Source organism: Sphingomonas sp. RS6 (genome assembly GCF_054489705.1).
This window is the reverse complement of record NZ_JBTMWM010000010.1, coordinates 1-57,671: the sequence shown is the minus strand read 5'-3', so window position 1 is coordinate 57,671 and position 57,671 is coordinate 1. Positions and strand designations below refer to the sequence as shown.

Sequence of the window (57,671 nt, the reverse complement as noted above, 5' to 3'; positions counted from 1 at the left end):
ACCGGCTTCACCGGCGCGATCAACGAAGTCGTGTTCGCGAACGACGTGCCGATCATGGGGGGCATGACAAACGAAATCATCATCAACGGCCTCTCCCGCGGCAACGGCTCCTATGGCGGCCAGGGCGTGTTCGTGCCGACCGGCGTGCCTGAGCCTGCTGCCTGGGCGATGCTGATCGGCGGCTTCGGCTTCGCCGGCGCCGCCATGCGTCGCGCGCGTCGCACGACGGTGCGCTACGCCGCAGCCTGATCGCACGATCGGCAAGGATGAAGGGCGTCGCCGCGGATTGCGGCGGCGCCTTTTTCCTTTTGCCGCGATCCGAGCGTCGACCCTCTTGCTCCCGCCGAAATCGCGCGGTAAAGCCGCGACCGCACAGGGGTGTAGCTCAGCTGGTTAGAGCGTCGGTCTCCAAAACCGAAGGCCCTCGGTTCGAATCCGAGCTCCCCTGCCACTTCGCGCTTTTTCGGCTTTTTGTCGCAACCGCCCGTCTCGGCAGCACCTTCGTGCCACGCAGTTTTTGCCGAGTGGCTCGACCTAATCATCCGCAGGCACCCGGCTGAAAAGCAGCGCACCGATCACCCGCAGCTTCATAGTCCCCCCCCCATCACCATTGATCTACGTTACGTGATACCATAACACGCGAATACGTCCCGCTGGGCCGTGCCGCTATTCGACCAAGGAATGCACGATAACTGATCGTCCCGCCACGCTGGGGATATGTCCGGAGGCCGCCAAGGCTCACGCTACCCCTCGTCTGCGCGATCGCTATGATTCCCAGCGTCTTCGCGCCCGTTCCGATATCCGCTGGGCGGCACTGCTCCTCGCGTTGCTGGCCCTCTCTTGGCAGAGCGTGATCGTCCGCGCTCATGTGCATGCCGGCGCCGCCCGTGCCGCCCCGCACACGCATGGTGCTGCGCAAACGCCGGACCGGTCGCCTGGGGAGCCTGACAAGGATTGCCCGCTGTGCCAGGCGCTGGAGTTCGCTGGCAATTATCTGCTGCCCAACCCGGTTGTCTTTCAGGCGTCCGAGCCAGCGCCCGTCTGGTTCACCTTTACCCTGTCGCTCGCACTGGCGCTCCGCCAGCGATCACCCGCCTGGCGCAGCCGCGCGCCGCCGCTCCGCATCCAAGCCTGAACCCACTCGCCGCGAAGGGCAGGTCATGCCCTCGCGCAGTTATCGGAATTGAACCGGGATTCCGACACCAAGGTCTTGGAGTAGAATTACATGCGTCATCTCTTCCTGATGGGCGCGGCGACCGCAGCCCTGATCCCAGCCGCCGCCTTCGCGCAGGACACGGCCAGCAAACCCGCCGACAGCAACAGCATCGTCGTAACCGGATCGCCGCTAGGCTCCGAAACACCGACGATCGTTGCCACGGTGGACCGCGACACGATCATCGAGACCGGCGGCGGCAACATCGCCGATTCGCTCGCCCAGGTGCCGGGGATCGCCGGTACCGGTTTTGCCTCGGGGGCGAGCCGGCCGATCATCCGCGGCATGGACGCAACGCGCGTGCGCATTCTCGAAAATGGCACAAGCGCGTCCGACGTGTCGGACATCGGTCCCGATCACGGCGTACCGATCGATCCGCTTTCGGCCCAGCGCATCGAAGTCGTCCGCGGCCCCGCGACGCTGCGCTATGGCAGCCAGGCGATCGGCGGTGTGGTCAACGTACTCAACAACCGCGTGCCGACCGAGCTGCCGACCAAGGACATCTCGGGCGAACTGAGCGGCAGCTATGCCACCAACGCCGATACCTGGCAGACGGCGGGCCTTGTCGATGCCAAGTCCGGCGACCTCGCGCTGCATGCCGATGCATTCTACCGCCATGCCGGCGACTATGAGACGCCACTCGGCGCCGAAGACAACAGCTTCATCCGTGGCTGGGGCGGGTCGCTCGGCGGCTCGGTCTTCTTCGGTCCGGACAAGGGCAGCCATGTCGGCGCTGCGGTGGTCCATTACGACACGCAGTACGGCATCCCGGCCGACGAGGCCTGGATCGACATGCATCAGACCAAGGTGCTCGGCAACGGCACCTTCGCGCTGGGTGACGGCCTGCTGAAGCTGCTCACCATCGATGCCAGCTATGGTGACTACCAGCACCAGGAAAAGAATCCCGACGGCTCGGTGAACACCACTTTCAAGAACAAGGAGTTCGACAGCCACGCCGAGCTGCTGTTCGGCCAGATGGGCATCTTCTCGAAGACCGCGCTCGGCATCCAGGTCGGCCACCGCGACTTCTCGGCGATCGGCGAGGACAGCGCCTATCTCCAGCCGGCGACCTCGCAGAGCGAGGCGGCCTATCTGTTCACCGAGGTGCCCGTCGGCACCGCGCTGCATATCCAGGCGAGCGGTCGGGTGGAGACCGTCCATGTCGAGGGTACGCCCGCGTCGGACGTCTTTACCAAGCGCGACTTCACCCCGGTGAGCGGATCGATCGGCGCGCTGCTCGACGTCGCATCGGGTGTGAAGTTCGGCGTGGCCTTCTCGAGCACCGGCCGCGCACCGGCGCTGACGGAGCTATTCGCACGCGGCGGCCATGACGGACCGCAAACCTTCGAGACCGGCGACGCCGCGCTCAAGATCGAGCGGGCCAATTCGCTTGAGGGCACGATCCGCGTGAACTCGGGTCGCTTCGGCTTCGAGGGCAGCGTCTACGGCACCTGGTTCCACAACTATATCTATGGGAATCTGACCGGGCGCACCTGCGACGATGACGGCAATTGCGTCGTCGGCGACAGCGAGGAACTGAAGGAACTCAATTATGGCCAGCAGGGTGCCAAGTTCTGGGGCCTGGAAGGCGATGCGCACTACCAGCTCCTTCAGAGCGCGGTCGGCAATCTCGATGTGCACGTGCTCGGTGACTACACTCGCGCCAAGCTCGACGATGGCAACAATGTCCCGCGGATCCCGCCCTATCGTATCGGCGGCGGGCTGAACTGGAAGAGCGACCGCTTCGATGCAGGCTTCCTGTGGATGCATGTTGGCGAACAGGACAAATATGGCGTCTTCGACACGCCGACTGACGGCTATGAGAACCTCAGCGCCAACATCGCGGTGCGGCCGTTCAAAAGCCAGCCGGGGATCGAGTTCGCGGTCGTCGGGCAGAACCTGACCAACGACGTGATCCGCAACGCTTCGGCCTTCAACAAGGAGGATGTGGTGATGCCGGGCCGGACGGTGCGCTTCGTGGTGAAGCTCGCGACCTTCTGAACACAGGCCTCGTCGCCGCGGCTCGATCGCGGCGACGAGGTGCTCCGGCACCAGCGCCACGGCGGTCAGCTGATGTGAACAGCCTTGGTGATCATGTGGCCATTCACACCCTCCGGCCCGTCTTCGGAACCGAAGCCGCTTTCCTTGACGCCGCCGAACGGCGCATCGGGCCAGGATGTACGGACATTGTTGATCACGACCATCCCCGCCTCGACCGAATCAGCGAGCAGATTCTGGCGGCGACCGTTCTCCGTGAAGCAATAGGCGGCAAGCCCGTAGGGCAGGCGATTGGCCTGGGCGATCGCATCCTCCACCGTGCCGAAGCGCGCGAGCAGCGCCAGCGGCCCGAACGGTTCGTCGTTCATCGCAGCTGCCTCGACCGGCACGTCGCCAAGCACGGTCGGCTGGAAGAAGAAGCCGCCGCCTTCGCCGCGCCCGCCGCCCGCGAGCAGCTTTGCGCCAACGGACCGCGCATTCTCGACCATCGCCTCGATCGTGCCTGGGCGGCGCGGATTGGCGGTCGGCCCCATCACGGTACCAGCTTCCCGGCCGTCACCGATTTTGATCCGCCCGGCACGCTCGGCGAAGCCGGCGGCGAAGCGATCATAGATGCCGTCCTGGACATAGAAGCGCGTCGGCGAGACGCAGACCTGACCGGCATTGCGGAATTTGTGCGCGACCAGCGTGTCGAGCGTCTTCTCGAGATCGCAATCGTCGAACACCAGCACCGGCGAATGGCCGCCCAGTTCCATCGTCATCCGCATTACCGTGTCGGCCGCAAGCTTCATCAGATGCTTGCCGACCGGCACCGAGCCGGTGAAGCTCAGCTTGCGCGTGACCGGCGAGGCCAGCAGCGTCCGCGAAACGGTGTCGGGAACGCCGAACACGATCTGGCACGCATCCGCAGGCAAGCCCGCGTCGATGAAGCACTGCATTACCGCGATCGCGCTGGCCGGGGTTTCCTCGCTGGGCTTCAGGATCACCGAGCAACCGGCGGCGAGCGCCGGCGAAATCTTGCGCACCGGATTGATGACCGGGAAGTTCCACGCACAGAAGGCGGCAACCGGCCCGACCGGCTGCTTGAGCACTAGCGAACGCAGGCCCGGCGCGCGCGGCAGCACCTTGCCCACATTGCGCAGCGCCTCACCGGCGTGAAATTCGAGCAGTGCGGCCGAATAGATCGCCTCGCCGCGTGCCTCGGCGAGCGGCTTGCCCTGTTCGAGCGTGGCGATCTGCGCCAGTTGCTCGGCCCGCTCGCGCAGCAGCGCCGCCGTGCGGTTGAGAACAGCGGCGCGCTGCTCCGGCGGGGTCGCCCGCCAGCTTGCGAAACCGCGCTCCGCCGTTTCGAGCGCGTCGGCGAGATCCTGGTCGGTCGCCAGCGGTAGTTCGCCGATCGTCTCGCCGGTCGCGGGGTTGAGCACCGCCTGGGTCTCCCGCCCTGCCCGGCCGCACCATTCGCCACCGATATAGAGATTGAGATCGGGAAGAACGCCAGCGGTCATCGCGAAAGCCTTTCGATTAAGCGGGAAGAGAAGGAAATCGGTATGGCTTCCATCGACCTTCCGCTCGCCGCTGTCGAGAGCAGCGCGCACCGCATATCGGCCCGCCGGCGCGAATGATCGCACCGGCGGCATTTTACGTCAGGGCAGATCGACGCGTTCGAACGGCACCTTGGCGAGTTCGGGCAGCGCCTTCAGCTGCGGCTCGACCGTCTTGAGATCGCCCACCGCGATCAGCGTCAGCCGATCGAGCGGGTAATCGGCCTTGGCCGATGCCATCATCTGTTCGGGCGTCACCGCGAGCACCGCCGGAACATAGCGGTCCGTCCAGTCCGCGGGCAGGCCCAGCATGTCGCGCTGCGCGAGCGTGCTGGCGACGGCGCCGGCCGTCGAGTTCTGGATCGCGAACAGACCGGCAAGATAGGTGCGGATACCCTTCGACTCCTCGATATTAACCGGCTCGGTCTGCATCCGGCGGATTTCCTTGAACACCTCCGCCATCGCCGCACCGGTCTGAGCGGTGGTGATGTCCGCGTCGAACGTCCACAGCGCCTCTTCGGGATTGAAGCGGACGCCCGAGCCGGGCGAATAGGTATAGCCCTTGTCCTCGCGGATATTGCGGGTGATGCGCGAGCTGAATGCGCCGCCGAGCAGCGCATTGGTGACGCGCTGCGGGATATCCGCTTCGGTGCCGGCACGTGCCGCGTCGAACGCCAGCCGAACGGTCGTCTGTGGGGCACCCGGCCGATCGACCAGCACGACGCGCGGGCCGGGCGCGTGCGGGCTGGTGAGCGTCGCCACCGCCGGGCCGGCCGACCAGCCGTCGAACGTGCGGGCGACCGCAGCCTTCACCGCGCGCGGATCGAACTGGCCGACAATATAGAGATGGGCGCGACGAGCGCCGAACTGGCCGGTGTAGAAGCGCCGCACATCGGCCATCGTATAGGCCGCCAGCTGCGCTTCGCTGGGCACCAGCCGGCCATAGGGATGATCGGCGCCATAGATGGCCCGCCCCAGCGCAATATCGGCAAGCATGCCGGGCTGCGACAGGGCACCGGCAAGGTTGCGGGCGAGATTGGCCTTCACCCGCGCCAGCTCGCTCTCCGGCAGCGTGGGCCGCATCGCGACGTCGCCGATCAGCACGACGGCGTCAGCGGCATGTTCGGACAGCACGTTCATCGAGATGCCGGTCGACTGCGTCGAAACGCCGACGTTCAGATCGCCGCCCATTGCGGCGGCGGCAGTGGCGATCTCGGCCGCGGTGCGGCCCGCCGCGCCTTCCTTCATCAGTTCGGCGGTCAGATCGGCCAGCCAAGTGTCAGCGCCTTCCACGGCATTGCCGCCGAGGACGCGGAGCGACACGACCACCTTCGGCGCGATGCCATAGGGCAACAGCGTCACCTCCATGCCGTTCCGCAGCCGATAGGTTTCGGCGGCGGGCAGACGGAACGGCTTAGGATCGCCGATCGGCGGCGCCGGCGGCAGTTGCTGTGCGAGCGCGGGCGTGGCGGCGAGCAGCGCCGCGGCGATGGCGAACAGGGCACGCTGCATCACTTGTCTCCCTTGCCGGCGGCGCCGGGCTCGATCACGTAGATTGAACGGTTGGTTCGCCGCAGATATTCCCGAGCCGTCTTCTGGATCAGCGCGGGCGTCACCTTGGCAAAGCCGTCCTCGATGCGATTGACCGCGGCCGGATCATTATCGAACAGCGCATAGACCGCGAGCAGATCGATCAGGCCGACGCGGCCGCCGCTGTCGATCGTGCCATAGAGTTCGGAGCGCATCTTGGTGCGGGCGCGATCGAGCTCGGCCTGGGTGACGGGCTTGCTGCGCAAATCCTCGATCACGCTATCGACGGCGCGGGTGATCTCCTCGCGGCTGTGCGACGGATCATGGGTGAGGCTGAAGCTCCAAAGCATCGGGCCGCGATAGTTGAACATGTTGCCCAGATCGCCATTGATCCCGCCGCCGACGTCGCTGGCGATGCCGGTTTCCTGAACGAGCTTGCGATAGAGCCGGCTGTCGTCGCCCTGGAGCAGGATCTGGTCGATCAGGCCCATCGCATACCATTCGGGCGTGCCGCGCGGGGGAACATGATAGCCAGCGGCATAGCCAGGCTTGGGTGCGAGCGCATCGACGCGGCTCTTGAACTTTTCCTCGGTCTGGCGCGGCTCGGAAATGTCCGGCTGTGCCACCGGCGCTTTCTTCGGGATCCAGCCGAAATACTTCTCCACCATCGCGCGGGTGGCGTCGTAATCGATGTCCCCGGCGATCACGAGCACGGCGTTGCTCGGGCGATAGAACGCCTCCGAGAAGGATCGCGCATCGGCGACGGTTGCCGCCTCGACCTCCTTCAGGTCGCCGTAGAAATTATGGCTGTTGTACCAGTTGGTGTTGGCCAGCATCGGCAGGTCGATCCAGGGCCAGGCGCTGTAGGGCTGGTTGAGCACGTTCACCTTGATCTCATTGCCGACCACGCCCTGCTGGTTTTCCAGCACGGTCTGGTCGATCACCGGATCGGCCATGCGGTCGGCCTCCAGCCACAGCATCCGTTCGAGCGCGCTCGACGGCACGATCTCGAAATAATTGGTGAAATCGAAGCGGGTGGAGCCGTTGTTTACCCCGCCGGCATTGGTGATCGTATCGTCGAACACGCCCTTGGGCGCGTGCTTCGATCCCTGGAACATCAGATGTTCGAACAGGTGCGCGAAGCCGGTGCGGTCCTTCGGCTCAACGCGGAAGCCGATGCCGTAATAGACGCCGACCGTCACTGTGGGGGCGATATTGTCTTTGGTAAGCACGACGCGAAGCCCGTTGGGCAGCGTGAAATAGCGCATGTCGACGTTGAGCGATGCGGCAGCGGGCATCGCCATCTGGGCAGACGCCGTCGCCGGCACCGTGGCGGCGAGCAGGGCGATCGCCAGGCTCCAGTATCTCATGGTGGTTCCCCAAGACTCTCGGATCGAGCCGATGTGTGTTGGGGTAGCACCACGGTCGAGCGATGCAAGAGGCGCGGCAACGCCGCTTCAGTGGCGTCCGCTATGGCCAATGCGCTTGACGCTGCCCTTGATGCGGGCGGTGCGCGCACGTTCGATCCGCTCGCGATCGAGCTTCTCGCGCTCGGCACGCTCGCGTTCGGCTCGCTCGCGATCCTCACGCGCCATCCGCTCGGCGATGCGCAGGCGGATCGCCTGGAGCGCGGGCGATGCCTCGGTCTGGCTGAAATGCCGACGCAACAGCTCCTGCGCGCGGATCGCCTCGGCGGCAGCGATGCGGTCCGACCAGTGACGCGGCCGCTCGGTCTGTTTCGACGCCGCCACGAGCCGGGCGGCCGTGCGGTAGAAGCCGAACATCCGCGCGGCATAGATACCGGTGAACAGCGCGGTGCCGACGCCGACGAGCACGAACACCGCCCCGCCAGCCTGCGGCCGATAGAGCAGAATCAAGATCATCAGATAGACGAGCAGCGCCATCATCACGCTGTACGCCGCGAATTCGAGCGCCAGGAAGAGATAGCGGCGCATGCCGGGGTCGCTCATCGCCTTGCTCCTGCGCAGTCGCGAGCCGCGTCGCCCCGCGCGCCCGCGCAACTCTGCTCTGCCTGCCAGTGCCATCATGCCGCTGCCGCCGTTAACGAATCCTGATGCCGCCATGCGACACGCGTCGCCCGGCGGCGGAGCACCGCGCGAATGCAGTCCCCTTCCCCTTCATTATAGGTCAGGATCGGTTGCCCCAGCTTCCCTGGCGTTCGCGATCCTCGCGATCCATTCGTTCGGCGATGCGTTGGCGGATGGCTTCGAGCGATAGCGTAGGATCGAGCGCAAGCTCGTCCTCCTCTTCCTGATTTGCGGCTCGGTCGCCCTCTGCCCGCAACGCGGCGAGACGTGCCAGCGCGTCGATCGTGTCCAGCTCGCCCAGTTCGCGAAGTTTGGCGGCATCGACCCCTTCAAGTCCCAGCTGTTCGGCGGCGATACGCTCCGCCCAGCGCAGCTTGCGCTCACGCAGCGGATCGACGGGAACGGCTTCCGCCTCCACCTCGGCGTCGTCGACGATCATGCCGGCGTAATGACGATGGATCCGGCGATAACGATTGAACATGCGCACGGCATAGAGCGCGGTCAGCACCGCCACGCAGATGCTGGTGTTAATGTACCAGCGCGAATGCGCCTGCGGCGCGAACGACACGAGCACGTACATTGCCGCGCCAAGGAACGTCATGAAGATGAAGTATAAAAAGAACTCGATGGACTCGTACAGATAAGCCCGAATGACTGCGATCTTCATAGCCCCGCTCCGCTGCACGCGGCGTCCGCGGTGCCGCCATCGGGGCGAACGGAACTGCTGCGCGACCGGCCCCCAATAAACACGCAGGCCGTTAACGAAGTCTGGGCGCGGGCCGCCCCACGCCTCAGGAATTGTACGGACAGATGGGACTTTTAGCGGACCAGATTATACAGGACCGAACTGACAAAGTACGAAGCCACAGGGTTGCCGTTTGCATCAATCGCAGGGTCGAACTTGGCTTTGCGCATCATTGCCCGGCATGTCGGCGTCGCAAACAAATCAGGCTCGGTCCGGGCGAGGATATGGCAACTGGAGACGTTGCCGTCGGCATCAACATTAAGCCTGAACTGTAGCAGACCGCTATAACCATCTCTTGATGCCTTGTCGGGGTAGTCGTCGGGCGTCAACCAGATAGAAGGAACGGCCTTTGGCTCCGGCGGCTTCTGGAGCGAGAGCTGGACCTTTGGATCAAACCCCCATGTCTCGATGAGTTGCTCAGTACAGGTCTGAAGCGCTGCAAAGGGCTTTGCAAGATTACCGAACTCGAGATGAAATGAACGCTTTCCATAAGGCTTGACGTCCATCCCCGTAACGCTTGCTGCGAGCGTCTCGACTTGGTTTGCCTTGGCAGCGTCCTTGATATCCTTCACATCGGTTAGGGTGACGGAACGCATGATCGCCATGGCGAGATCGCCGTCTGACCCGAGGATCGCGTTAAACTTCTCGTGTTTCCCGGTGCCGAAATCCAGCGTGAATATCCTGCGCCCACCGGTCAGTTGCACCGGCTTTCCATAGAGCCTCAGCTCGAAAAAGAAGCCAGGGCTATAGCGCGTGAAACTGACGAACACCGTATCGTCGCCTTGCCCGAAGCGCGCATAGAGATGGCAGGAATCGCGATCATAATTGATCTCCCATGCCCCCACTCGATCGTAACGTGCGGGAGTATCGATCTCGGCCTCGGCGATCGAGGGCAAAGCAGCCGACACAGCTGCCGCAAGCAGCATATAACGCATAGTTCCCCGCGGAAAAGCAACGCGGCGCCCACTCCAACAGGAACAAGCGCCATCGCCACGGCCTATTTCACGCGCGCGGCAGACTGGTCAACCGGCACCACCGGCAGCAGCACCGAACTCGACTGGTTGCCGCCGTACATGATCGTCACCGTCGCCTTCTGATAGTCATCGGGCTTGGCGAAGAAGATATTCTCCACATATTTCTGTGGGTTGCGATCATAGACCGGGAACAGCGTCGACTGGATCTGCACCATGATCCGGTGGCCGGGCAGGAAGGTGTGGTTCACCGTCGGCAGGCGGAACTTGTATTCCTGGACCTTGCCGGCGGGGATCGGCGACGGCTTTTCGAACGAGTTGCGATAGCGGCCGCGGAAGATGTCCATCGCAATCGGCAGCTGGAAACCGCCCATTTCCTTGTTCGACGCGATCTCTTCCGGATAGACGTCGATCACCTTGACCACGAAGTCGCCATCGGTGCCGGTCGTCTTGGCGAAGATATCCGCCAGTGGCGCCCCCGAGACGCGCACCGCCTGCTTGAGCACCGGCGTCGAATAGGTGAGCACGTCCGGGCGACCATCGGCGAAGCGCTGATCGGTGACGAGGTAGGTGCTCCAGCGGCCGTCGTTGAAATTGATCGGCCGCGGCAGATAGGGGACGGGCTTGGCCGGATCGGAAACATAGCTGTCCGAACCTGCGCCCGGCCGCTCGAAGCCGGCGCCCTCACCCGCCGTCAGGTAAAGCGGCGTCAGCGCATCGGCGAGCGGCCATTTGTTCAGGAAATCCCAATGGTTCTCACCGGTGTTGTAGATGCTGGCCACAGGCGGCGTATAGGCCGGCGCGCCGTCCTTCAGATGCGCGTTGAAGAAGGGCAGCAGGATGTCGCGGCGGGCCTGGAGCGCGGTGTCGCCCTCGAACTTGAGCTCGCCGAGCGTCGATCCGTTATAGTTGAAGCCAGAGTGCCGCCACGGCCCCATCAACAGATAGTTATTGTTCGCCTGCGGCGTCTTCTGAAGCTCTTCCCAGCTGTGGATCGCGCCATACATATCTTCGTGATCCCAAAGCCCCTGCTCCCACAGCGTCGGCACGTTCGACGGATTGGCGGCAAGCATCTTGTCGAGCGCCTGCCCCTGCCAGAACGCGTCATAGGTCACATGCTCGGTCAGCTTCTTCCAGAAGGGCAGCTGGTCATAGCCATATTGCTTTGCCCAATCGCCCGCCGAGCCGATCTTGCGGAAGGTGTCGTAATCGTCCCAGCCGCCATTGGGGGGCGTCGGCCCGCCCGCCTTGTAGCCGGTGATGCCCGAGATCCAGCCGATATTGGGCAGACGGAACGCGCCGTAATGGAACCAGTCATCGCCCATCCAGCCGTCGATCATCGGGCTTTCGGGGGCAGCGACCTTGAGCGCCGGATGCGGATGGAGCAGCGCCATCACCACCGTCCAGCCTTCATAGGACGAGCCCAGCATGCCGACCTTGGCATTCGATTCGGGCAGGTTCTTCACCAGCCAGTCGATCGTGTCCCACGCGTCGGTTGTATCGTCGACCTTGGTGGGATTGAGTGGGCCGACCGGCGGGCGGGTGACGACGAAATCGCCCTCGGAGCGATACTTGCCGCGAATGTCCTGGAACACTCGGATATAGCCGGCCTGTACGAACACCTCGTCGCCCTGCGCCAGCACCGACAGCATCTTGTTGCTGTCCGTCCGCCGCACGCGATTATAGGCGTCATAGGGCGTGCGCGTGAGAAGGATCGGCGCGTTCTTTGCACCCTTGGGGATGACGATCGTCGTGAACAGCTTGGTGCCATCGCGCATCGGCACCATCACTTCGCGGCGGATATAGTCCTTGGCCCCCTCGGGCAGGACGAACTTCTCCGGAATGTCGTTGAAATCGCCCGGCGCGCGCTGCGCCGTTGCGGCCGGCCCTGCCAGCACTGCCGCCGCCGCCAGACCCGCCAGCGCAAAATAACTATAGCTCATGAACGTCCCCGCCTTCTCGTTGAGTGCGACGGTGATAATGTCTCACAGTGCCCGTGGGAAGCCCGCAACGAGCGCCTCCCTGGCCGACCGGCGATACGACGAAGCGGCAACGAAAACGGGCCGCACCCCAGGAGGATGCGGCCCGCTTCGGCGACAGATGGCGCGGATCAGAACCGGCCGGTCAGCTGCACGCCATAGAAGCGCGGTTCGGCAGGAATGAAGGTCGGGTTGCCGAAGCCGCCACCGGTGTTGCCGGCATCGAGCAGATAGCGCTCGTTGGTGGCGTTGCGGACATAGCCGGCGATCTCGTAGCGGCCATCGGCGAAGCTTGCACCGGCCTTGACGTTCACCAGCGTGACCTTGTCCTGCGAGATGGCTTCCTTGTTCGGCACCTCGAAGAAGATCTTGCTGCGATAGGTGACGCTCGGCGTCGCGAACAGGCGCACGCCGCCGCCGACGGGCGCGTCGACGGTGAAGCCGGCGGCCCATTGCAACTTGGGCTGCAGGCGGAAGCGATTGCCGGCATAGATGCCGTTCGACGCCTTGTCGTCGATGCCCCCGTCGATATAGCCGGCATTGGCAAATAGCGTCAGCCAGCGCGCAGGACGCAGCTGCCCTTCGGCCTCGAAGCCCAGATTGCTGGCCGAGCCGGCGCTTTCGGTGACGCTGGAGCCGACCGGGCGACCCGACGGATCGTCCGCATCCGTGACCGTTCGGCTGATCTGGAAGTTATCGTACTTCTGGTAATAGACGCCGATCGAGCCGGTGAACATGCCGCGCGACAGCTTGGCACCGCCCTCATAGTTCCAGACGGTTTCCTCAGGGATCAGCGACACGCTGGTCGCGGTCTGGTTCACCGTCGGCGAGCGACGGCCCTTCGAGATCGTCGCATAGAGGTTGAGCGCATCGCTGACGCGATACAGCACGTTGAAGCGCGGCAGGAACGCCTGGAAACTATCCTGCGACCAGAGCGTGCCGTTGGTCGTGACCTGGCCCGGGATCAGCGGCGCCTTGCTCAACACCGAGTTCGGCGCGACCGAGACATAGCCGGACTTGCGCTGTTCGATCAGCGCGCGGATGCCGGCAGTGAGTTCAATCCGGTGCGTCGGAATCCAGGTAACTTCGCCGAACATCGAATACTGGTCGTTAACGCCCTTGTTCGTGAAGATCGAGCGATAGGGGATCTGCGTGAACGCGCCGCCGGTCAGTGCAGCGGTCGCCTGCGCTGCGGTCACCACGCCTTGCGAATTGACGCAGCCGAGGCCGGGGATGAGGTTGGCCGCGCACTGGAGGTAGATGCCCTCCTCGGTCGAGAACGGCACTTCCTGGCGATTATTCTCATGGAAGACGTTCCAGCCGAAATTGGCGCGGACGTGCTCGGCCGTGTAGGCAAAGCGCGATTCATGGCTGATCTGCGAGCCATAGGCGCCCTCGGCGAATTCCAGCCACCAGGCAGCCGAGCCATCGGCATCGAAGATTTCGAGCGAGTTGAACGCGCGATAGCCGTTGACGGTGGTGAAGCTCCAGCCATCGCCGAAATCGTAGCTTGCGGTGAGATTCACGTCATACACGTCGCGGGTGAGGCCCAGCTTGTTGGCGCCCAGCGCCTCGCCCGACAGCGGCGAACCCGACAGATTGGCCTTGCCGAACGGATCGGCCGGACCGGCCGAGGTGGCATATTTGCCCGAGATGAATGGCGTGCCGCTGTTGCGCTGACGATCATAGGTGCCGATCAGATCGACGGTCAGCGCATCGGTTGGCGTGTAGCGAACCGAAGCGCGCAGGCCGAGCTGGTTCTGCGCGTAGAGATCGTCCTGGGTGGACGACAGGTTGGTGACATAGCCGTCGCGCTTCTTCCATTCCCCTGCGATGCGCGCGGCGATGACGTCGTTGCCGATGTTCAGATGGCCGCCGACGACATAGGCGTTGTAATTGCCATAGCCTGCGGTGATCTCGCCCGAGACGCCCGGTTCGGGGCGCGCCGAGATGATGCTGATCGCGCCCACGGTGGATGCGGTGCCGAACAGCGTCGCCTGCGGCCCCTTCACCACCTCGACCCGGTCGACGTCATAGATCGCCTGATAGGCGCCGCGCGACCGCGAGATATCGATGCCGTTATAGTAGAGCGTGACGCGCGCCGCCTGCTGCGACGAGCCGCTGTCCGAGGTGATGCCGCGGATGACGATGCCGGGGTTGTTGGCGCTCTGCTCCTGGATGTTTAGGCCGGGAACATAGTTCGACAGTTCGTCGAGATCGTCGACGCCCAGTCGCTTCATCTGCTCCTGCGTCACCGCCGAAATCGTAATCGGCACGTCGCTGAGCTTCTGTTCGATCTTCTGCGCGGTGACGATGATGTCGGTCGATTCGACTCCATTATCCCCATTTTCCTGCGCGTGTGCGGCCGTTGCCGATGCCGAGGCGAGCAGCGCGACGATGAATGCGATCCTGTTGTTTTTCACGGCTTGTATCTCCCTGTGTCGGGGGCCCGTTCGCCGCCAAATGTGAAACCGTGACTGCGCAGCTGCGTCGGATTTGTTGCAGATGCGTAAAATCCTGTGGCAGACCTGCTGCACGCCCTGTCGGATCGTTTGACACCGGCGCGCGCCGCGCCTATATCCTCGCTCTGACCCTCTGATCGGGAAATGGGACGCCGTCGCGCAGCGCTCCGGACGAATGGATCACAGGGCCTCTGAAGACGCTGAAACGCTGACGAAGCCCCTTCCGGGACTCGTTCGGCCTTTCTGCGTGTTGATGCACGTCCCGGCCCCGGATGAGGGGCACCAGATTTTCGGCTGACGAGGCAACAAACACCCATGGCAACCAAGGCAATCGAGGGCGGTCGCGTCAAGCGTCGCATCCGCAAGGTGTTCGGCGATATCCACGAAGTGGTGCAGATGCCGAACCTGATCGAGGTTCAGCGCGAATCCTACGAACAGTTCCTGCGGTCCGATCCCTCGATCGGCTATGTCTCCGGCCTCGAGAAGACGCTTCGCAGCGTGTTCCCGATCCGCGACTTTGCCGGCACCGCCGAGCTCGACTTCGTGAACTACGAGCTCGAGCCCCCCAAGTTCGACGTCGAGGAGTGCCGTCAGCGCGGCATCACCTATGCGGCGCCGATGCGCGTGACGCTGCGCCTCATCGTGTTCGAGGTCGATCCCGATACGGAAGCCCGGTCGGTTCTCGATATCAAGGAGCAGGACGTCTACATGGGCGACATGCCCCTGATGACGGGCAACGGCACCTTCTTCATCAACGGCACCGAGCGCGTGATCGTCAGCCAGATGCACCGGTCGCCGGGCGTGCTGTTCGACCATGATCGCGGCAAGACGCATGCGTCGGGCAAGTATCTGTTCGCTGCTCGCGTGATCCCGTATCGCGGCTCGTGGCTGGATTTCGAGTTCGACGCCAAGGACATCGTCAACGTCCGTATCGACCGCAAGCGCAAGCTGCCGGTCACCAGCCTGCTCTATGCGCTGGGGCTGAATTCGGAAGAGATCCTCAACTATTTCTACAACCGCGTCACCTTCCTGCGCGGCCCGAACGGCTGGCAGATTCCGTTCCAGGCGGAGAACTGGCGCGGCCAGAAGCCGATGTTCGACATCGTCGACGCCAAGTCGGGCGAGGTCGTGTTCCCGGCCGGCCAGAAGATCAGCCCCCGCGCAGCCAACAAGGCGGCGAAGGACGGGCTTGAGACGCTGCTGATCCCGACCGAGGAAATCTTCGGCCGCTACAGCGCCTATGATCTGATCAACGAGCAGACCGGCGAGATCTACATCGAGGCCGGCGACGAAGTGTCGCAGGAGAATCTCGAAAAGCTCGACAAAGCGGGCATCGATCGCATCGACCTGCTCGACATCGATCACGTCACCACCGGTCCGTGGATCCGCAACACGCTCAAGGTCGACAAGGCCGAGGAGCGCGAGCAGGCGCTGTCCGACATCTATCGCGTGATGCGCCCCGGCGAACCGCCGACGCTCGAAACTGCGGAATCGCTCTTCGCCGGCCTGTTCTTCGATCCGGAGCGCTACGACCTCTCGGCCGTGGGCCGCGTGAAGCTGAACATGCGCCTGGGCCTCGACACCCCGGACACCGTGACCACGCTTCGCACCGAGGACATTCTCGAGGTCGTCAAGACGCTCGTGAACCTCAAGGACGGCAAGGGCGAAGTCGACGACATCGACAATCTCGGCAACCGCCGCGTCCGTTCGGTGGGCGAACTGCTCGAGAACCAGTACCGCGTCGGCCTGCTCCGCATGGAGCGCGCCGTGAAGGAGCGCATGTCGTCGGTCGACGTGTCGACGGTGATGCCGAACGACCTGATCAACGCCAAGCCTGCGGTCGCCGCGGTGCGCGAGTTCTTCGGTTCGTCGCAGCTGTCGCAGTTCATGGACCAGACCAACCCGCTCTCCGAAGTGACGCACAAGCGTCGCGTCTCGGCGCTCGGGCCGGGCGGTCTCACCCGCGAGCGTGCTGGCTTCGAAGTGCGCGACGTTCACCCGACGCACTATGGCCGTATCTGCCCGATCGAAACGCCGGAAGGCCCGAACATCGGTCTGATCAACTCGCTGGCCACCTTCAGCCGCGTCAACAAGTATGGCTTCATCGAGACGCCGTACCGCAAGATCGTCGACGGCAAGGTGACCAACGAGGTCGTCTATCTGTCGGCGATGGAAGAGCAGAAGCACACGATCGCGCAGGCGTCGGCCGAGCTGGACGAGAGCGGCGCGTTCGTCGAGGAACTCGTCTCGGCCCGTCAGGCCGGCGAATTCCTGATGGCGATGCGTGACCAGGTGACGCTGATGGACGTGTCGCCGAAGCAGCTCGTCTCGGTCGCCGCCTCGCTGATCCCTTTCCTCGAGAAGGACGACGCGAACCGCGCGCTGATGGGCTCGAACATGCAGCGTCAGGCCGTGCCGCTGGTGAAGGCGGAAGCGCCCTTCGTCGGCACCGGCATGGAAGAAACCGTGGCACGCGATTCGGGTGCTGCGATCGCGGCGAAGCGTTCGGGCATCGTCGACCAGGTCGACGCGACCCGCATCGTGATCCGCGCGACCGGCGATGTGGACGCCAGCGAAAGCGGCGTCGACATCTACACGCTGATGAAGTTCCAGCGCTCCAACCAGTCGACCTGCATCAACCAGCGCCCGCTGGTGAAGGTGGGCGACGTGGTGCAGGCCGGCGACGTGATCGCCGACGGCCCGTCGACCGAGTTCGGCGAGCTGGCGCTAGGCCGCAACGTGCTCGTCGCGTTCATGCCGTGGAACGGCTACAACTACGAGGACTCGATCCTGATCAACGAGCGCATCGTGAAGGACGACGTGTTCACGTCGATCCATATCGATGAGTTCGAAGTGATGGCGCGCGACACCAAGCTCGGGCCGGAAGACATCACCCGCGACATTCCGAATGTCGGCGAGGAAGCGCTGCGCAACCTCGACGAAGCGGGCATCGTCTATATCGGCGCCGAAGTGGAGCCGGGCGACATCCTGGTCGGCAAGATCACGCCCAAGGGCGAAAGCCCGATGACGCCGGAAGAAAAGCTTCTCCGCGCCATCTTCGGCGAAAAGGCCAGCGACGTGCGCGACACCTCGCTGCGTCTGCCGCCGGGCGTTTCGGGCACGATCGTCGACGTCCGCGTGTTCAACCGTCACGGCATCGATAAGGACGAGCGTGCCCTGGCGATCGAGCGCGAGGAAATCGAGCGCCTGCGCAAGGACGCCGACGACGAACGCACCATCCTGAATCGCGCAACCTGGTCGCGCCTGCGCGAGATGCTGCTGGGTCAGGTCGCCACCGGCGCGCCGAAGGGCCTGAAGAAGGGCGTCACCATCGACGAGGACCTGCTCGACAGCGTCGACCGCCACGAGTGGTGGAAGTTCGCGGTGCAGGACGATGCCATGCAGGGCAACCTGGAGGCGGTGAAGGGCCAGTATGACGAGGCCGTGAAGCGCATCAAGGACAAGTTCGAAGACCGCCGCGAGAAGCTGGAGCGGGGCGACGAGCTGCCGCCGGGCGTACTGAAGATGGTCAAGGTGTTCGTCGCGGTGAAGCGCAAGCTGCAGCCGGGCGACAAGATGGCCGGCCGCCACGGCAACAAGGGCATCATCAGCCGCATCCTGCCGCAGGAGGACATGCCGTTCCTGGAGGACGGTACCCCGGTGGACTTCGTGCTGAACCCGCTGGGCGTGCCGTCGCGCATGAACGTCGGGCAGATCTTCGAGACGCATCTGGGCTGGGCCGCGCGCGGCCTCGGCAGCAAGATCGGCGATGCGCTGGACGCTTGGCGTGCGGCGAACCCCGATCCGCAGGCCGGCGAGCCGCCGGAAGCGGTGAAGGAGATCCTCAAGACCGTCTATGGCGACAGCTATGTCGACGAGCTCGAGAATCGCTCGACCGAGCAGCTGGTGGAACTGGCGCAGAATGTCCGCACGGGCGTTCCGATGGGCACCCCGGTGTTCGACGGCGCGGTCGAAAAGGACGTGGCCGACATGCTGAAGCTGGCGGGGCTCGACGAGTCCGGTCAGGTGACGCTGTTCGACGGCCGCACCGGCGATGCGTTCGACCGCAAGGTCACCGTGGGCTACAAGTATGTGCTCAAGCTGCACCACCTGGTCGACGACAAGATCCACGCGCGTTCGATCGGGCCGTACAGCCTCGTCACCCAGCAGCCGCTGGGCGGTAAGGCGCAGTTCGGCGGCCAGCGCTTCGGTGAAATGGAAGTGTGGGCGCTCCAGGCGTACGGCGCGGCGTACACGCTCCAGGAGATGCTGACGGTGAAGTCCGACGACGTGGTCGGCCGCACCAAGGTCTACGAAGCGATCGTCAAGGGCGACGACACCTTCGAGGCCGGCATTCCGGAGAGCTTCAACGTGCTCGTCAAGGAAATGCGCTCGCTGGGCCTGAACGTCGAATTGAAGAATGCCGAACTCGGCTTCGACGACGACGGCGTGCAGATCGCGGCGGAGTAAGCTGTCAAACTCCCTCTCCCCCTGGGAGAGGGAGGGAGCCGCCAAAGGCGGCGGAAGGGTGAGGGTGAACGCGCTGCACCACCCTCACCTTCCCACTCGGCTCCGCCGAGCGGGCCCCTTCCTCTCCCAATGGGAGAGGAGAACAGAATTCAGAAGAGGGTAGTAACCCATGAACGAACTTACGAACTTCGCGAACCCGCTCGCCAAGCCGGAAACCTTCGACCAGATCCAGATCGGGATCGCGTCGCCGGACCGTATCCGCAGCTGGTCGTTCGGCGAGATCAAGAAGCCCGAGACGATCAACTATCGCACGTTCAAGCCCGAGCGTGACGGCCTGTTCTGCGCGCGCATCTTCGGTCCGATCAAGGATTACGAGTGCCTGTGCGGCAAGTACAAGCGCATGAAGTACAAGGGCATCGTCTGCGAAAAGTGCGGCGTGGAAGTGACCGTCTCGAAGGTCCGCCGCGAGCGCATGGGCCATATCGAACTGGCCGCCCCGGTTGCGCACATCTGGTTCCTGAAGTCGCTGCCGAGCCGCATCGGCCTGCTGCTCGACATGCAGCTCAAGCAGCTCGAGCGCGTGCTGTACTTCGAGAGCTACATCGTCACTGAGCCGGGCCTCACCCCGCTCGAGAAGTTCCAGCTCCTCACCGAGGACGAACTGCTCGACGCGCAGGATGAATATGGCGAGGACGCCTTCTCCGCCGGCATCGGCGCGGAAGCGGTCAAGATCATGCTCATGGATCTCGACCTCGAGGGCGAGCGCAAGGAGCTTCTGGAAGAGCTGGCGACGACCAAGTCGGAGCTGAAGCCCAAGAAGATCATCAAGCGCCTCAAGGTCGTCGAGAGCTTCATTGAATCCGGCAACCGCCCGGAATGGATGATCCTGGACGTCGTGCCGGTGATCCCGCCCGAACTGCGTCCGCTGGTGCCGCTGGACGGCGGCCGCTTCGCGACGTCGGATCTCAACGATCTGTATCGCCGCGTGATCAACCGTAACAACCGCCTCAAGCGTCTGATGGAGCTGCGCGCGCCGGACATCATCGTCCGCAACGAAAAGCGCATGCTGCAGGAAGCCGTCGACGCGCTGTTCGACAACGGCCGCCGCGGCCGCACCATCACCGGTGCGAACAAGCGTCCGCTCAAGTCGCTGTCCGACATGCTCAAGGGCAAGCAGGGCCGCTTCCGTCAGAACCTGCTCGGCAAGCGCGTCGACTATTCGGGCCGTTCGGTCATCGTGACCGGTCCGCAGCTCAAGCTGCACCAGTGCGGCCTGCCGAAGAAGATGGCGCTCGAGCTGTTCAAGCCGTTCATCTACGCCCGTCTCGATGCCAAGGGTCTGTCCATGACCCTGAAGCAGGCGAAGAAGTGGGTCGAGAAGGAGCGCAAGGAAGTCTGGGACATCCTGGACGAAGTGATCCGCGAGCACCCGGTGCTGCTGAACCGCGCGCCGACGCTCCACCGCCTGGGCATCCAGGCGTTCGAGCCGGTGCTGATCGAAGGCAAGGCGATCCAGCTCCACCCGCTGGTCTGCTCGGCGTTCAACGCCGACTTCGACGGTGACCAGATGGCCGTCCACGTTCCGCTGAGCCTCGAGGCGCAGCTGGAAGCGCGCGTCCTGATGATGTCGACCAACAACATCCTGTCCCCTGCAAACGGCAAGCCGATCATCGTGCCGTCGCAGGACATGGTGCTGGGTCTCTACTACATCTCGATGGAGAAGGAGAACGAGCCGGGCCAGGGCATGATGCTCGCCGACATGGCGGAAGTGCATCAGGCGCTGCAGGCCGGCGCGGTGACGCTGCACAGCAAGATCGTCAGCCGCGTTCCGCAGACCGACGAGAACGGCAACAGCTACCTCAAGCGCTACGAGACCACCCCGGGCCGTATGCTTCTGGGCGAATGCCTGCCGAAGAGCCACAAGGTGCCGTTCGACGTCGTCAACCGCCTTCTCACCAAGAAGGACGTGGGCGACGTGATCGACGAAGTCTATCGTCACACCGGCCAGAAGGAGACCGTGCTGTTCGCCGACGCGATCATGAGCCTCGGCTTCCGCCACGCGTTCAAGGCCGGCATCTCGTTCGGCAAGGACGACATGATCATCCCGGACGCGAAGGAAGCGCTGGTCGAGGAAACCAAGGCCCTCGTGAAGGACTTCGAGCAGCAGTATCAGGACGGCCTGATCACGCAGCAGGAGAAGTACAACAAGGTGATCGACGCCTGGAGCCGTTGCGGCGACCAGGTGGCCGCGGCGATGATGGACGAGATCAAGTCGGTCAAGTTCGACCCCGAGACCGGCCGTCAGATGCCCGACAACGCCATCTACATGATGGCGCATTCGGGCGCCCGTGGTTCGGCGGCGCAGATCAAGCAGCTTGCCGGCATGCGCGGCCTGATGGCCAAGCCGTCGGGCGAGATCATCGAAACGCCGATCATCTCGAACTTCAAGGAAGGCCTGACCGTTCTTGAATACTTCAACTCGACCCACGGTGCCCGTAAGGGTCTCGCGGATACCGCGTTGAAGACGGCGAACTCGGGCTACCTCACCCGCCGCCTTGTCGACGTGTCGCAGGACTGCGTCGTCATGGAGGAGGATTGCGGCACCGAGCGCGCGCTGGAGATGAAGGCGATCGTCCAGGGCGGTTCGACCATCGCCTCGCTCGGCGAGCGTATCCTGGGCCGCACCACGGCCGAGGACATCGTCGACACCAAAACGGGCACGGTCGTGATCCCGATCGGCACGCTGCTCGACGAACCGATGATCGCGCAGATCGAGGCGCTGGGCGTGCCGGCCGTCAAGATCCGCTCGCCGCTGGTCTGCGAAGCCAAGCTGGGCGTGTGCGGCAAGTGCTACGGGCGTGACCTTGCCCGCGGTACGCCGGTCAACATCGGCGAAGCCGTCGGCGTCATCGCGGCACAGTCGATCGGTGAACCGGGCACGCAGCTGACGATGCGTACCTTCCACATCGGTGGTGCAGCGCAGCTCAACGAGCAGTCCAACCTCGAAGCGCCGGCCGACGGCACGATCGAGTATCGCGACCTGCGCGTGATCGAGGACCAGCGTGGCCGCCGCGTCGTGCTGAGCCGCTCGAGCGAGATCGCGATCGTCGATATGGACGGCCGCGAACTGGCGGTGCACAAGATCCCTTACGGCGCGTACGTCATGTTCGAGGACGGGCATGTCGTCAGCAAGGGCGACCGGATGGCCGAATGGGATCCGTTCACCATGCCGGTGATCACCGAAAATCCTGGTATCGTGAAGTATCAGGACCTGATCGACGGCAAGACCATGACGGAGCAGGTCGACGAAGCGACGGGCATAGCCCAGCGCGTCGTCATCGAGAACCGCGGCGTCGGCAAGTCCAAGGAGGATCTGCGTCCGCGTCTGACCCTTACCGGCGAGAGCGCCGAAGAGGCCGGCCGCTACATGCTGGCGCCGGGTGCGGTGCTCTCGGTCGAGGATGGTGCGCAGGTCCGCGCCGGCGACGTGCTTGCCCGTGTTGCCCGCGAATCCGCCAAGACCCGCGACATCACCGGCGGTCTGCCGCGCGTCGCCGAGCTGTTCGAAGCGCGCAAGCCCAAGGAAAATGCCATCATCGCCAAGGTCTCGGGCCGCGTGGTGTTCGGCAAGGACTACAAGGCCAAGCGCAAGATCGGCATCCAGCCGGAGGACGGCGGCGAGGTCGTGGAATATCTGGTCCCGAAGTCGAAGGTGATCGACGTTCAGGAAGGCGACTACGTCAAGCGTGGCGACAACCTGATCGGCGGCTCGCCGGATCCGCACGACATCCTGGAAGTGCTCGGCATCGAGCCGCTGGCCGAATACCTCGTCAGCGAAATCCAGGAAGTTTATCGACTGCAAGGCGTGAAGATCAACGACAAGCACATCGAGGTGATCGTTCGCCAGATGCTGCAGAAGGTCGAGATCACCGATGGCGGCGACACCACGCTGCTGGCGGGCGAACAGGTCGATCGCGAGGAGATGGACGACATCAACAGCAAGCTCGAGCCAGGCAAGGCCCCCGCACAGGGCAAGCCGATCCTGCTGGGCATCACCAAGGCGTCGCTGCAGACCCGCAGCTTCATCTCGGCCGCGTCGTTCCAGGAGACCACCCGCGTCCTCACCGAAGCGGCGGTCCAGGGCAAGAAGGACACGCTGCTCGGCCTGAAGGAGAATGTGATTGTCGGCCGTCTCATCCCCGCCGGTACCGGTGCGGGCATGAACCGTCTGCGGATCGCGGCCACCTCGCGGGACGCGGCGCTTCGCGTCGCCCAGCGCCGGATGCAGGAAGCGACGATCATCGCGCCTGCAAGCGCCGAGGAAGAGCATGCCGCCGAGCTGGCGCGCAACCCGCGCGATGCCGTGGGCACCGGCGACGATCCGCTGGGTTCGGTGGCCCCTTCGGGCCACGGCACCGATGCCGATGCGGGCGAGTATCTGAACGAAGCCGAGTGATCGGCGAGACCAGAACTCGACAAAGTGACTGAACCGGACAAGCCGTCGCCCAGCCAATGGGCGGCGGCTTTTTCGTTACGGGCGCGGCCGACGATGCCGCCAACCCGACAGCGAGTGAATATATTACGCGTTGGTAATTAGTTGTCGTGCATTGCTTCTATAATGCTGCAGATGACGTCCCAGCGCCTCCCCGCCATCCAGGAAATCGGATTGGCCGCCATGGTGGCAGCGACCGGGCTTTCGAGCGCCTATGCGTTCGACTTCATTCACGGCCAGTCCGCTGAAGAAGTTCACCTACAGCAGATCGAGCTCGCCGAACTGGCGCTGTTGGGTGCGCTGTATCTCGGCATGCTGATCGTCTATCTGGTCCGCACGATCGGACCGAACCATTCGCGCCGGCAACGCTCGAGCGGCACGCAGGCGACGCAACTGGCGACGGATCGCGACTTGCTGACGGGGTTGGCCAACCGCCAAGGATTTGAAGCGCGCGTCGCCGCCGAGTTCGCGGCGATGCCCCTGCCCGGCCAATCGCACGCATTATTCCTGCTCGAGATCAAGCGCATTCGATCCGTCGATCAACACCTTGGCCATGCCACCCGGGATGCCGTTCGGCGCGTGGTCGCCAAGCGGCTTGCGGCGGCGGTGCGGGGCAGCGACTGCACGGCGCGTCTGAACGGCGACCGGTTCGCCGTAATCTTCACGGCAATCGATGGCGAAGGCGCCGCGGAGGCGATCGCCAGGCGGCTGTGCGACGCGATCGAGGCGCCGATCGAGATCGGTCGGCACATGTACGGGACCGCCTTGGGGATGGGCATGGTCCTCAATCGTGGCCAAGCGTTCATCGCCGACGAATGGATGCGCCGCGCCGAGGTTGCGCTCGACACCGCCAGGCGCGTCGGCCGGCATCCGTGGGCCTTCTACACGCCCTATCTCGGTCCCGGGGCAGCAGGCCGATAGGGACACATGCGTCGTTGAGCGGCGGCGGCAGAGAGACGTCCGCCCGTCGCTACATCGCGACGATGCGATCGCCCAGCCGTTCGGCCTCTTCGCGATCGTGCGTGACCAACAGAATCGGCAGACCGGCCTCATCGCGCAGTCGTTCGAGCAGGCCCATGATCTCCTCGCGTCGGGCGCGGTCCAGCGACGCAAGAGGCTCGTCCAGCAGCAGAAAGTCCGGTGCGGACAGCAGCGCACGGCCGATCGCCACCCGCTTGGCCTCCCCTCCCGAAAGCGTGCGTGGCCATCGATCGAGCAACGGCGCAATGCCGAGCAGCTCGACCGTCTCGTCGAACCGCGCCCCTGCCCCCGGTCGCCGGCCATAGGCCAGGTTGGCGCGAACGCGCAGATGCGGGAACAGTCGCGGCTCCTGAAAGACATAGCCCGCGCAGCGCGCCTCGGGCGGGAGATCGATCCCGCCATCAGCGTCGAACAGCGTATGGTCGCCGATACGCACATACCCCGTATCGGGCTTCAGCAGCCCTGCCACCATGTTCAAGACGCTGGTCTTGCCGCTACCCGAGGGACCGAACAGGACCGACACTCCCGCACCCGGCGCAACACGGCAAGCGATGGTCGCGTCGCCGACGCGTCGGCTGATCTCGATATCAAAGGACATGCGTGCCCCGCCCCATTCGCCGCGCCAACCATTCGGACGCGACGAGCGCGCCCAGCGCGACAAGCACCGAAATACCGGCCAGCCGCAGCACCTGCGCCTCGCTGCCGGGCACCTGCAGCGCCGAATAGATGGCTAGCGGCAGCGTCTGGGTTTCGCCCGGCACGTTCGACACAAAGGTGATCGTCGCCCCGAATTCCCCGAGCGCGCGCGCGAACCCGAGCACCGCCCCCGCGATGACGCCGGGCATCGAAAGCGGCAATGTGACCGTGCGGAACGTACGCGCCGGACTGGCACCGAGCATGCGGGCTGCCTGTTCGAGCCGCCGGTCGATCGACTCGATCGATAGCCGGATCGCCCGAACCATCAACGGCAGCGCCATCACGCCCGCCGCAATCGCCGCGCCCGTCCAGCGGAACAAGACGGTGGTACTCAGCCAGCGTTCGATCAGCGCACCGAGCGGCCCGGCCGGCGCAAAAGCGAGCAGCAGCACCCATCCCGTGACGACAGGCGGCACGACCAGCGGCAGGTGAATCAGCGCGTCGAGAAACAGCTTGCCCGGGAATCGAGCCCGCGCAAGCAGCCATGCCAGCGCAAAAGCCAGGGGGAGCATCGCGAGCACCGCCACGCCACCGACCTGAAGCGACAGCGTGACGATCCCCCACTCCTCTGCGCTCAGCATGCGTCGGCGCGGCTCATTGCGGCGAAAAGCCGTAGCGCGCGAAAATCGCCTTGCCGGCACGCGACAACAGGAAGCGGCGAAATCCCTCGGCCTCCGGGCTGCGCGATGCGCGCAGGCGCGCGACCGGATAGCGAATGGGCGGGTGGCTGGCCGCCGGAAACAGACCGGCGACGCGGACCCGGTCAGACGCACGCGCATCGGTGGCATAAACGATCGAAAACGGCGCCGCGCCACGTTCGACCAGCGCCAGCGCGGCGCGAACATTCTCGGCGCGCACGACGTGCGGCTGCAACGACCTCCATGCACCCAGCCGGACAAGCGCTGCCTTGCCATAACGTCCTGCCGGCACCGCGTCGGGATCGGCCATCGCCAGCGGCCCCCTCCCGATCATGCGCACCAGCGCCGCGGCGTTTGCGGGATCGACATCCCGCCGGTCGCGTACCGGGACGGCCAGGACCAGCCGGTTGGCGAGGAACGTCTTGCGGGTACCCGGCAGGACGCGCCCCGCTTTCTCGACAGCGTCCATCCAGGGCTCGTCGGCGGAGACAAACAGATCCGCCGGCGCGCCCGCGATGATCTGCCGCGCCAAAGCCGAAGACGCGGCAAAGGACAGGATCGGCCGCGCATGCCCGGCGCGCATCCACGCATCGGCTGCCGCATTCATCGATTCCTGAAGGCTCGCGGCCGCGAGCACGAGCGGCGGCCGGGACGTCGCAGCGGCGGCCGAACGCGGTGACGCGAGCGCAAGTGCCGCCAATCCCGCCAGCATGTCGCGTCGATCCAGCGTCGAAGCCATTCGCGGCAAACCTCTTTTCGCCTGCAGACGGCTCCGGTTCGGCGCCTCGCGCGCCGGTGTCAAGGCGGGCACGGCAATATCATCCGCCGTCAGGCGTCGGCCGACGCCGCACTACCCGCAAAAAAGAAAAGGGGCCGGCGCCTTGAGAGACGCCAGCCCCAGGGGTCGAAAGCTTGACGATCAGGCGGCCTGAAGGGCGCCTGCCGCACGATCGCGGCGACGCCGCATCATGGCACCGGCTGCGCCGAAGCCGAGCAGCATCGTGCCCCAGGTCATCGGTTCCGGCACGCCCGTGACATCACGGAAGATCTGCGCGGTGTTGATCGTGTAGCCCATGTTCTGAAGGACATCGATGTTGATGTTCCAACCGATCGCGTCAAACGCCGCGAGGTCGGCCGCCGTGATCACGCCCATCTCGCCGTAGCAGAAAGTGGGATCCATCACGCCGACCTGATTATAGCCATCGCAGCCGCCAGCCGCGCTGGCCGTGTCCTTGAAGTGCGAAGCCTGACGGCCATCGCCATTGTACCGGCCGGTCGACATATAGGCGTCACCGCCGAACACCGTCGCGCCGCCATCGATCGAAAAGTAGGACGCGGTACCCACCGACCAGTCGAGCGTGCCCGGCGCACTGTAACGGAACAGATCAAGGATGTTGCCGACGGTCTGGTTGTCCCAGTTGAACGACGACGCCCGGCCCGGGCCGTTGGGAGTGAGATAGTAATCATAGGTATCGACGCCGCTCGTGAAACCGAGCGCATGGCCCATTTCGTGGATCGCGACGCCGATGAAGTCCATGTAACCGCTGGAGATGCCATCGGTCGGGTCGAAGTCGAAGTTGAACGCCGAGCTGAAGGTGATGTTGGCATCGGTGGTGGGCGCGACATTGTAGCCCAGCGCCTTCAGGTTCGCCGCCGTGCCCGAAACGGTTGCGTTGTCACGGGTGTCGTTGCTGTCGAACACCTTGGCGGTGCTGAGCTGACCGACGCCGCCAAGCGGTCCGTTGCGGACCATGTCGATCGTGCCGATCGAGCCGAAGCCCGCAACAACCGTCGAGCCCGTAATCGTCGGGGTGTAGAGGCCAGCGTCGAGCGCGCTGTTGCCGCCGAACGCCAGGGCATCCTTCACATCTTCGATCGCGACCGAATATCGCGTCGAACCCGTCGAACCGATGATGCCGTCGCCCAGCGCACTGTAACCCACGCCCAAGTTTACGGTCACGTTGGTCGTGATCACGCTTTCCCAATAAGCCGCTGCAATGCGGAAGCCGACTTCCGATTGAGAACCGATTACCCCGCCATTGTCGATGAGGTTGATCTTCAGCTGCGCATGCGCCGGTGCTGCTGCGCAGGCGATCGCAATTGCCGCCGCACCCATTGCGGCCGCGCGTTTGAACATAGTGATGCTCATTGGTTTCCCCCTTCATGGCGCGACCCCTCGCGCCATGAACAGAGTTAACAGTTTGTTACCGTAATGCGTCAAGCGGCATTCGGCACATTGCAGTGCAATACAGCTGGCGAAATGCGACCAACCGAATAATTCTGCCACGTTTCGGGACAGAATTATAGATGATATAACATCAAATGCTGCGTTGAACACCTTCGTTTCGGCAACAGCGATTCGCTCCGCCTGAAACGGTTATTGGGGAAGAGGCGGCACGGCGAGCGGCGCCTTTATTCTTCACCCATCCTGAGGGCAGCGATGAAGGCTTCCTGCGGGATCTGCACGCTGCCATATTCGCGCATCCGCTTCTTGCCTTCCTTCTGCTTCTCCAGCAGCTTGCGCTTGCGGCTGGCGTCGCCGCCATAGCATTTCGCGGTCACGTCTTTGCGCAGCGCGGCGATCGTCTCGCGGGCGATCACCTTGCCGCCGATCGCGGCCTGGATCGGGATCTTGAACAGGTGGCGCGGGATCAGATCCTTGAGGCGCTCGCACATGCCGCGGCCGCGGCTCTCGGCGGTCGAGCGGTGGACGATCATGCTCAGCGCGTCGACCGGCTCGTTGTTGACGAGGATGCTCATCTTGACCAGGTCGCCCGCGCGGTGGCCGATCTGCTCATAGTCGAAGCTGGCATAGCCGCGGCTGATCGACTTGAGGCGATCGTAGAAGTCGAACACCACTTCGTTGAGCGGCAGCTCATAGGTCACCTGGGCGCGCCCGCCGACATAGGTGAGGTTCTTCTGGATGCCGCGGCGATCCTGGCAGAGCTTCAGGATCGGCCCGAGATATTCGTCGGGCACATAGATCACGGCCTGGATCCACGGCTCCTCGATCTCCTCGATCCGGTTGGGATCGGGCATGTCGGCCGGGTTGTGAAGCTCAAGCACCTTCGCCTCGGCCTCGCCCGCGGCCTTGGTCAGCAGCATCTTGTAAACGACGCTCGGCGCGGTGGTGATGAGGTCGAGATCATATTCGCGCATCAGCCGCTCCTGGATGATCTCCAGGTGCAGCAGCCCGAGGAAGCCGCAGCGGAAGCCGAAGCCCAATGCGGCCGAGGTCTCCATTTCGAAGCTGAACGATGCGTCGTTGAGGCGCAGCTTGGAGATGCTCTCGCGCAGCTTTTCGAAGTCGGCGGCGTCAACCGGGAACAGACCGCAGAACACCACCGGCTGGACTTCCTTGAAGCCTTCCAGCGCCTGTGCCGCAGGGCGCTTGGCATCGGTCAGCGTGTCGCCGACGCGCGCCTGCGCCACTTCCTTGATCTGCGCGGTAATAAAGCCGATCTCGCCGGGGCCGAGGTCGGGCAACTGCTCGATCTTCGGGCGGAACGCACCGACACGGTCGACCAGATGGGTGGTGCCCGCCTGCATAAACTTGACCTGCTGGCCCTTCTTGATCGTGCCGTCGATCACCCGAACCAGAATGACGACGCCGAGATACGGGTCGTACCAGCTGTCGACCAGCATTGCCTTCAGCGGCGCTTCGGGATCACCCTTCGGCGCCGGAATCCGCTCGACGATCGCATCGAGGATCTCGTCGATGCCGATGCCGGATTTGGCGCTGGCCAGCACCGCGTTCGATGCGTCGATGCCGATGATCTCCTCGATCTCGTTGCGCACCTTTTCGGGCTCAGCGCTCGGCAGGTCGATCTTGTTGATGACCGGAATGATCTCGTGGTCGTGCTCGATCGACTGATAAACATTGGCGAGCGTCTGCGCCTCCACGCCCTGTGCCGCGTCGACCACCAGCAGCGCGCCCTCGCAGGCGGCGAGGCTGCGGCTCACCTCATAGGCGAAGTCGACATGGCCTGGCGTGTCCATCAGGTTAAGGACGTGGCCCTTCCATTCCAGGCGCACGGTCTGCGCCTTGATGGTGATGCCGCGCTCCTTCTCGATGTCCATGTTGTCGAGCACCTGGGCGGACATCTCACGCTCGGTCAGCCCCCCGGTACGCTGGATGAGCCGGTCGGCGAGCGTCGATTTCCCATGGTCGATATGGGCGATGATCGAAAAGTTGCGGATCTTGGAAAGGTCGGTGGCCATAATCGGCGCGCGTTAGCAGTTTGCCCGCAAAAGCCAAAGCGTCTGATGCATCGCGTCGCATCATCGTCGCATCGTTTCTATCCCGTCGCAAACGGCTTTGCTATGTCCGCCCGCGCCCGGCTTGACCGTGGCAGGGCATGGGGCGGTGCAAAGCCAGGCAAATAGCCGTGCTGTCCGCGGGTGCCGTGTTGAAAAAGGGAGGTTGGTTTCGATGAAGATTCGGATGTTCGGCGCGATCGGCGCGCTGGCGCTATGCGCGGTGGCGATGCCGGCAGCAGCCCAGACCGCGATGTCGTCGGGGCGGCAGGACAGCAAGGGCACAACGAAGGGCGCCTCCTCCGGCCGCAAGGCGCAGGAACGCGGCATGCGCGAGATTCCGCGTTGCACCAAGAAGCTCGGCACGATTTCGATCGTCGAGCCCGAGAACCAGTGGTGGCGCGAACTCAACCTCGGCAGCCCCGAGGCGATCATCAAGGTGTTCGTGCAGCAATCCGGCTGCTTCAGCCTCGTGAACCGCGGCCGTTCGCTCCAGAGCCGGGCGATGGAGCGGGCGATGGCCGATCAGGGCGAACTTCAGGCCGGATCGCGCATGGGCAAGGGCCAGGTGAAGGCGGCAGACTTCTTCCTTGAACCCGATATCGTCTCGAGCAACCGCAATTCGGGGGGCGGCGGCATCGGCGGTGCGCTGGGCGGGCTGATCGGCGGACGACTCGGTGCGGTCGTCGGTGGCGTCAACGTCAAGAAGAAGGAAGCCAACGTCACGCTCAGCGTCGTCGATGCACGCACGACCGAGGAGTCGGTGGTCGAAGGCTATGCACGCAAGACCGATATCGGCTGGGGCGGCGGTGGCGGCGCTGGCTGGTGGGGCGGGTTCGCCGCGGCAGGCGCCAGCGGCTACCAGAACACCGAGATCGGCCAGGTGATCGTGCTCGCCTATCTCGATGCCTATATCAAGCTCGTACAGGAACTGGGCGGTCTGCCCGCTGGCGAGTATTGATAAGCGGCGCGGGGGGCGGCGAACGCTCCCCGCGCTTTCTATGCCTCGACGTCCTGCTCGGCACAGGCCTGGTCGATCGCCGCGATGGCGCGGGCCAGACGCTGATCCCCATCGCCGGACACCATCGCCCAGCGGACACCGCGACGTTCCAATTCGGCTTTCGACAGGTCGAAGAAGCGCTGGCGCAGCGCCGCCGTACCGAACAGCCGCGTTCCATCGGCAACCCACGGCAGGTCGATGTCGAACAGCAGATACAGGCCGGCGGTGTTGGTCCAGTCGTCGAACCACGGATCGCGCGTCCCGAACAGCATTTCCGCCCACACCGCCGTCATCAGCGGATCGGTGTCGAGGATCAGCGGATCGGCGCCGTTCGCCAGCATCATCCGGCAGCCGGCATCGTGCGTCCGGGCGATCTCCACCAGATCGCGCATCGTGAAGTCGATGCCGCGCGCTTCTGCATATTCGCGGCCATATTCGTCGAGCACCTCGCCGCCATAATGCGCCGCCAGCCGCGCGGCGATGCTGGTTTTGCCCGTGCTTTCGGGGCCGTGCAGGCAGATGGTGCGAGGCTTCATGTCCGGGCACGACTCCAATCGATGGCGCCCCATATCGAAAGCGCGAGGAACAGGCAGTAAAGGCCGGTGGTCGGCCAGAGCCCCTTGATTGCAAACAGCGGAATCGCGAGCAGGTCCACCAAAATCCACAGCACCCAGCATTCCCAGGCGCGACGCGACTGAAGTATTTGCGCAGCGACGCTCAGCACGGCGATGGTGCCGTCCCACCACGGAAAGGCGGCATCGGTGAAGCGGTGCATCAGCGCGCCCCACGCGATCGCCGCGAGCGCACACCCGGTCGCCCATCCGGCGCGAGCAGGCAGCGCCAGCCGTTCGACGATCACCGCCCCTTCGGCCATGCGCGAGCGCCGCCAGTTCCACCAGCCATAAAGGTTGACGGCGAAATAGAAGGGCTGAAGCAGCGCATCGCTATACAGCTTCGCCTCAAAGAACACCCAGCCATAGAGCGAGACCATCGCCAGCGCGAACGGATAGTTCCACAGGCTTCGGCGCACGACCAGCGCGACGTTCACGATGCCCAACAGGCTGGCGACGGCTTCGATCGGGCTCACGCTGGCGGCTTAGCAAGCGCGGCGACGCACGGTCGAGCCCCTGCCCGCCAGCGCGCCGCACCAGGTTGGAACGCGCGATCAAAAATATTTACGTCCGGCGGCAAACGAAGCGCTCGCGGCGCTTGACGGCTGGCCGCAGCCACCCTTATAGGCGCGCCTCCAAGCTCAAGCCGGTCTGCTCCCGAAAGCAATGTAGACCGGACTCCGTCGGGGAGTAGCTCAGCCTGGTAGAGCACTGCCTTCGGGAGGCAGGGGCCGGAGGTTCGAATCCTCTCTCCCCGACCACTTTCTTGTTGCCGCGCGATCGCTGATATCCCGGTTCGCACCCGGCCTCGCGCTGCGGCAGTCACACGGGAGCCATTTGCCGTGTCCAGTTCCACCCCAGCCACGCGGATGCTCGAAGCGGCGGCGGTGCCGTTCACCGTTCATCGCTATATCTATGATTCCGCTGCCGAGAATATCGGCCTCCACGCCGCCGCAACGCTGGGCGCCTCACCTGCGCAACTGCTCAAGACGCTGATGGCGCTGGTCGACGGCAAGCCTGCGCTCGCGCTGGTTCCCGCCGATCGCCAGCTCGCGACGAAACGGCTGGCGGCGGCGCTCGGCGGCAAGTCTGCCGAGCTGATGGCCGCGCACGATGCCGAACGGGTCTCGGGGTACAAGATCGGCGGCATCAGCCCGTTCGGGCAGAAGCGGCGGCTGCCGGTCGTAATCGAGGCGCTGGCGATGCAACAGCCGCTGATCTACCTCAATGGCGGCCAGCGGGGATTGCAGGTGCGGCTGGCGCCCGGCGATGCGGCGCGGCTGCTTGATGCGCGCGTGGCAACGATCATTGCCTGAGCGCCGATGCCGCCTGCCGGCTAACGGTACCGCGCCTCGCGTGAACCTTCACGAAGCAGCGTGGTCACATGATCGAGGATCGACGGGCGGCCCTTCGGCCCCTTGACGACGGCGGCGTTGACATAGGCGTGGACCTTGGCGCGCAGGCGCTGCTCGGCGCGCAGCCGCATCCATTCGCCCGCCGTGTCGCGCGGCACGCGGCCGACGCGCGCCTCCCCCACCGGCAATCCGCCCGCGGCGGTCCGCATCAGGCCGGACAGCGCCGTGCCCCCCGCAGCCGCCCAGTCCTGCACCTCTTCGAACATGTCGCGCACCAGGTTGGTCTCGGGGGCGATCGGCCGCCAAAGCACCTCGTGATCGGAAACCGCCGCCAGCGCGCGGTTCGCCTCGTCGATTACCCGCCGCGCGAGCGGCTCGGCCACCTCGCGCACCACCGGCGCGACGCGGGTCGCGACGAAGCGCGTCTGATCGATCAGCCCATCCTGCCAATTGGCCTGCGACAGCGTCGCATCCAGCGTCTCGATCAGATCCGCCGCCGCCTGGTTGAGCACCGCCCGCGCCAGCCGGACATGGGCGTCGCGCCACGCATTGATCTCACCCCAGCGGAAAATGCGTAGCAATTGCAGGAACCTCGTTGCGCCAGAATCTCACCATCGCCGGTGCAGCAAAGGGCGAGGAAAGCAGAATAGCCGCAGCTCGACAAGCGATCAGGAGGACGGGCTGCCCTCCAGTGACGGCGCACCGGGAGGTACCGCGGCGTTGCGCCAGCGCTCCACCGGCACCACGTCCATTCGCCCGTCGGGCAGCCGCCGGCGCTGGATCAGCGTTGCTTCCTGCTGGCTGGTCGAGCCGATCGTCGCGCGCGTCCGCACCCAGAAATGCGTCGAGCGGAACGACGTGCCCCAGGGCAGCGTCACATTCTGGTCGGACAGATCCTTCAGCGTCAGGAAGCCCTGGCGGGCACGCACCGCCACCAGCCGCGACGCGACAAGCGGATCCTTGAACAGGATGCGCAGCAGATCGGGGACGGCCGAGTTAAGGTTGATCGTTGACGGACCGGGCAAGGCCGTAACGAGTTGCTCCAGACGGTCGGCAACCTTCGGCTCGATGCCGGCAAGCCGCAACGGACGCAGGTCGGTAATCGGCCCCTCCAGCCGGACATACTGGATCGCCGCCACCACCTGTTCGGGCGGCATGCCGATATCGTTGGCGATCTCCTGAAGCAGCACCACCGCCCCTGCCTCGCCGGTGCGCACCGAATTGATGTTGAAGCGGCCTTCGGCGTCGGCGATCGCCAGATCGAACGTGCCGCCTTCGATCGGTGCGCCATTTTCCGCCAACCTGGCCCAGGGTTCACCGGCATGATCGACCTCCGGGGCGGTCTCCGCATCCCGGCGGAGCGCCACCAGCGCGGACAGTTCGCCGCCGCGCACGATCGCCTGCGCCCGCGCCGCCTCGCGCATCCGCAGGCCGCGGTCGAGCGCCAGTTCCTCGCGGTCGATCATCAGCAACACCAGCCCGCTGGCGATCGCAACGAACATCAGCACGTTGACGAGGATCATCCCGCTTTCGCCGTCGCGCGGAGGATGGGAGCGGCTCATTCCGGCTCGTCCTGCTTGGCGCGGCTTGGCAGCGTCACCACCCGTCGCAGCGTGACCGGCGAGCCGCCCGGCCCCGCAGTTTCGAGGTCGAGCGCCACGGCACGCGGCCAGCGGGCCTTTTCCGTTTCGCTGGTGTCGCGTGGCCAGCGATCGACCCAGCCGCCGTCCCAGAAGCGCCAGCGCGCGCGCACCACCGCGGGCAACAGCAATTGCGGCGCGGGCGCGGCACGGACCAGCGTGCCGCCGACAACGGCATAGCGAACCGGCACCGCGACACCGCCCGTGCCCGGCGCGCTGCGCGTGAACGACAGCCGGTTGCCGCCGCCTTCGATCGGTCCTGCCGCGATCTGGTCGAGGTCGCTGGTCAGCACGAACATCGTCCGCTGGAGCGCAGCAAGGCGATCGAGTCGCCCTTCTGTCCGGCCGTTGACGTTGATGATGCCATCGACGAGCGCCAGGCCCGCCACCGCGATCAGCGCGAACAGCCCCAGCGAAATCATCAGTTCGATCAGCGTGAAGCCGGACTCCCCGGCTTCGGCAGTGCGTTTCACGAACCCGAACTCACCGCCACCGCACGATAGCCTTCCCGGCTCGCGACGACGATAGCGAAGTCGCGCGCCACTGATCCGTCGGTACGAAACCGCACCGGGCCGGTGACACCATGAAAGCCCTTGGCGTCGACCAGCCCCTGCATGTCGAGCGCGTCGGCGCCGCGCAGCGTGTTGGCGACGCCCGCCGCGTCGTAGGCGAGCGCGGTGATCGTGCCGGGGTCGCCGCCGTTACGAGCTTCGAATGCCTGGGCAAAGGTGGCGAACGCGGCCGGGTCCGGGCATGCGAGCCAGGCCCCGTCGAGCGCCTCGAGCGCCTGTGGCCGCGAATCGAGCCCCTGGATCGTGCCGAGCAACTGGACGCCGCTGTCCTTCAGCGCACGCGCTGCCGCCAACACCGGCTCGCCGCTGCCAGGCAGCAGCACGGCATCGGTCGCGTCGCCGGCATCGGGCAGCGGCTGGCCGGGGCGGACCTGCACGACGCGCAGGCGCAGGCCGATCTCGCTCTCCATCCGGCCCGCCTCGATCGCGGCGGCGGCGCTCCACGGCGTCCCGTCGTCGATCATCAGCACCGATCGCACACCCCGGCTCCGCGCATAGCGCAGGATGGCGCTCGTCACCTGCCCCGCAGTGATGCCGAAGATCCACAGCCCCGGCTGGCGAAGCACCGAATCGTTGCTGAAGGCGATCACCGGCACCCGCCCGGCAACCGTGCTGCCCACCGCCGGCACTTCCTCGGCGCCGAGCGGCCCGAGGATCATCGCAGGGTGGCGCCGCAACGCCTCGCCGGCCGCGCGCGCCGCGCCGGCCGACGTGCCGCCGGTATCGAAACTCAGCACGAAGGCGCTGTTTTCCGCGAGCAAAGCCGCCTGCCGCATGCTACGGCCGAGCGCCGCTCGCGACCCCGTGAGCGGCAGCAACAGGGCGATGGGGCGCTTGTCCTTCTTGTCGCCCGCGAATGCGAACGAGGGAAACGAGAGCGATGCCGCCGATGCGACGAGGCCCGATGGCAGCAACCGCAACAGGGACCGCCGGTCCATTGCCGACTCCGGATTCAGGGGGTGGGGCACGGCGGCGTCTTATCGTCTTCGCTCTGCTCGGCATAGGGGCCTATGCGATCGCGATGGTGACGACGATGCCGGCCAGCGTGCTCGTCCGCAATGTGCCGTGGCGAACGGGCGTCGCCGGCACGATCTGGAACGGCGAAGTCGGCGTGGCGGGGGGCAGCAAGCTCGAATGGCATCTGGCGCCGCTGCGCTCGCTGACCAGCCTCGGCTTCGCGGCCGACTGGCACGCCACCGGCCCCGACACCGATCTGGGCGGCCGGGCGCTCATCCATCTCGGCGGCCGCGCAGTACTCGATCATGTCAGCGGTGCCGCCGATTCGAGCCTCCTCCAGGCGATCCAGCCCGATCTGCCCTTCACTTGCGCGCTGACGATGCAGGTGGAGATGGCCCGGATCGCGGTCGGCGGCGGTGCCCGCATGCTCGACGGCAAGGTCAGGACCGATCCGGGCAGTTGCCGCACCAAACCGAATGGCGCGGCGCAGTCGGTGCCGGCGCTGCTCTTCACGGCGGAGCATGTCGGCGCACGCACGGCGATGCGGATTACCCCGGCAACGCAGCGCCGCCAGACGCTCTTCGACGCGGTGCTGAGCGAGGACGGGACGCTGGACCTGGGGCTGACGGCAGACGGTGCCCGCACCCTCCCCTTTATCGGGCTGCCCGGCGGCGCCCGCATTCAGGGAAAGCTCTGAGAGGGTCAGGTGCCGACCAAATTGTTGAGGTTGATGATCGGCAGCAGGATCGCGAGCACCATCAGCAGCACCAGCCCGCCCATCACCAGCAGCACCAGCGGCTCGACCAGCGCAACCAGCGTGGCGACCAGCGCGTCGAGTTCACGCTCAAGCTCGCCCGAAGCGCGGCCGAGCGCAGGCGCGAGCCTGCCCGAGCTTTCGCCCGACGCGACGATCGCGACCAGCATCGAGGGGAAGACCTCCGCCTCCTGCATCGCTGCGCGCAGGCTGATGCCTTCGCGCACGCGCGTGCCGACCGCGAACGCCTTTTCGCGGACGAAATGGTTGGGCGTCACCGCCGCCGCAGCGTGCAGCGCCTCGACCAGCGGCACCGCGCTGCCGACCAGCGTGGCAAGGCTGCCCGCGAACCGGGCGGCGTTCAACTGGCGGCTGAAACGACGAAACGGCCTCCGCTCCGCAAAGAACCGATGGACCCGCAATCGATTGGCGGGCACCCGCATCCACCGCCCGAAGCCGACCGCGCCGAGGCCGATCGCGATCAGCAGATAGACGCCGAAATGCTGGAGGAACGCGCTGATCGCGATCAACGCGCGCGTCAGCAGCGGCAGATCGGCGCCGCGCGAAACGAACACCTTCACGATGTCCGGCACGACATAGACCATCAGCAGCACCATCATGCCGAATGACACCAACGCCAGCAGTGCGGGGTACAGCAGCGCCAGCTGAAGTTTCTGGCCATTGGCCTGACGATTTTCGACGAATTCGGCGAGGTGGTTAAGCACGTCGGGCAGCTTGCCCGAGGCTTCGCCGGCTGCCACCGAGGCGCGGTAGAATTCGGGAAACGCCCTTGGGTGCTGCGCCAGCGCGGCGGCGAAGCTGCGCCCGTCGAGGATCGCGCCGCGCACCTCGAGCAACAGCGAACTCACCGCCGGCTGCTCGGATTGCGCTGCGACGAGCCGAAGCGACTCCTCGATCGCGATGTCGGCGCCGACCAGCGTGGCGATCTGGCGCGTGACGGTGGCGAGCGCGCGGGCACTGACGCCGCCGCGGCCAAAACGCGGCAGGGTGATCGATCCGATGGTGCGGCCGCGTTCGGCGGCGGGCTCGACCGAAAGCGGCAGCAACGCCTGTTCGCGCAGCATCGCCCGCGCGGCGGCGGCGCTGGAAGCTTCAATCACGCCCTTCTTGGCGGCGCCGGTGCGATCCGCAGCACGATAGGCAAAGGCGGGCACTTACATTCCTCCCCGGCACGGGGAGGGAAACCGCGCGGCGAAGCCGCGGGGTGGACGGGGCTCCCGACAAGCGGTTCGGGTGAGGATACCCCCCTCCACCATGCTGCGCATGGTCCCCCTCCCCGTGCCGGGGAGGATCAGGGGCCCCCTCACGCTTCGTCCCTCACGACCCGGGCGACTTCCTCCACCGTCGTCACCCCGGCGCGCAGCTTGGCCACACCGTCGTCGAGCAGGCTCGGATTGTCCGCCCGCGCGTGGCGTTCGATCTCGGCCTCGCTCGCGCCGTCATGAATCAGCTTCTGGAATGCCTCGTCGACTGCGACGACCTCGTAAAGCCCGGCGCGTCCGCGATAGCCCTCGCCGTGGCACTGGTCGCAGCCGACGGCCCGCCACACCGGCGTCCCCACCGGCAGCGCGCCGCCGAGCAGCACCGAATCCGCCTCGTTCGCTACATCTTGCTGCCGGCAGTTCGGGCAGAGCCGCCGCACCAGCCGCTGCGCGCACAGCCCGACCACCATCGGCGCCAGCAGGTAACGCTCGACGCCCATGTCGATCAGCCGCGTCACCGATCCGACGGCGGTGTTGGTGTGCAGCGTCGAGAGCACGAAATGCCCGGTCATCGCCGATCGCACCGCCACCTGCGCGGTTTCCTGATCGCGGATCTCGCCAACCATGATGACGTCGGGATCCTGGCGCAGGATCGCGCGCAGGCCACGGGCGAAGGTCATGTCGGTGCGCGGGTTCACCTGCGTCTGGGCGACGCCGGCCAGCTCATATTCGATCGGATCCTCGACCGTCATCACGTTGCGCTTGCGGTCGTTGAGCCGGGTCAGCGCGGTGTAAAGCGTCGTCGTCTTGCCCGAGCCGGTCGGACCGGTGACGAGCAGGATGCCGTGCGGCCGTTCGAGCAGCCGGCCGAACACCGCCTGGTCGCGCTCGCTCATCCCCAGCCCGGCAAGGTCGAGCTTGAGCGATCCCTTTTCCAGCAATCGCATCACCACCCGCTCGCCATGCTGGGTCGGGATGGTCGAAACGCGCGCGTCGACGTCATGCCCGCCGATGCGCAGCGTGACGCGGCCGTCCTGCGGCACGCGCCGTTCGGCGATGTCGAGCTTGGCCATCACCTTGATGCGGCTCACCAGCAGCGGCGCCAGCGCGCGCGGCGGCTCGATCATGTCGCGCAGCACGCCGTCGACGCGGAACCGCACGACGAGCCGCTTCTCCTGCGTCTCGATATGGACGTCCGACGCGCCTTCCTTCACCGCTTCGAGCAGCAGCGCGTTGATGAGGCGGATCACCGGCGCATCGTCGCGCGTGTCGAGCAGATCGTCGACGCTTGCCGCACTGTCGGCAAGTGCGGCCAGGTCCATGCCGTCCAGATCGATGTCCGCCGCAGCACCCCCGGCCCCGCCATAGGCCTCGCCGAGCGCGGTATCGAATGCCGCGCCCTCAAGCGCGATGAAGCGGGCGCCGGGCGCCAGCCGCTGCACCTCGATCAGGCCGTCCAGACCGGCATCGCTGCGGTGCAGGCACTCGATCCCCGCCGGCGTCGCGCGGATCAGCACGCCGTGGCGGCGAGCAAAGCCATAGGGCAGCGTCGGCACCTCAGCCAGCGTCTCGGGCAGCGTCACTGGCCGAACTCCACCATCGCACCGACCCGGCCGGGCGCGCCGCGCCGCTCGATCGAGACGCGCCGGACGCGAAGATCGCTCGTCGCTGCCACATCGTTCAGCCAGGCGAGCAGCGAGTCATAGCTTGCATCCGCCACCGTCGCCCGCACGCCGCCGGCGACGGGCGTGGTGGCGATCGCCACGCCGAACGCCGCGGCAGACTGGGTGGCGATCGTCGCGGGATCGCCGGTTCGCCGCTGGACGCGCGGACCGCCCAGCGTCCCGGCGGCACGGGTGCGCGCGATCAATGTGTCGTAGGTGCGGATGTCGGCCAGCGCGGCGGCACGCGCGGCCTGGATCGGCTTGATCACGCCATAGACGAGCACGACGCCCGCGAGCAGCGCCCCCAGCACCGCCAGCCAGAGCCGCTCGCGCGGGCTGCGCGCCTGCCACCAGTCGGCGGTGCGGGTGATGCCGGCGTCGAGCGTCGGCAGTTGGCTTCGAATCATATCCCTCATGCCGCGCTCGCCGTAATGCGGATGGCGCCGTCGGGCGATGCCGTCGCGTTGCCCGATATGCGGGCGGCGCGCAGCGCGGCGCCGATCCGCTCGGCAAGCCCGGCGTCGCCCGGCGCGAGATCGAGCGTCAGCACATTGCCCTCGAACCGCAGCGCGCGCACCGCAACGCCCCCCGAAACCGGCCCCAGCGCTGCGGAAACACGAACGAGCAGCGGCATGAACCGGTCGGGCGGCCCACCCGATCCCTGCGGCAGCAGGCCGGTCACCGCGCCCACCAGATCGCCCGACAGGTCCGCGCCGGGCGCTGCGAGCGACACGATCGCCCGCGTCTGCTCGGCGCGCTGGTCGGCGATCCGGCGTAGCATCACCGTGTCCGCCCCGGCGATCGCGACATGCGCGGCCGCACCGGCCGCGACGATCCAGCCGAGCCGCCGCCAGCCGCTCGAAATCCCCGCCCGCGTCCGCACCGCGAATTCGTCCTGGCGCAGGTCTAACTCAGCGGCGGCCAGCGCGGCCCGCCCCCCCGGCTGCCGCGTATCGGACGCAGCAGCAACGCTCTGCATGTCGTCCGCCAGTGGCTCGCCATGATTGTAGATGCGCGGACGTCCGGCCGCTTCCCATGCCGCCCGGAGCAGCGCCGCCGGCACCGCAAAGCCCGTGCCGTCGGCGGCGAGCACCAGCGCCCGGCCTTGACGCACCGCCACCGCCCAGCCTTCGCCCGGACGCGGCAGCAGCAGCGCATCGGGCACCATCGCCGCATCGCCCAGCCCCTGAGCCTGGGCAAGCGCAACCCATTCGGCCATTGTCTCGCGCCGCACCACGCCGACTAGATAGCGATTCGGCGCGTCCTGCGGATCGATGCGCGTGCCCAGCGCCAGATGCACCGAATCAAGCGGATCGGCGATCCGGTCCTCGATCGCGAATGGCAGTGCCGCACGCCGTTTGGCGCGGCTCGGCAACGGCAGGTCGACGGCGAGCATCCGCACCCGTTCGCTCGGCACGACGACAGTTGCGGGGCCGTCCGCGTCGATTATGATCAGCCGGTCGCCCGCCAGCGTCCACACGCCCGCGGCGCGCGGCATCGGCATCTCGTGCGTTTGGGAGCCATTTGTCATAGAAGCTTCATGGGTAGGACGCATGGGGTGGGGATGCGCATAGTTTTGAAACAGTTTAGTGACATCGCACCGCAGCAGGCCGCGCGCAAGCGCCGTGCCGTGCCCGACCGCGAAGCCGGCCTGACGCTGATCGAGATGCTGATCGTGCTCGTGATCATCGCGGTGGTCGCTGGCCTCATCACCATGAACGTGATCAACCGCCCCGACGAGGCGCGCGTCACCACGACCAAGGGCAACATCGCCAGCATCGAAGGCGCGCTGAAGATGTATCGCCTCGACAATGGCGATTATCCGACCACCGGCCAGGGCCTCAACGCGCTGGTGGAAAAGCCGACGATCCCGCCGGTCCCGTCCAACTGGGCGCAGGGCGGTTATCTGTCCGCGCCGCCGCTCGACGCCTGGGGCAAGCCCTATGAGTATAAGTCGGAGGGCGGCAGCTTCACGATCCGTTCGCTCGGCAAGGACGGCAAGCCCGGCGGCGAGGGCGTCGACGCCGATATCGAAGGCAAGGGCTGATCCGCATGCGGGGGGGCGCCATCGTCGTGCGCCGGCCTTCCGAGGCCGGACTGACGCTGATCGAGATGCTGATCGTTCTCGCGATCATCGGCGTCGCGGCCGGCGCGGTGACGCTCGGCATCGGCGCGGCCAGCCGCAAGCCCAGCGTCGAGAGCGAGGCACGCCGCCTCGCCTCGCGGCTCCAGGCGGCGGCGGATGACGCCATGCTCGGCGATCGGCTGGTCGCCTTCACGGCCGATGCGCATGGCTATGGCTTCGCGACGATCGGCACCAACGGGAAGCTGGCGCCGCGCACCGACGATGCACTTGCCCCGCACACGCTGCCCGGCGGCATCACCCTCACGCTCGACACGCGCCCGCCGGTGGTGCTCGGCGTCGATGGGTCGGGCAAGCCGCTCTCGGCGACGATCGACAATGGCAGCCAGCGCTGGCTGGTCCGTTATGACGGGCTGACCGCCAGCGCCGTCCCCGCTCCGGCTTCGTAACGATGGCCGCGCCGATCGACGTGCCTGTGGCGGCGCGCGGCTTTTCTCTGATCGAGGCACTGGTGGCGCTGGCCGTACTCGCCATCGCCACGGTGGGCCTGATGCGGACGGTGCAGACGCACATCGATTCGACCCGTGGCCTGGAGCGCCGCGCCGCCGCTATGTGGGTCGCCGAAAACCGCCTGTCCGAAATGGAAGCGGGCATCGCCGGCGAACCGAAGGTCGAGATGCTCGGCCAGCGCTGGCGCATCGCGGTCGACCGTCGCAGCACCGACGATCCCGAGATCGTTCGCGTGCGGATCAATGTATTCGCCGATGCCGAGAAGACGCCGCTTGCATCGCTCGACGGCTTCGTCGACGGACGCAAGGGATGACTCGCCTCGCCCTCACCCCGCGCCAGACGCGCACCGCGCTCGATCTGCTGACCGGCGCGGTGGTGGTCTCCGTCGCCGTTGCGCTCGCCGGCCTGACCTGGCGGATCGCGGGCCATGCCGGCACCGGCGCGATCACCGTCCCCACGCGCGGAAGCGGTTCCGCCGCCGCGCCCGACCTCGCACCTGCCATCGCCCTCGCCCCCTTCGGCAAGGCGGTGGTGGTCGATGCGCCCCAGCCGACCAGCTTGCCGATCGAGTTGAAGGGTCTGGTCGCCGCGATCCCGGCCGAGCTGTCGACGGCGTTCATTGCGGTGAGCGGCGCCCCGGCACAGCCGTTCCGCATCGGCCAGCAGGTCAGCGGCGCGACCCTCGCCGCGATCCAGCGCGATCGGGTGGTGCTCGAACATGGCGGCCGTCGCGAATTTCTGGCCTTCCCCGACCCCACCCTTTCGCCCGAACAACGCCAGGCCGCCGCTGCCGCCGCGCCGACCGGCGAGGCACCGCCGCCGGGCGCCGGCCCGGGCGTCCAGCCGCCGCCCGAGCTGCCCGGCAACAGCGCCGCCGTGATGCAGAAGCTGGGCGCCACGCCGACATCGGAAGGGTTCCGGATCGGGAGCGGCGGCCCGCCGGGCATGCTCGCCGGCGATGTCATCACATCGGTTAACGGTACGCCCCTCACCGACACCCGCGCAGCCGACGCCGCATTCGCCGCCGCTCAGCAAAGCGGGTCGGCGCAGGTCCAGATCCTCCGCAACGGCAAGCAGCTGACGCTTACCGTACCGCTCCGCTAGAGAGAACCATTGTGAAGATTCGCTCCGCCCTGGCCTGCCTCGCGCTCGCGCCGTTGCTCCTCGATCCCGTGCTGGCGTCGGCGCAGGCGCAGGAATCGGCCGATGTCGTCATCAACATGCGCGGCGTGGAAATCGCCGACGTGGCCGATCAGATCTCGCGGATCACCGGCCGCACGCTGATCCTTGATCCGGCGGTGAAGGGCCTCGTCACGGTCACCTCGTCGAGCCCGCTTACCCCCAGCGGCGTCTGGGATCTGTTCCAGTCGGTGTTGCGCGCGAACGGCTATGCCGCGGTCCGCTCGGGCCGCGCCTGGCGCGTGGTGCCGGCCGCGAACGCGATCCGCGACGGTGGCGTGCCCGCACGCGGCTCGGCCGGGCAGGAACTGATGACGCGGATGGTGCGGCTGTCGAACGTGCCGTCCGCGGATGCCGCGCGGATCGCGCGGCCGCTGGTCGCCAGCTTCGGCAGCGTCGAACCGCTCACCAGCCCCAATGCGATCGTCATCACCGACTATGCCGACAATGTCCGTCGGATCGAGGCAATCGTCCGCCAGCTCGACGGTGGCGGCGGTGCCGCCTTCGCTGCGATCGCGCTCAAGAACGGCAGCGCCCCCGCCGTCGCGCAGGCGCTGCAGAACGTGCTGGGCGGCGATCAGGCGGCGGGCGCGCGCGTCGCCGCCGACGAGCGCAGCAACACCGTCATCGTCCGCGGCACGCCCGCGTCGGTCGGCGAGGCGCGCCGGATGATCGTGTCGCTCGACCAGCCGGGCGGCGCGACGCCGATCACGCGGATGTTCCGCCTCAACTATGCCGATGCCGAAACCGTCACGGACGTGCTGCGCGGTGTGCTCGGCCTGGGCGACTCGGTCGACAACCCGGTCGCGACCAGCCTGTCGAGCGGATCGACCAACCCGTTCGCCCGGCTTTCCGCGCAGACCGCCTCGTCGGTCGGCACCAGCGGCAGCGCCGATACGAGCGGCGGCGTTCAGGCGGCGGCAAGCACCACCACGCCGACGATGCAGTCGAACACCGCGCCCACGCCCAAGGGCTTCTCGACGCCCGACCTGACGGTGCAGCCCGCGCCCGAACTCAACGCCGTTGTGGTCCGCGGTGCGCCGAGCGCGATCGCCTCGATCGAACCGCTGATCACCGATCTCGACGTCCGCCGTCCGCAGGTGCTGATCGAGGCAGCCATTGCCGAGATCACCGGCGACGATGCCGAGCAGCTGGCGGTGCAGATCGGCACCAGCGGCGCCGTGCTCAGCCAGGTGACGGGCGCGGGCACGTCGTTCACCACCGGCGGCACCTCGCTTGGCACGATCCTCACCGCGCTCGGCGTGCCCGCCGGATCGGTGCTGGGCACGGGTGGCACTGCAAACTTCACGATCGGCGACAATTTCTCGATGCTGCTCCAGGCGCTGGGTACGTCCACCCGCGCGAACCTGCTCTCGACGCCGCAGATCACCGTGCTCGACAATGTCCCCGGCGAATTCGTCGCGGGTCAGAACGTGCCGTTCGTCACCGGCTCGGTCCTCACAAATTCGAGTTCGACCACGCCCTATCAGACGATCGAGCGCAAGGATGTCGGCATCACGCTGCGCGTCCTGCCGCGCGTCAATGCGGGTGATACGATCCGGCTTCAGGTGAACCAGGAAGCGTCGTCAATCGCGAGCACCACGGTCTCGTCGGCATCAGACATCATCACCAATCGCCGCGCGATCAACACCACCGTGCTGGCCGATAACGGCGCTACGATCGTGCTCGGTGGCCTCACCAGCGACGACTATACCGATACCCGCCAGCAAGTGCCGGTGCTCGGCGACATCCCGCTGATCGGCGAGCTGTTCAAGGCGCGCAAGGAACAGCACCAGAAGCGCACGCTGTTCATCTTCCTGAAGCCGACGATCCTGCGCGACGGCGAGGATGCCAGCGCCGCCGCCAAGGATCGCTATGCCCGGCTGCGCGCCGACGAGGCGGAAAGCGCCAAGCGAAACAGCCTGCTGCTCGCGCCGCCGCCGGCGCGGCTGAAGGTGGAGATCGACGGGATCTACTGATCCGTCGCGGGCGGGGCCGCGTCGTCGCCGGGAAGCGGCACGCGTGCCCGCTCGCCGCCCCGAACGAACAGCGCCGCGTCGATCGACAGCGATTCGAGCCGCCAACCGTCGACGCTTTCGCCGATCGCCAGCGTTCGCGTCGCGCCCTCGCCCGTCCGCACCAGCGCGACGGCATCGCTCCCCAGGCGCCCGACGATGCCGCTCAGCTGTGGCGCATCCGGCGGCAGCGTATCCCCGCCTCCCGCACGCGACGAAAACAGCGCACGATCATAAACATGCGCTATCGGCGGCACCGGCGTCGTCGATAGCGGCTTCACGGCCGCCGACAGGCGCTGCGCATCCGCCGGCCGGTGGTGCGGCAACAGCAGCATTACCGGCAGCACGATCGCCCAGCCCCCGGCCAGCGCCAGCGCAATCAGCCAGGGCCGATCGCGCTTCATCGCCGCACCGCCACGATCTCGCCGCTCAGCCGCACGCCGCCACCCTCGGCGGGTGCGATGCGCCACGTCTGGAATCGCATCAGCGGGCGTTCGCGCACGATCGCATCCGCCAGCGCGATCACCGCCTTGTCGCCGCCCGATAGGCGCACGCGCAGCATCGCCATCGGCGCCGGCGCCGCTACCGGCTCGATCGCCTCGACCAGTACGCCACCGCCACGCGCCAGCGCCTGTAGCCGCGCCGCCATCTGCCGTTGTGCCTTGCCGGCGTCGCCCCCCGGGAGCGCGAGAGCCCCCGGCAGCAACGAGGTCGCCTCGGCCGGCCGAGCGGCCAGCGCCGCAAGATCGGCCCGCGCGGTTCGGGCGGCATTCAGCTCGCGCACGCCACCCATCGCCCAGGGCACCAGCAGCAGCGCCAGCGCAATGCCGCCCCCAAGCCCCGTCAGGATCGGGCGCAGGTTCACTTCGCCGCCTGCCGCAGCGAGACGATCATTACCCCGTCGCCCTGCCGCTGGCCGATGTCGTGCAGCCGCGCGAGCCAGGGCGCGCGGTGAAGTGCCGTGCGCAGCGCGTCCGGGTCCGCGCTGGCAATGTCCAGTTCCAGCGCACCGTCAGCCAGCCGTTCGGCCCGTAACAGGCTCGCATCCGCGGGCAGCACCGCCGCGATCCGGTCGAGCGTCTCGGCAGGCCCAGGCCCCACCAGCGTCGCCTGAAGCGCGTCGCGAACGACTGCGCGATCATGCGCTTCGGCGAGCTTCGGCGCGAGCGCGGCCTGTGTCGCCTCGATGTCGCGGTTGACCGCCATGTGCAGCAGCCGCGCGCCAGCGCCCACCGCCAGCGGCCCGGCCGCGATCAGCCCGGCGAGCGCAAGCACCCGGCCGATCCGCCGGCCGCCCTCGCCCGTTGCCCGACCGCCGGCCGGGCCTGGCGGCGCACGCCGACGCCGCACCGCCGCCGCCAGTCGGCCGACAAGGCTGTGGTCGGGCTCGGTCGGCCCGGGCTCAGGATCGGGAGCACCCGCTTGCATGCCCGGCGCTTAGCCGCCCGCCCGCCCGGTGGAAAGTGTCACATTCGCGCCGCTGACCTGTCGCCGAGTTGCAACGGCGATTCCATCATGCCTTCACCGGACGCCCCCAAGGAGAAACGGTGCCGGCGCAAAGTCCGGCAATCCTAAAGGGGGATTCGATGACAGATCGTATTGAAACGCCGTTCGCCTATACTGATGGCGACGTCGACACCAATGCCAGCACCGAAGTAACGCTCAACGAACTGGCCGATCAGCGCTATTCGCGCCGCCAGATGCTGCGCGGCTCCAGCGCGATCGTCGCTGCCACGATCGGCGGCTCGGTGGTCGCTGCTTGCGACAGCAACACCAGCTTCAACAACGATGCCGCCCCGACGGTCAGCGCCGGCGCCGCGGGCACGGCGACCTCGGGCCGCATGGTCACGCTCACCGGCACCGCGACCGATGATGACGCCATCGGCGCCGTCGCCTGGACCCAGGTGAGCGGCACCGCCGTCACGCTGAACAACGCCAACACCAACACCGCAACCTTCATGGCGCCGGTGGTTTCCGCCGCGACGACGCTCACCTTCCGCTTCGCTGCGGCCGATCGCAATGGCCACACCGCCACCGCGACCACCACCGTCACGGTCAACCCGCCGGCGCTCGGCTTCACGGCCGTGGCCAAGAACAAGCTCGACGTGGTCACCGTCCCCGCCGGCTACACCGTCAGCGTGATCAACCGCACCGGCGATCCGATCGCCGCGAACGTGCCTGCGTACAAGAATGACGGCACCGATACGGACTTCGACAAGCGCATCGGCGATCATGGCGACGCGCTCTGGTGGTACGGCCTGAATGCCCCTGGCACCGCCCGCGACGCGACCAGCTCGACGCGCGGCCTGCTCGTCCAGAACCACGAGAACATCAACGATCAGTATCTGCATGTGAACGGCGCCACGAGCACCGGCGGCGTTCGTCCCGAGTCCGAAGCGCAGAAGGAAATCGACTGCCACGGCGTGTCGGTTACCGAAGTGGCCGAAGGCGCCAATCGCGCCTGGGCGGTGAAGCAGGATTCGGCATACAATCGCCGCATCACCCCGGCGACGCCGATAGTGTTCAACGGCCCGGCCCGGGGTTCGGACCTGCTCAAGACCGTCTATTCGCCCACCGGCGTGGCCGGCCGCGGCACGATCAACAACTGCGCCAACGGCACCACCCCCTGGGGCACGGCGCTGACCTGCGAAGAGAATTGGGCCGGCTACTTCCGCCGCCGCGGCGACGATGCAAACCGTACGGCAAAGGAACTCACCGCCCTCGCGCGCTATGGTGTTAGCAGTAATACGGGCAGCTATGGCTGGTCCACCGTGGTCGCCGCGGACAGCACCAACACGCTGTTCCGTCGCTGGGACGCCCGCGCCGGCACCGGCACCGCGACCGACGACTTCCGTAACGAGCCTAACCAGTTCGGCTGGATCGTGGAAATCGACCCCTATTCGCCCGGCTCGACACCGCGCAAGCGCACCGCGCTGGGCCGCATGGGCCATGAAGGCTGCTGGCCGGGCCTGTTCGTCGTCGGCAAGAAGCCGGCCTGGTACATGGGCGACGATTCGCGCCGCGAGTATATGTACAAGTTCGTCTCGGCGACCACCTGGGTCGCCGCCGATGCCAATGCCACCGATCGCCTCGCGATGGGCGACAAGTATCTGGACGCGGGCACGCTCTACGTCGCCAAGTTCAACGCGGACGGCACCGGCACCTGGCTGCCGCTCGTCTATGGTCAGAACGGCCTGGACAGCACCAACACCGCCTACCCGTTCGCCGATCAGGCAGACGTGCTGGTGAACGCCCGTCTGGCCGCCGACAAGCTTGGCGCCACGCCGATGGATCGCCCGGAATGGACCGCGACCAACCCGGTTACCGGAGAGGTTTACCTCACCCTCACCAACAACAATGCGTCCAACCGCCCGCTCACCGGCACCGACGCCGCCAACCCGCGCCACTATAACGACCCGAAGGGCAGCTCGTCGCAATATGGCAACCCGAACGGACACATCATCCGCATCAAGGAAGCCGATACCGAAGCGCTGAGCTTCACCTGGGACATCTATGCCTTTGGCGCGGGCGCCGATCTGGATCCGACCAACATCAACCTGTCGGGCCTGAACGACACCAACGACTTCTCCAGCCCGGATGGCCTGGCCTTTGCCCGCGCCACCAGTGCCGGTGGCCAGGTGAAGCCGCTGATGTGGATCCAGACCGACGATGGCGCCTATACCGACGTCACCAACTGCATGATGCTGGCCGCCCAGCCGGGCACGGTCGGCGACGGCGGCGCGCGTACGATCACCAACACCGGGTCGGGGGGGACGACCGCCACCCAGGCGACCCGCATCGGTGCCGCGCCTGGCACCGATCTGCGCCGCTTCCTGGTCGGCCCGGTCGAATGCGAGATCACCGGCGTGGATTCGACGCCGGACGGCCGCACGCTGTTCGTCGGCATCCAGCATCCCGGCGAAGGCGGCACGCCCGCGGCCCCGACCAGCCACTGGCCGGATAGCCAGGCCGGCGGCACCGTCGCGGCGACGGTGCGTCCGCGCTCGGCGGTGGTCGTGATCACCAAGAATGACGGCGGCGTGGTCGGCCTCTAAGCCACCGCTACGTCACCCGTTCGGGGGAGGTCCATCGGCCTCCCCCGTTTCGTTTGGCCGGTCAGCGATCAGAGCGGCTGACGATCTTCGCGGTGCCGTCGGGCGTGATCGTGATCATGTGGCTGCCCTGCGAACCGCAATTGGCGCGCCACAGCGGGTTGCCGTCCTGATCGGGCATCCGCTCCGAACTCTCGACATGATCGCACGCCAGCCCGGCATCGAGCAGCGCGCGGATGAATACCACGTTGCGCTGCGCATCATTCATCGCGATCACCTCGGCAGCCACGTTGTTGCCGGCCTCGCCGTTGTCGACCACCGCATTGGCTTCCGCCGTGTCGTTGGCCAGCACATCCTCGCGATTGTCGCCCTGGCAACCGGCCAGGGCCACTGCCGCCAACACCGCAAGCATCGCGCGCTTCTTCATATTCACTCTCCTGTCTGTCCAGCGCATTGCGCCACGCCGGCCAGTGACTGGGTCCACCAGCACGGCAAAGCGCGACTATTGTGAAGGTTCCGTATCGATCGCCGATTCAGCGCTGATACGCCTTTGGCAACGCGCCTTCCGCGGGCTTCCAGTATCGGTCGCGCAGCCGCGTCTGGCGGTTGACGAGCGATTGCTCAACGCCGTCGATATAGACCTTCACGGGCACCGTCCCGATCTCGAGCGGATCGCCGTCCCAGATCACTACGTCGCCGTGCCGGCCGGGCCGCAGCGATCCGAACGCGTCGCCCATGCCCATCGCCTCGGCGGGCTTGGACGTGATCGCCGCGAACGCCGCATTCCAGTCGAGCCCGGTCGCGCCCGGCACGCGGGTGAGCGCAACCAGATTGCCGGCGAACTGCTTTTCCCAGCGCGCCTGACGGGCATCGTCCTGGTTGATCGTGCCGATTCCGACCAGCACGCCCGCCGCCTTCATCCGCCCGATGTTCGATTGCGTCGCGGCAAGCTGCTCGAACGATGCGGGTAGGTCGTTGAGCGCCGTGGCGATCACCGGCACGCCGGCCGCCGCGATCTGCGGCGCCACAGTCCAGCCCTCGGTCGCGCCGACCAGCACGAGCCGCAGCGACGGCATCTCGCGCTTCAGGTTGAGCAGCACCAGGATGTCCGACGCCCGCTCGACATGGACGAGCAGCGGCGCCTTGCCCTGGACGATGCCGGTCAGCGCATCGGCATCGGCGCGCGTCAGCAGCGCATCCCGGCCGCGATCGGAAAAGCCCGCCGGATTGCGGAGATAGTCGCGCACCTCGAACAGTATGTTACGCAGCATCGCATAGGCGGCGGGACGGCTGCCGCCCGCCACCTGCCCGCCGGTTTCGCCATATTCCATGAACTGGAATGCGCGCGACCGCGACACCGCATCCATGTCGCTGCCCAGATCGATCACCGCCCCCTGCCCGGCAAAGATCGAGCCCTTGCTCACCTCCGGCGCCACCACTGCGCGGGTGATCCCGTCGGCGCGGTTGATGGCGATCGTGCTCGCCCGCGGATTGACCGCAGGCGCGATGTCGAGCGCGGCATTGAACGGCGATCCGCCGGCCGATGCGTCGTTGGTCGGCGCAACGGCATCGACCTCGACGATGCCAAGCCGGCTGAAGCCCGCGAAGATGCCCGGCGTCACCCATCGGCCGCCGGCATCGACCGTGGCCATGCCGGCCGGGATCGGCACGCCAGCGCCCGCAGCCACCACGCGGCCGCCGCGCACCACCACATTTCCGCCCTCGATCGGCGCCGATCCGTCACCGATCACCACCCGGGCGTTGGTGATCGCCACGTCCTGCGCTGCGGCAGGGCTCGCGATCGCCGCCGTCGCGGCGGCAAGAAGCAGCATCCTCTTCACTTCACATCCCCCTCGCCCGGCTGGCCCAGCTCGAAATCTGAAACCGGCCGTCGCTTCGGATCATTGGCGTCATAGAGCAGCGCGCCATCGACCCACACCATCTGCGGCCGCGTATAGACGCTGTACGGATTGCCGTTCCACAGCACGACATCGGCCATCTTGCCCGGTTTCAGGCTGCCCGTCCGGTCGGCGATGCCCAGCGCCTTGGCCGGATTGTACGACAGCCATTTCCATGCCGCCGCCTCGCTGACGTTGAAGCCCGATCGCGCCGCCGCAGCCCGCACCTTCGCCACTTCCTGGTTGAGCCGCTGGATGCCGTTTTCGTCATCCGAATGGATCATCGCGCAGGCGCCTTCCTTTTCCAGGATGGCCAGGTTTTCCGGGATCGCGTCATAGGCTTCCATCTTGAAGCCGTACCAGTCCGCCCACACCGCCGCGCAGGTGTCGTTTTCCTTCAGCAGGTCGGCGATCTTGTACGCCTCCACCGCGTGATGGAAGGCCGAGATGTGATAGCCGAACTCCTTGGCCATATCCATCACGATCGCCATCTCGTCGGCGCGGTAGCAATGGTTCTGGACCAGGATTTCGCCCTCGATCACGCCGCGCAGTGTATCCATCGCAATGTCGCGCGTCGGCGGATCACCGCCCTCGCGCTCATATTTGTCCCAGCGCCGCTTATATTCCACCGCGCGTGCCCAGGTCTGGCGGTTGACCGCCACATTGCCCATCCGCGTCGAGGGCTGGCGCCCCTTGCTGCCATAGACACGCTTGGGATTCTCGCCGCACGCCATCTTCAGGCCATAGGGGGCGCCGGGGAACTTCATCGCCTGCATCGTGCGGGCATAGACGTTCTTCAGCACTACCGATCGGCCGCCAAACAGATTGGCCGATCCCGGCAGGATCTGCAGCGTCGTGACGCCGCCATTGACCAAAGCGCGCCCGAAGCCCGGGTCTTGCGGCCAGACGCTGTGCTCGGCCCAGACATCGGCAGTGACCGGCGACGTCGCCTCGTTCCCGTCCGAATTCGCCTCCACGCCGGGGGACGGATAGTCGCCGAGATGGCTGTGGATGTCGACGATCCCCGGCGTCAGATACTTGCCAGTCCCGTCCACCACGGTCACGCCTTCGCCGGGCGCAATCGTCTGGCCGATCTCGGCGATCTTGCCGTCGCGAAACAGCACTGCGCCCTTGTCGATCCGTCCGCCCTCGCCGTCGAAGATGGTCACGTTGGTGACCAGCGTCGGCGCGCCCGGATAGGGACGATAGGTCGAAGGGTATGGATCATGGTCATAGCTGCGCCCCTTGTCCGGCGCCTTCGCCGGCGCGGCATCGCCGCCGCTGGAGGCCGTCTGGCGTCCACTCCCTGTCGCGGCGCACGCCGTCAACGAGACGGCCGCGGCCAACATCGCTATCGTTCGGATCAAAGGTGGCTCCCTCGCACGCTTTTCGGATTTCCCCGTGCGATTGATCGCGTCATCCGAACGCTTTGGCAAGTCAGCGACGCGAAACCGAATGAGATCGTTACCGCAATAAAATGATGCACAAGCTAGGGAAGTTCTGGCATTTCGTTTTCAATTCGCGGATGCTACGCAGACACGTAGCCTCGGTTACGACCTGTGCAGGGGCAGGTAGTTTGCGCGTGAATGATGACCACTCAGCGACAGGATTTCACCAGTCGCGCTGGAGAATTGGGACGGCGATCGGGCTGGCGACACTCGCCTTCCTATCCACCATCGTCGTACTATTGGGTTGGGCATTCGATAATTCGCAATTGCGCAGTTTCGGACGTGAGGATTTTCCGAACTGGCCACTTGCGGCCACCGGCTATTCGTTTCTCGCCCTCGCCGTCATCGCGCATGCGCTTCGCAGACCGAAGCTCGCGGCGGCGCTGCTCGCCGGGCCGGGGCTGGTGGCGCTGGGGACTTTGGCAGAGCTTTTGAGCGGTGGTCGCATTTCCGTCGGCACGCTGTTGTTTGCCGATGACGTCAGCCGGTTCAACTTCACCCGGCCGGGACTCATCAGCCTCAATACCGCGGTCGCCTATGCGACGCTCTCGATCGCGATGCTGGCACGCTACAGCCGCTGGCCACTGCTTCGGGAAACCGGGCCGATCATCGCGATCATGCCGCTGGCGCTAAGCGGCATGGCGATGATGACCCTCGCCGTGACGCCGACACTTTCGGACGAGCGATTGCCGGCGCACATCTCGATTCCCGCCGCGGTCGCTACCGCATTGATCGCGGTCGCGCTGTTGATACTGCGGCCGCCGCTCGATGAATTGCACGATCTGCGAATGCCGCGTCCGCGCGCGGTGCGGATCGGCATCGCCGCAGCGCTGCTCGCGCCCGCCATACCCGCCGTGTTCGAGCTCGTCGTCGTGCGAGAATCGCTGGAGACCAACGCCCGAAGCGAAATGATCATCGCGCTGTTCAACGTGGTGATGATGGCGGTCGTCGCCTTCTGGGCGGTCACGCGGGTCGGCAGGGAACGCGTCGCGCGGGCCGAACTGAACACGGCACTCAACGGGGCCACGGTGGTCCTGACCGATGCGGCCGGGCGGATCATCCACTGGTCGCTCGGCTGTCAGCAGCTCTACGGCTGGACCGCCGACGAGGCGATCGGGGAAAACAAATATATGTTGCTCAGGGCGCGCTGCCCCGACTGGCGCTCCAGCTATGCACTGCCCGATGCGGATGGCGCGATCGAGCTTGTCGAGGTCGACAAGAAGGGCCGCGAGATCCACGTAATCGAGCGGCTGCTCGAGGCCCAGGGTGCGAACGGTTTGCCGATCACCGTCCACAGCATCACCGACATTTCGGAGCGTGTCGCGGCGCTGAAGGCACTACGCGCGAGCGAGGAGCGGCTTGCCCAGGCAACGGCTGCCCACGAACTCGGCGTGTTCGACTGGGACGTCACGACCGGAAATGTCGACTGGTCGCCGGGTACCGAACAGCGGATCGGCCTTCCGCTCGGCGCGATGTCGACGTTCGAATCGTGGCGGCACTATATCAATCCGGCCGATTTCCAGAGCATGGTCGCCACCTTCACCAATACGGTCGCGGACCATGCTGAACGGTTCGGCTTTCGCTACCATCTCGCCAACTGCAAGAGCGCTGGCCGCGCGATCGAGGGCTCGGCGCGAGCCTTCTACGACAGCGAGGGCAATCTGGTCCGCGCCGTCGGCGCGGTGCTCGACATCACGGAGCGCGACGACCGCGAGGCGGAGCTTCGCCGGCGCGAGGCGCAATTGCGCTCGGTGCTGGAAACCGTGCCCGACGCGATGGTGGTGTTCGGCGAGGACGGCCGCATCCTTCAGTTCAGCGCCACTGCCGAGGCGCTGTGGGGCTATCGCGCCGCCGATGTCGTCGGCCAGGGTTTCAACATGCTCATGCCGCAGGACGATCGCGACGCGAGCAACGAAATGCTGCGACGGCTGCTCAATCCGGGCGAGTGGCTGATCGGCCAGGTGCTGATGGGCAATGCCGAGGCGGCCAATGGGCGACGCTTTCCGATCGAGGTGCGCGCCGGCGCCGCGCGCAGCGACGGCCATCTGCTGCTCACCGTGTTCATCCGCGATCTCACCGAGCGGGTCGCAACCGAACAACGCCTGAGCGACCTCAACGCCGAGATGGCGCATGTCTCGCGCCAGAACGCGATGAGCGAAATGGCCGCCGACCTCGCGCACGAGCTCAATCAGCCGCTCAGTGCCACGTCCAACTTTCTCGCCGCCGCTCGGATGCTGATCGAACGCGGCGAAACCGGGGAACGGGTGATCGACCTTCTCCGTCTCGGCGCAGAACAGACCCAGCGCGCCGGCGAAATCATCCGGCGCCTGCGCGCATTTGTCGCGCGCGGCGAAGTCGAAATGCGTGTCGAGCCGGTTGAACGCACCGTTCGCGAGGCGGTCGAACTCGTGCTGGTCGGAACCGGGCATTTAAATCTTCGGGTGATCTTTAATCTCGACCCAACCGCACCATTTGTCCTTGCAGATCGAATTCAGGTACAACAGGTTCTCGTCAATCTTCTGCGCAACGCGCTTCAGGCACTCAAGCTGGTCAATGTCGACGATCGTCAGATAACCATTTCTTCGGAACGCCTGCCCGATAGCATGATCGCTATCGTCGTGACGGACAGCGGACCGGGGATTCCGGCTGACATCATCGAGAAATTATTTTCGCGTTTCAGTACGACAAAGGGCGGAGCTGAAGGAATGGGTATTGGTCTTTCGGTGAGCAAACGTATTATCGAAGCACATGGGGGCGTTCTAAGTGCTTCAAATCACCCGGAAGGGGGAGCGTCGTTCCGCTTCACCCTTCCTGCTGTCGAAGGGGGCGAGGAATAAATGACACGTACCATCTACATCGTCGACGACGACGACGCCGTTCGCGCCTCGCTGCACAGCCTTTTGTCGGTCCGGCCCGATCTCGTGGTACGCGGTTATCGCTCGGGTGACGCCTTTCTGGCGCAGGTGAACGAGCTCGACCCCGGTGTGCTTCTGCTCGACTTCCACATGCCGGGTTCGAGCGGCCTCGACGTGCTCACCGCACTCGATCGCGCGCCGCGCTTCGTTGCGATCGTGCTCACCGGCCAGGGCAATGTCGGGCTCGCGGTCCAGGCGATGAAGGCCGGCGCGCTTGATTTCATCGAAAAGCCCTATGAGGCCGAATTCCTGCTGAAGGTGATCGACCAGGCATTTTCGCGCCTGGAAGAAGACAGCGAGGCGGCGGCGCGAACCGCGATGTCCGAGGCCAAGATCGCGAAATTGTCGCCCCGGGAGACCGATGTTCTGAAAGGTCTGATCGAGGGGCGGTCCAACAAGATCATCGCCTATGAACTCGACATCAGCCCGCGCACCGTCGAGATCTACCGCGCGAACCTGATGGAAAAGCTCGAAGTACGCAGCCTGTCCGAAGCGTTGCGCATTGCGTTTGCAGCAGGACTTTTTCCAAAAAGCTGAGATGGTTGCTTCGCCGAGGCGATGGGCTCCGTAGCTCGCCTCGGCCCAACCGCGTTCGATTTATCTCCTATAATGCCAACAGGTCGCCAGGGGGCGTCCGTCATCCGCCCGGGCGTGGTGCCGGGGCACCGCTTTGGGACGATGAATGTTGGCATCTATCAATAACTGGCCGCTCGCGAAGAAAATGCTGGTCGCGTTCAGCTTTCTTGCGGCCCTCACCGCCGCGATGGCGATCAACGGCTGGATCTCGAACCGCAACCTCACCCAGATCGCTCGCAATCACGTCGAGCACAGCGTCGCCAGCATGTCGACGCTGACCGACGTGATGAGCGAGATCAAGGAGATGCGGATCATCGTCTACAGCTTCTACAACGCCGCGGACCAAAAGGACGCCGACAAGCTTCAGAGCCGGATCGAGGCATCGTCCCGCAAGCTCGACGATCGCATCAAGGAACTCGGCGACGTCGCCGATCCGTCGTTCGCGCCACAGATCGCAGAGCTCAAGACGATCAAGTCGCAGCTCGACGACGTCAACAAGCGAATCTTCGAGGCCAGTCAGGTCGACAAGGCCACCGCGATCAAGCTCATCAAGGGCGACGGCAAGGCCCGCTCGCACGACGCCATCGCCCAGACCGAGAAGCTGCTGTCGATGTCGCGCGAGGCCGCCGATGACGCGAACCAGAGCGGCAACGCCCAGTCCTTCTTCTCGCTGATTCTGACATTGGGCCTCTCGGCGCTGTCGTTCGGTGCGCTGGCCAGCGTATGGCTGGTGATCAATCGCACCGTCGCGACCCCGATGGCGAGCCTTGCCCGAGCGACCAAAATGCTGGCGGAGGGCGGCAAGGCCGATGTGCCGAGCCGTGGCCGCGGCGACGAACTCGGGGACATCGCCGAAGCGGTGGAGCAATTCCGCCTCGCCGCGGTCAACCGCGCCGAAATCGATGCGCGCACCGCGACCGAGCAGAAGATGGTCACCGAAGCGCTGCGCGAAAGCCTCACCCGCGTCACCGCCGGCGATCTGACGGCAGACGTCCGGATCGAATTTCCGCCGGCCTATGCCGAACTCAAGTCCAATCTGAACAATGCCCTGGCCAGCCTGCGCGATCTGATCGGCTCGGTGCTGGAATCGACGGCGAGCATCCGGACGGGATCGAACGAGATCGCGCAGGCGTCGGAGGATCTGGCACGCCGGACCGAGGCGAATGCGGCGAGCCTCGAGGAAACCGCCGCAGCCGTT

47 protein-coding genes and 2 tRNA genes (1 of these 49 running past the window's edge) are annotated in these 57,671 nt (G+C 66.0%); 20 read left to right on the top strand and 29 right to left on the bottom strand.

Translation table 11 applies throughout. From position 1 onward, the window contains the following. The 4 genes from ACX40Y_RS15575 to ACX40Y_RS15560 all read left to right on the top strand — a co-directional run. Positions 1-249, top strand: partial view of an FxDxF family PEP-CTERM protein gene (locus ACX40Y_RS15575; RefSeq protein WP_459120482.1) — the end only. Its footprint begins 303 nt before the window's first position; 249 of the gene's 552 nt are visible here — the last part of the coding sequence; its start codon lies beyond the left edge, outside the window; it ends in the stop codon at positions 247-249. Between the two features lie 125 nt (positions 250-374). Then, positions 375-451 (top strand) — tRNA-Trp (locus tag ACX40Y_RS15570). Between the two features lie 192 nt (positions 452-643). After that, complete coding sequence (locus ACX40Y_RS15565; RefSeq protein WP_459120573.1) at positions 644-1,135, top strand: DUF2946 family protein; 492 nt, start codon at positions 644-646, stop codon at positions 1,133-1,135. Positions 1,136-1,225: 90 nt separating this feature from the next. Continuing rightward, entirely contained in the window at positions 1,226-3,214 is a 1,989-nt protein-coding gene (locus ACX40Y_RS15560) for a TonB-dependent receptor domain-containing protein (protein WP_459120481.1), read from the top strand. A gap of 65 nt (positions 3,215-3,279) precedes the next feature. Here the strand turns inward: ACX40Y_RS15560 and ACX40Y_RS15555 are convergent, their stop codons facing one another. The 8 genes from ACX40Y_RS15555 to ACX40Y_RS15520 form a co-directional block, all read right to left on the bottom strand. After that, positions 3,280-4,716, bottom strand: a complete 1,437-nt coding sequence (locus tag ACX40Y_RS15555) for an NAD-dependent succinate-semialdehyde dehydrogenase (RefSeq protein WP_459120480.1) — start codon at positions 4,714-4,716, stop codon at positions 3,280-3,282. Between the two features lie 138 nt (positions 4,717-4,854). Then, positions 4,855-6,264, bottom strand: coding sequence for a M16 family metallopeptidase (locus ACX40Y_RS15550; RefSeq protein WP_459120479.1), 1,410 nt, complete (start codon positions 6,262-6,264; stop codon positions 4,855-4,857). After that, positions 6,264-7,652, bottom strand: a complete 1,389-nt coding sequence (locus ACX40Y_RS15545; protein WP_459120478.1) for a M16 family metallopeptidase — start codon at positions 7,650-7,652, stop codon at positions 6,264-6,266. Before ACX40Y_RS15545 ends, ACX40Y_RS15550 begins: the two co-directional genes overlap by 1 nt. Positions 7,653-7,739: 87 nt before the next feature. Then, the gene (locus ACX40Y_RS15540) at positions 7,740-8,252 is read right to left on the bottom strand and encodes a hypothetical protein (protein ID WP_459120477.1); all 513 of its coding nucleotides are present in this window, start codon (positions 8,250-8,252) and stop codon (positions 7,740-7,742) included. Positions 8,253-8,430: 178 nt separating this feature from the next. Continuing rightward, positions 8,431-8,997 carry a hypothetical protein gene (locus tag ACX40Y_RS15535; RefSeq protein ID WP_459120476.1) on the bottom strand — a complete coding sequence of 189 codons (567 nt, stop codon included), beginning with the start codon at positions 8,995-8,997 and terminating at the stop codon, positions 8,431-8,433. A 152-nt stretch (positions 8,998-9,149) separates the two neighbouring features. Further along, positions 9,150-10,010 carry an energy transducer TonB gene (locus ACX40Y_RS15530; RefSeq protein WP_459120475.1) on the bottom strand — a complete coding sequence of 287 codons (861 nt, stop codon included), beginning with the start codon at positions 10,008-10,010 and terminating at the stop codon, positions 9,150-9,152. 62 nt (positions 10,011-10,072) lie between these two features. Further along, entirely contained in the window at positions 10,073-11,989 is a 1,917-nt protein-coding gene (locus ACX40Y_RS15525) for a CocE/NonD family hydrolase (protein WP_459120474.1), read from the bottom strand. Between the two features lie 167 nt (positions 11,990-12,156). Next, a complete protein-coding gene (locus ACX40Y_RS15520; RefSeq protein ID WP_459120473.1) occupies positions 12,157-14,448 on the bottom strand; it encodes a TonB-dependent receptor in 2,292 nt (763 codons plus the stop codon). A 354-nt stretch (positions 14,449-14,802) separates the two neighbouring features. Between ACX40Y_RS15520 and rpoB the strand changes: the two genes are divergently transcribed. The 3 genes from rpoB to ACX40Y_RS15505 all read left to right on the top strand — a co-directional run bounded on the left by rpoB (position 14,803) and on the right by ACX40Y_RS15505 (position 24,370). Continuing rightward, complete coding sequence (rpoB, locus tag ACX40Y_RS15515; protein ID WP_459120472.1) at positions 14,803-18,957, top strand: DNA-directed RNA polymerase subunit beta; 4,155 nt, start codon at positions 14,803-14,805, stop codon at positions 18,955-18,957. A 169-nt stretch (positions 18,958-19,126) separates the two neighbouring features. Then, positions 19,127-23,413, top strand: coding sequence for a DNA-directed RNA polymerase subunit beta' (gene rpoC, locus ACX40Y_RS15510; RefSeq protein ID WP_459120471.1), 4,287 nt, complete (start codon positions 19,127-19,129; stop codon positions 23,411-23,413). 141 nt (positions 23,414-23,554) lie between these two features. Continuing rightward, the gene (locus ACX40Y_RS15505) at positions 23,555-24,370 is read left to right on the top strand and encodes a GGDEF domain-containing protein (protein WP_459120470.1); all 816 of its coding nucleotides are present in this window, start codon (positions 23,555-23,557) and stop codon (positions 24,368-24,370) included. Between the two features lie 49 nt (positions 24,371-24,419). Here ACX40Y_RS15505 and ACX40Y_RS15500 read toward each other — a convergent pair whose 3' ends face one another. From ACX40Y_RS15500 to lepA, 5 genes are all read right to left on the bottom strand, one after another. Then, positions 24,420-25,028 (bottom strand): ATP-binding cassette domain-containing protein, encoded by a 609-nt coding sequence (locus ACX40Y_RS15500; RefSeq protein ID WP_459120469.1) that lies wholly within the window; start codon positions 25,026-25,028, stop codon positions 24,420-24,422. Then, on the bottom strand, positions 25,018-25,707 hold the full coding sequence (modB, locus tag ACX40Y_RS15495) for a molybdate ABC transporter permease subunit (protein ID WP_459120468.1): 690 nt from the start codon (positions 25,705-25,707) through the stop codon (positions 25,018-25,020). Before modB ends, ACX40Y_RS15500 begins: the two co-directional genes overlap by 11 nt. 13 nt (positions 25,708-25,720) lie before the next feature. Then, a complete protein-coding gene (modA, locus tag ACX40Y_RS15490; RefSeq protein ID WP_459120467.1) occupies positions 25,721-26,503 on the bottom strand; it encodes a molybdate ABC transporter substrate-binding protein in 783 nt (260 codons plus the stop codon). Between the two features lie 180 nt (positions 26,504-26,683). Then, positions 26,684-27,913, bottom strand: a complete 1,230-nt coding sequence (locus tag ACX40Y_RS15485) for an NF038122 family metalloprotease (protein WP_459120466.1) — start codon at positions 27,911-27,913, stop codon at positions 26,684-26,686. A 263-nt stretch (positions 27,914-28,176) separates the two neighbouring features. Next, positions 28,177-29,985, bottom strand: a complete 1,809-nt coding sequence (gene lepA, locus ACX40Y_RS15480) for a translation elongation factor 4 (RefSeq protein WP_459120465.1) — start codon at positions 29,983-29,985, stop codon at positions 28,177-28,179. A gap of 211 nt (positions 29,986-30,196) precedes the next feature. Here lepA and ACX40Y_RS15475 point away from each other — a divergent pair, with 211 nt between their 5' ends. Continuing rightward, positions 30,197-30,982, top strand: coding sequence for a CsgG/HfaB family protein (locus ACX40Y_RS15475; RefSeq protein WP_459120464.1), 786 nt, complete (start codon positions 30,197-30,199; stop codon positions 30,980-30,982). Positions 30,983-31,020: 38 nt separating this feature from the next. Here the strand turns inward: ACX40Y_RS15475 and ACX40Y_RS15470 are convergent, their stop codons facing one another. Beyond that, positions 31,021-31,557 (bottom strand): AAA family ATPase, encoded by a 537-nt coding sequence (locus ACX40Y_RS15470; RefSeq protein WP_459120463.1) that lies wholly within the window; start codon positions 31,555-31,557, stop codon positions 31,021-31,023. Next, a complete protein-coding gene (gene pnuC, locus ACX40Y_RS15465) occupies positions 31,554-32,108 on the bottom strand; it encodes a nicotinamide riboside transporter PnuC (protein WP_459120462.1) in 555 nt (184 codons plus the stop codon). Before pnuC ends, ACX40Y_RS15470 begins: the two co-directional genes overlap by 4 nt. Before the next feature lie 208 nt (positions 32,109-32,316). Between pnuC and ACX40Y_RS15460 the strand changes: the two genes are divergently transcribed. After that, positions 32,317-32,393, top strand: a tRNA-Pro gene (locus ACX40Y_RS15460). A gap of 81 nt (positions 32,394-32,474) precedes the next feature. After that, on the top strand, positions 32,475-32,948 hold the full coding sequence (gene ybaK / locus ACX40Y_RS15455) for a Cys-tRNA(Pro) deacylase (RefSeq protein WP_459120461.1): 474 nt from the start codon (positions 32,475-32,477) through the stop codon (positions 32,946-32,948). A 20-nt stretch (positions 32,949-32,968) separates the two neighbouring features. On the opposite strand, the gene ACX40Y_RS15450 is transcribed toward ybaK, so the two are convergent. From ACX40Y_RS15450 to ACX40Y_RS15435, 4 genes are all read right to left on the bottom strand, one after another. Next, a complete protein-coding gene (locus tag ACX40Y_RS15450) occupies positions 32,969-33,568 on the bottom strand; it encodes a hypothetical protein (RefSeq protein ID WP_459120460.1) in 600 nt (199 codons plus the stop codon). Between the two features lie 87 nt (positions 33,569-33,655). Continuing rightward, positions 33,656-34,549: a type II secretion system minor pseudopilin gene (locus ACX40Y_RS15445; RefSeq protein ID WP_459120459.1), complete on the bottom strand. Its 894-nt coding sequence runs from the start codon at positions 34,547-34,549 to the stop codon at positions 33,656-33,658. Further along, positions 34,546-35,100, bottom strand: a complete 555-nt coding sequence (locus ACX40Y_RS15440; RefSeq protein ID WP_459120458.1) for a type II secretion system protein GspJ — start codon at positions 35,098-35,100, stop codon at positions 34,546-34,548. Before ACX40Y_RS15440 ends, ACX40Y_RS15445 begins: the two co-directional genes overlap by 4 nt. Next, positions 35,097-36,137, bottom strand: a complete 1,041-nt coding sequence (locus tag ACX40Y_RS15435; protein ID WP_459120457.1) for an ABC transporter substrate-binding protein — start codon at positions 36,135-36,137, stop codon at positions 35,097-35,099. The genes ACX40Y_RS15440 and ACX40Y_RS15435 overlap by 4 nt, the downstream gene beginning before the upstream one ends. 83 nt (positions 36,138-36,220) lie before the next feature. On the opposite strand from ACX40Y_RS15435, the gene ACX40Y_RS15430 reads away from it, so the two are divergent. Next, positions 36,221-36,853: a hypothetical protein gene (locus tag ACX40Y_RS15430; protein ID WP_459120456.1), complete on the top strand. Its 633-nt coding sequence runs from the start codon at positions 36,221-36,223 to the stop codon at positions 36,851-36,853. A gap of 5 nt (positions 36,854-36,858) precedes the next feature. Here ACX40Y_RS15430 and ACX40Y_RS15425 read toward each other — a convergent pair whose 3' ends face one another. From ACX40Y_RS15425 to gspL, 4 genes are all read right to left on the bottom strand, one after another. After that, positions 36,859-38,085 (bottom strand): type II secretion system F family protein, encoded by a 1,227-nt coding sequence (locus tag ACX40Y_RS15425; RefSeq protein ID WP_459120455.1) that lies wholly within the window; start codon positions 38,083-38,085, stop codon positions 36,859-36,861. A gap of 149 nt (positions 38,086-38,234) precedes the next feature. After that, positions 38,235-39,710 carry a type II secretion system ATPase GspE gene (gene gspE / locus ACX40Y_RS15420; protein ID WP_459120572.1) on the bottom strand — a complete coding sequence of 492 codons (1,476 nt, stop codon included), beginning with the start codon at positions 39,708-39,710 and terminating at the stop codon, positions 38,235-38,237. Positions 39,711-39,712: 2 nt separating this feature from the next. Continuing rightward, complete coding sequence (locus ACX40Y_RS15415) at positions 39,713-40,204, bottom strand: type II secretion system protein M (protein WP_459120454.1); 492 nt, start codon at positions 40,202-40,204, stop codon at positions 39,713-39,715. Between the two features lie 5 nt (positions 40,205-40,209). After that, positions 40,210-41,295, bottom strand: a complete 1,086-nt coding sequence (gspL, locus tag ACX40Y_RS15410) for a type II secretion system protein GspL (protein WP_459120453.1) — start codon at positions 41,293-41,295, stop codon at positions 40,210-40,212. Positions 41,296-41,427: 132 nt separating this feature from the next. On the opposite strand from gspL, the gene gspG reads away from it, so the two are divergent. Genes gspG through gspD form a run of 5 tightly spaced genes read left to right on the top strand, consistent with a single transcriptional unit; the run spans position 41,428 to position 45,548 of the window. Continuing rightward, positions 41,428-41,844 carry a type II secretion system major pseudopilin GspG gene (gene gspG, locus ACX40Y_RS15405; protein ID WP_459120452.1) on the top strand — a complete coding sequence of 139 codons (417 nt, stop codon included), beginning with the start codon at positions 41,428-41,430 and terminating at the stop codon, positions 41,842-41,844. A 5-nt stretch (positions 41,845-41,849) separates the two neighbouring features. Beyond that, positions 41,850-42,329, top strand: coding sequence for a GspH/FimT family pseudopilin (locus ACX40Y_RS15400; protein WP_459120451.1), 480 nt, complete (start codon positions 41,850-41,852; stop codon positions 42,327-42,329). A gap of 2 nt (positions 42,330-42,331) precedes the next feature. Further along, the gene (gene gspI / locus ACX40Y_RS15395; RefSeq protein ID WP_459120450.1) at positions 42,332-42,703 is read left to right on the top strand and encodes a type II secretion system minor pseudopilin GspI; all 372 of its coding nucleotides are present in this window, start codon (positions 42,332-42,334) and stop codon (positions 42,701-42,703) included. Continuing rightward, positions 42,700-43,494, top strand: a complete 795-nt coding sequence (locus tag ACX40Y_RS15390; protein ID WP_459120449.1) for a type II secretion system protein N — start codon at positions 42,700-42,702, stop codon at positions 43,492-43,494. Before gspI ends, ACX40Y_RS15390 begins: the two co-directional genes overlap by 4 nt. 11 nt (positions 43,495-43,505) lie before the next feature. Then, on the top strand, positions 43,506-45,548 hold the full coding sequence (gene gspD / locus ACX40Y_RS15385; protein WP_459120448.1) for a type II secretion system secretin GspD: 2,043 nt from the start codon (positions 43,506-43,508) through the stop codon (positions 45,546-45,548). Here gspD and ACX40Y_RS15380 read toward each other — a convergent pair. Genes ACX40Y_RS15380 through ACX40Y_RS15370 form a run of 3 tightly spaced genes read right to left on the bottom strand, consistent with a single transcriptional unit; the run spans position 45,542 to position 47,012 of the window. Beyond that, the gene (locus tag ACX40Y_RS15380; protein ID WP_459120447.1) at positions 45,542-45,988 is read right to left on the bottom strand and encodes a hypothetical protein; all 447 of its coding nucleotides are present in this window, start codon (positions 45,986-45,988) and stop codon (positions 45,542-45,544) included. The two genes, gspD and ACX40Y_RS15380, sit on opposite strands and share 7 nt — an antisense overlap. Next, entirely contained in the window at positions 45,985-46,449 is a 465-nt protein-coding gene (locus tag ACX40Y_RS15375) for a hypothetical protein (RefSeq protein ID WP_459120446.1), read from the bottom strand. The genes ACX40Y_RS15380 and ACX40Y_RS15375 overlap by 4 nt, the downstream gene beginning before the upstream one ends. After that, entirely contained in the window at positions 46,446-47,012 is a 567-nt protein-coding gene (locus tag ACX40Y_RS15370; protein WP_459120445.1) for a hypothetical protein, read from the bottom strand. Before ACX40Y_RS15370 ends, ACX40Y_RS15375 begins: the two co-directional genes overlap by 4 nt. A gap of 158 nt (positions 47,013-47,170) precedes the next feature. On the opposite strand from ACX40Y_RS15370, the gene ACX40Y_RS15365 reads away from it, so the two are divergent. After that, a complete protein-coding gene (locus tag ACX40Y_RS15365; protein WP_459120444.1) occupies positions 47,171-49,639 on the top strand; it encodes a PhoX family protein in 2,469 nt (822 codons plus the stop codon). A 61-nt stretch (positions 49,640-49,700) separates the two neighbouring features. On the opposite strand, the gene ACX40Y_RS15360 is transcribed toward ACX40Y_RS15365, so the two are convergent. The 3 genes from ACX40Y_RS15360 to ACX40Y_RS15350 form a co-directional block, all read right to left on the bottom strand. Continuing rightward, entirely contained in the window at positions 49,701-50,063 is a 363-nt protein-coding gene (locus ACX40Y_RS15360) for a hypothetical protein (RefSeq protein WP_459120443.1), read from the bottom strand. Between the two features lie 106 nt (positions 50,064-50,169). Next, a complete protein-coding gene (locus tag ACX40Y_RS15355; protein ID WP_459120442.1) occupies positions 50,170-51,477 on the bottom strand; it encodes an amidohydrolase family protein in 1,308 nt (435 codons plus the stop codon). Further along, positions 51,474-52,883: an amidohydrolase gene (locus ACX40Y_RS15350; RefSeq protein WP_459120571.1), complete on the bottom strand. Its 1,410-nt coding sequence runs from the start codon at positions 52,881-52,883 to the stop codon at positions 51,474-51,476. Before ACX40Y_RS15350 ends, ACX40Y_RS15355 begins: the two co-directional genes overlap by 4 nt. Positions 52,884-53,116: 233 nt before the next feature. On the opposite strand from ACX40Y_RS15350, the gene ACX40Y_RS15345 reads away from it, so the two are divergent. The 3 genes from ACX40Y_RS15345 to ACX40Y_RS15335 form a co-directional block, all read left to right on the top strand. Next, positions 53,117-55,819 carry a PAS domain S-box protein gene (locus ACX40Y_RS15345; protein WP_459120441.1) on the top strand — a complete coding sequence of 901 codons (2,703 nt, stop codon included), beginning with the start codon at positions 53,117-53,119 and terminating at the stop codon, positions 55,817-55,819. Beyond that, positions 55,820-56,434: a response regulator transcription factor gene (locus tag ACX40Y_RS15340; RefSeq protein ID WP_459120440.1), complete on the top strand. Its 615-nt coding sequence runs from the start codon at positions 55,820-55,822 to the stop codon at positions 56,432-56,434. It begins immediately after the preceding gene. Between the two features lie 145 nt (positions 56,435-56,579). Continuing rightward, positions 56,580-57,671: MCP four helix bundle domain-containing protein (locus ACX40Y_RS15335; RefSeq protein WP_459120439.1), on the top strand; the 1,092-nt coding region annotated here is incomplete at its 3' end.

Bases quoted from the DNA above. Each gene is read 5' to 3' on its own strand.
- ACX40Y_RS15415 (WP_459120454.1), bottom strand. From the start codon at position 40,204: ATGATTCGAAGCCAACTGCCGACGCTCGACGCCGGCATCACCCGCACC.
- ACX40Y_RS15380 (WP_459120447.1), bottom strand. From the start codon at position 45,988: ATGAAGCGCGATCGGCCCTGGCTGATTGCGCTGGCGCTGGCCGGGGGC.
- ACX40Y_RS15350 (WP_459120571.1), bottom strand. From the start codon at position 52,883: ATGTTGGCCGCGGCCGTCTCGTTGACGGCGTGCGCCGCGACAGGGAGT.
- ACX40Y_RS15390 (WP_459120449.1), top strand. From the start codon at position 42,700: ATGACTCGCCTCGCCCTCACCCCGCGCCAGACGCGCACCGCGCTCGAT.
- ACX40Y_RS15435 (WP_459120457.1), bottom strand. From the start codon at position 36,137: ATGGACCGGCGGTCCCTGTTGCGGTTGCTGCCATCGGGCCTCGTCGCA.
- ACX40Y_RS15500 (WP_459120469.1), bottom strand. From the start codon at position 25,028: ATGTCCTTTGATATCGAGATCAGCCGACGCGTCGGCGACGCGACCATC.
- ACX40Y_RS15535 (WP_459120476.1), bottom strand. From the start codon at position 8,997: ATGAAGATCGCAGTCATTCGGGCTTATCTGTACGAGTCCATCGAGTTC.
- ACX40Y_RS15530 (WP_459120475.1), bottom strand. From the start codon at position 10,010: ATGCGTTATATGCTGCTTGCGGCAGCTGTGTCGGCTGCTTTGCCCTCG.
- ACX40Y_RS15340 (WP_459120440.1), top strand. From the start codon at position 55,820: ATGACACGTACCATCTACATCGTCGACGACGACGACGCCGTTCGCGCC.
- ACX40Y_RS15540 (WP_459120477.1), bottom strand. From the start codon at position 8,252: ATGAGCGACCCCGGCATGCGCCGCTATCTCTTCCTGGCGCTCGAATTC.
- ACX40Y_RS15370 (WP_459120445.1), bottom strand. From the start codon at position 47,012: ATGCAAGCGGGTGCTCCCGATCCTGAGCCCGGGCCGACCGAGCCCGAC.
- ACX40Y_RS15470 (WP_459120463.1), bottom strand. From the start codon at position 31,557: ATGAAGCCTCGCACCATCTGCCTGCACGGCCCCGAAAGCACGGGCAAA.
- ACX40Y_RS15545 (WP_459120478.1), bottom strand. From the start codon at position 7,652: ATGAGATACTGGAGCCTGGCGATCGCCCTGCTCGCCGCCACGGTGCCG.
- ACX40Y_RS15365 (WP_459120444.1), top strand. From the start codon at position 47,171: ATGACAGATCGTATTGAAACGCCGTTCGCCTATACTGATGGCGACGTC.
- rpoC (WP_459120471.1), top strand. From the start codon at position 19,127: ATGAACGAACTTACGAACTTCGCGAACCCGCTCGCCAAGCCGGAAACC.
- ACX40Y_RS15445 (WP_459120459.1), bottom strand. From the start codon at position 34,549: ATGAGCCGCTCCCATCCTCCGCGCGACGGCGAAAGCGGGATGATCCTC.
- ACX40Y_RS15475 (WP_459120464.1), top strand. From the start codon at position 30,197: ATGAAGATTCGGATGTTCGGCGCGATCGGCGCGCTGGCGCTATGCGCG.
- ACX40Y_RS15360 (WP_459120443.1), bottom strand. From the start codon at position 50,063: ATGAAGAAGCGCGCGATGCTTGCGGTGTTGGCGGCAGTGGCCCTGGCC.
- ACX40Y_RS15555 (WP_459120480.1), bottom strand. From the start codon at position 4,716: ATGACCGCTGGCGTTCTTCCCGATCTCAATCTCTATATCGGTGGCGAA.
- ACX40Y_RS15430 (WP_459120456.1), top strand. From the start codon at position 36,221: ATGGTGACGACGATGCCGGCCAGCGTGCTCGTCCGCAATGTGCCGTGG.
- rpoB (WP_459120472.1), top strand. From the start codon at position 14,803: ATGGCAACCAAGGCAATCGAGGGCGGTCGCGTCAAGCGTCGCATCCGC.
- ACX40Y_RS15525 (WP_459120474.1), bottom strand. From the start codon at position 11,989: ATGAGCTATAGTTATTTTGCGCTGGCGGGTCTGGCGGCGGCGGCAGTG.
- gspL (WP_459120453.1), bottom strand. From the start codon at position 41,295: ATGCCGCGCGCCGCGGGCGTGTGGACGCTGGCGGGCGACCGGCTGATC.
- ACX40Y_RS15560 (WP_459120481.1), top strand. From the start codon at position 1,226: ATGCGTCATCTCTTCCTGATGGGCGCGGCGACCGCAGCCCTGATCCCA.
- modA (WP_459120467.1), bottom strand. From the start codon at position 26,503: ATGGCTTCGACGCTGGATCGACGCGACATGCTGGCGGGATTGGCGGCA.
- gspI (WP_459120450.1), top strand. From the start codon at position 42,332: ATGGCCGCGCCGATCGACGTGCCTGTGGCGGCGCGCGGCTTTTCTCTG.
- ACX40Y_RS15485 (WP_459120466.1), bottom strand. From the start codon at position 27,913: ATGAGCATCACTATGTTCAAACGCGCGGCCGCAATGGGTGCGGCGGCA.
- modB (WP_459120468.1), bottom strand. From the start codon at position 25,707: ATGCTGAGCGCAGAGGAGTGGGGGATCGTCACGCTGTCGCTTCAGGTC.
- ACX40Y_RS15400 (WP_459120451.1), top strand. From the start codon at position 41,850: ATGCGGGGGGGCGCCATCGTCGTGCGCCGGCCTTCCGAGGCCGGACTG.
- ACX40Y_RS15550 (WP_459120479.1), bottom strand. From the start codon at position 6,264: ATGCAGCGTGCCCTGTTCGCCATCGCCGCGGCGCTGCTCGCCGCCACG.
- lepA (WP_459120465.1), bottom strand. From the start codon at position 29,985: ATGGCCACCGACCTTTCCAAGATCCGCAACTTTTCGATCATCGCCCAT.